Raw genomic sequence first — 57,671 nt, 5'->3', positions numbered from 1 at the left:
AGGAAAATAAAATCGAAAAAGTATTTGTGACAGGGGCAGAAGGCCACATTTGCATCTACCAAACCATAAGAAGCCTTTTAGATATGGGCCTAGATGTATTTTATGTTGACGATGCAATTTCGTCTTATTCCGATGAGCTAAAGAAAATTGCAAGAAAATCCCTAAGGGATATGGGAGTTGTCCTTGTAAATACAGAGCTAGTTCTTTTTGACCTAGCAGTTGACAGCAAAGACCCAAATTTCAAATTTGTATCAAACTTAGTAAAAGAATTAAGAAATTAGGAAAAAAGAAATGACAGATTTACCTAAATGCCCATCTTGTGGTGAAAATTATACCTATAAAGACGGACATATCTACGTCTGTCCGATTTGCTTTCAGGAGTGGTCTGACAAGGAAGAAGCGGCAGAAGAGAAAAAAGTAACCAGGGATGCTGTAGGCAATATCCTAGAAGACGGCGACAATGCAAGTGTTGTAAAGGATTTAAAACTTGGATCAGATACAATAAAGCAGGGCACAAAAGTCACCAACATCAAAATCCTAGAAAATCCAGTAAATGGCCACGATATAGATGCCAAGGTGGAAGGTTTTGGGTCCTTGTATTTGAAGTCTTCTGTTATAAAAAAAGTCAACTAAGCAAGGACTACTTTGTCATACAAGGTAACAAAACTTTTCTCAATTTATTTATATAATATTTTGAGGAAAGTTTTTTATTGGTATTAAACATAAAAAGTCTTTTCGAAGGATTTGACGAGCAAGCTTATTAATCTGGGCTATGATGTTTGAGGGGGATTTCCTTTTGATTTTTTAAAGGCTCAATTCATCGTAAATTTAAGTCTAAACCTAGATGGGATATATTTTTTGTTAATTTTTTGCTAACTTTTACGTTTGGAATAAGTGTCTTATAAGAGTATAATAGGCTTGAAATTTACTAACGTTTTCTTGGAAAAATTTTGTTATCAAAGGAGATTAAATGTTTAACAAAGATGATATTAAGGCGGTTAATGCCGTTAGGACCCTTTCCGTCGCTCAAATTGAAAAGGCTAATTCTGGCCATCCTGGTCTTCCTATGGGGGCTAGTCCTATGGCTTATGCCTTATTTAACAAGGTTTTAAAGGCAAATCCTAAAAATCCTAGCTTTTTTGACAGGGATAGGTTTGTTTTATCTGCTGGCCATGGGTCTGCTATGCTTTATTCCCTACTCCATTTGTCTGGCTACGATATTTCTATGGATGATTTGAAAAACTTTAGGCAAATCGGATCTATCGCTCCAGGCCACCCAGAAGTTGGGATGACTCCTGGTGTTGAAGTTACAACAGGTCCTCTTGGCCAAGGTATAGCCCAAGCTGTAGGTCTTGCTGCGTGCGAAAAACACTTAGCAGCCCTTTATAACAAGGAAGACTTAAAACCAATCGACCACTATACCTATGCCCTTTGTGGTGATGGTGACCTTATGGAGGGCGTTTCCTATGAGGCAATGAGCCTTGCAGGTCATTTGAAACTTGACAAGCTAATTATCCTTTATGATTCAAACGACATTTGCCTTGATGGTGACCTTAACACATCTTTTTCTGAATCTGTAAAAGACAGGGTCATTGCACAAAATTGGGCCTATGACAGGGTCGAAGATGGGGAAGACTTGGAGAAAATCCTTGGTGCAATCGAAAAGGCCAAAGAAAATGATAAGCCAACTTTAATAGAAGTTAAAACTGTTATTGGTTTTGGTTCTGTAAACCAAGGTACCAACAAGGTCCACGGTGCACCAATAGGAGCTGAGGACTTTGTTACAGTTAAAAAAGCCTATGACTGGGAAGCTGAAGACTTTGTAATCTCAGATGACATTTACCAAACTTTCAAAAATGGCATTGGGAAACGTGGCAAAGATGCCAACGATGCTTGGGATATTCTTATGAAAGAATATGCGGAAAAATATCCAGAAGACTACAAGGAATTGATAGATGGAATAAATAGGGAACTTCCAGAAAATTTCCTTGACCAGGTTAGAAAATATTCCCACGAAGATAAGGCTCTTGCAAGCCGTGCATCAAGTGGGGAAATCCTCCAAGATTTGGCTAAGGTTTCTAGAAATATTTGGGGAGGATCAGCTGACCTTTTCTCATCAAATAAGACAGACATCAAAGACTCCAAGGCCTTCAGAGATGAAGCCCCTGAGGGAAGAAATATTTGGTATGGTGTTCGTGAATTTGCTATGGCAGCTATTGGAAACGGCATCATGGCCCACGGCGGAACCTTCCACCATGTGTCAACCTTCTTTGTCTTTGCTGATTACTTGAAGGCTGCAGTTAGGCTTTCTGCCCTTTCACATTTGCCACTTTCTTATGTGATGACCCACGATTCTGTGGCAGTTGGTGAAGATGGCCCAACCCACGAACCAATCGAGCAACTTGCTATGCTCAGGGCTATACCAAATACAGTGGTTATTAGACCAGCAGATGCAAATGAAACCAGACTTGCTTGGAAGGTCGCTCTTGAAAGCAAGGATAGGCCAGTAGTTATTGCCCTTACCCGTCAAAATGTGCCAAACCTTAAGGAAACAGAAAACCTAGAGTCAATCGACAAGGGTGCCTACATCATAAAAGATTGCAAAAATCCAGAACTAATCATGATTGCAACAGGTTCCGAAGTTGCCCTTGCTCTTGAAGCTGCAAAAGTTTTAGAAGAAGATGGCAAGGCAGTAAGACTTGTATCTATGCCATCTATGGAATTATTCAAAGAACAAAGCCCAGAATATAGAGAAAAAATCCTTCCATCAGCAATTAGAAATAGGGTTTCTATAGAAATGGGAACTTCCTTTGGCTGGGGAGCTTTCACAGGTCTTGATGGCCTAAACATCTCAATAGACAGGTTTGGTATATCAGGACCAGGCGGAGATGTTGCGAAAAAACTTGGTTTTAATGTAGAAAACATAGTTAAAGAAATCAAGGAAAAATTTTATTAATATAGGAAAAATCTTATAAAAACTTAAGCTGTGGTCCTCCAGACCATAGCTTTTTTGTTTGAAAATGTATATAATAATAAAAAAGAGTCTTATGAAAGAAGGATTTTATGAAGATATTAGAATTACTTGCAGATGGCAATGAAACAATAGAATTACTCACAGTAGTGGACTATTTACGAAGGGCGGGCGTTGAAATAGACATGGTTTCAACCACTGGATCAAAAAACCTAAGGACCAGTCACGGGGTTAGATACCAAGCTGACTTTCTCCTCGAAGAGATAAATCCAGCCGACTATGACGGAGTCTATATACCAGGCGGCACTTCTGGTGCGGAAAGCCTTAGAGATAATGAGAAAGTAATTGAAATAATAAAAGATTTTGATAAGGCAAATAAGCTTATAGCAGCGATTTGTGCAGGACCTATTGTCCTTGATAAGGCAGGAGTTTTGGCAAATAAAAAAGCGACATCCTTCCCTACTATAAAAGCTGAACTTGAAAATGTTGGAGAGTATATTGACGATGAAATAGTTGTGACAGATGGGAACATCACAACAGGCAGGGGAGCTGGTGTGACAAATTATTTGGCCCTTAGACTTGTTGAAATCATTAAGGGCGAGGAAGCAAAAGATGCGATAAAATACGGTACCCAACACTCTGCTGTTGAAAAATACTTCGATATAAGGTTTTAATTTATGAAAAATGTTAGAAAGATATTTATCCTAGGCGGGGCAAATCTTTTTGCGAAAACGACAATTAACCATGCCATAGACCAAGGTTATGCGGTTAAGGCAGTGGATCTCATCAAGCCAAGAGAGTTTGAAAATACAAATAAACTTGAATTTTTATTAGCAGATTTCTTTTCCCTTACTGATGGTGAAGCCATTAGTCTTATGGAAGATTGCGATAGCTTTATTTATGCAGGTGGGGTTTCTGATTTGACTGTGCCAAGAAAACCTGCTGGCAAGTTTTTCTACGAGAGAAATGTCCTTCCAACTGGGAGAGTTGCCAGACTTGCAAGGCGAGCTGGGATCAAAAATTTCCTTCTTTTGGGAGATTTTAGGACAGAAATTGCCGAGAAAAATGAAATTTTAAGAAAAAACGCCTACCACAAAGACCCTTACATCCAAACTAGGTTTATGCAAGAAGCAATCGCAAATTTCGAAGCTGAGCCATTGATGAATGTCTCAGTCCTAAGACCAGGTGTAATTGTTGGTAAGACAGATAAATCAATACTTGGAGCCCTAATAAACCTTGCCAGTGTTAACGAAAAAATACCAGTTACACAAGGTATAATTCCGCTAATTTCTGCAGAATCCCTCGCTAAGGCAGCTCTTTATGCACTAGAGCTTGAAGGCGATAAGAAAACCTATGCAGTTTCAACATCACAGATTTCTTATAAAGAACTTTTTCAGCTAATAATTGAAGTTTTGGACCAAGGGAAAACTTTGGTCGATAAGACCTTTGAAGACCTCCTCCCAGCCTACGAAAGAGACGCTAGGATTACTGAAAATAGGGGACTAGAGCATGGAATTGGCCAGGTAAATATGCTAAGGGCCATGACCATGGATTTAAGTTTCAAATCAGATTTTGACCTAGGCCAAGAAGATTTAAGGGATGAAATAAGAGAAATGATCAAATTCTACCTCAAGGAAGAGGAAAGAAGGCTTGAAGAAGAAATAAACTCCGAGTCAGCAAGTATTATAGAAAATCCTGCAAATAAAAAAGACTGAAATTTGAAATTTCAGTCTTTTTCTTATGCGAAGTGATTTATAAAAAATGTGATTACTATTGGGTTTGTAAGGTTTACTGCTATGGCAAGAACTATTGGGAAAATAAACATTGCCACATCCGCAGGACCTTTTTCCTCGATAATAGCTTCCATATTTGCCATGGCATTTGGAGTTTGGCCAAGGCCTACTCCGCAGTGGCCAGCGACCATGACAGCCGCATCGTAGTCACGACCTAAGATATTAAAGGTCACAAGGCTGGTGTAAATTGCTATAAAAACTGCCTGGGCAATTAAAATGACGAGCATAGGTCCAGCAAGACCTAAGATTGCCGAAATATTTAAATTTATAAGTGCTAGGGATAAAAATAGGCTTAGGGAAATATTTCCAATCAGGTCGATATTGTCCATATCGAGTGGTTTTTTGAGGGAGTCGTAGATATTTCTCACAATAAGGCCTCCAAACTGACAGCCTACGTAATATGGGAAATTTAGGCCAGTCCTTGCTAGGATTTTGTTGATAAAAGTACCAAGAAATGCAGATAGACCAATAATTATAATTGCCTTAGTGAGGGTCTTTTGATTGGTTAAAGTCTTTATGTCAAACTTATTTGCTTTTGAAAGTGAACCCCTAGTCACAAGTTTATTTTTGCTGATCAAACGTCTGGCTGTAGGACCTCCCACAAGAGAACCTGCCAAAAGGCCAAAGGTTGCGGCTGCAACTCCTATGGTAATATTCGATTCTGCACCCATTTTTTCCATGATTTTGCCAAAACTTATGGCAGAACCAATCCCACCAGTCATTGAAGTTGACCCCATGGCAATGCCGTGGAGGGGGTTTATGCCAAGGGCTTTGGCAAGGCTAAGGCCAATTATGTTCTGGAGGGGAAGGAGGATTATTATTGCAAGGGCAAGTTTTATTCCAAGGGACCCCGATTTTTTTAGCATGGCGAAGGATGCTGAAAGGCCAATGGCTGTGAAAAATATATTCATAAAGAAATCTTGGAGGACCTTGTCGAATTCAAGCTTTGCTATTCCACTTTTTTCTAAAATCAAAACTAAAATTGAAATTATAAGGCCACCAATAACAGGGCTTGGTATAAAAAATGTTCTTAAAAAGTTAAATCTATCTTTTAAGAAGTTGCCTAGGATTAGGGCGAAAATTGCAAGTCCTAGGCTTTGTAAGATATCTAATTCTATGGTCATACTTTCCTCTTTTTCCTGATTTTTCGGATAAAATCCAAATATTTAGACTTATTATATTTATTTTTGCAAAAATAACAATATTTCCGGTCTTTTTCTTGAAAAGTCAATGCCTTTTATAATATAATAAGAAGATAGGAGAGAAGAAATGAAATTTTTATTTTACTTATCAGGATTTGCCTTATTTTACGCAATGATAGGCTATCCTCTAGTGCTTCTTATTTTAGAAAAGTTTATCAAAAGGGAAAACGACCAGGATTATACATATAGGCCTTTCGTTTCTGTGATAATTTCTGCCTACAATGAAGAAGATGTAATTGAAAAAAAGCTAGAAAACATCATACAAACTGACTATCCTTCCTACGAGGTTATTGTTGCAAATGATGCCTCAAATGATAGGACAGTTGAGATTTGTGAAAAATTTATAAAAGACCATCCGGATTACGACATTAAGGTAAATACAGTAGTTAACCACCTTGGCAAGACCAACGCCCAAAATGAGGCAGTTGAAGTTGCTAGGGGCGAAATTATTGTATTTTCAGATGCTAATTCTATGTTCAAGTCTGATGCTATTGACGAACTCGTTTCATATTTTACTGCTGATGACATTGAATATGTTTGCGGTTCGCTAATTTATATGGAAGACGTAGATGTATCTTCTGCTGTGGCAGAAAATACTTATTGGAATTTTGAACTTAAATTAAGAAAAATCGAGTCAAATATAAAGACTATTGTAAATGGCAACGGAGCAATTTATGCCGTTAGAAAGGCTGATTATAGGCACATAGACCTGGTTAATAGCCATGACTATGAACTACCACTTTATGCCGGTCTTAACCATAAAAGGGCCCTTTACAATCCAAAGGCAATTGCTGTTGAAAAAGCGGGCCAAACCACAGCTGACGAGTTTAAAAGAAAGGTGAGAATGCAAAGAAGAATCCTTACTAATATTTTTACAAATCTTAGGAGGCTAAATATTTTCGAATATGGTTGGTTCTCATTTTTCCATTTTGGCCACAAGACTTTGAGGTATATGCAGGCATTTTTCCACATAGTACTATTTATAGCTAACCTTGGGGTTTTAAATGAAGGAATATTTTATAAGTTATTCTTTATAGGCCAAGTTGCTTTTTATACCCTTGCTGTAATCGGACAACTATCAAAGGCTAAGAGCAAGATTTTCTACTTCCCAAGATATTATTGTGCAATGATGCTTGCTCAAATCCTAGGCGGCTACAAGGAGCTTAAGGGAGGTTCAAAGGCCACTTGGGAGAAGGCAGAGACAACAAGGAAGTTATGAGAGTTGAAGTTTTAATCTCCGCTATGAATGTGGAGGATATAAATTTTTATAAGAAATTTAACCTGGAATGTGATGCCCTTATCATAAACCAGGCGGGTAAAAATGCCTACCAAGAAGTTTATGATGACGGCAAAAAAATCAGGATGATAACAACAGACACAAAAGGACTTGCCCGTTCAAGAAACCTCGCCCTTTTAAATTCGACAGCAGATATAGTAATTTTTGCTGATGACGATGAGGTTTTTGAAGATGGCTATTTAGAAAGGGTCAAGGATGGCTTTATAGAATATCCAGATGTTGATTTTTTCGTCTTTAAGACTATAGTTTACCAGGATGGTAAGGAGATAGTGAAGGTTACAGAAGAAAAAAACTTAAGCTTTTATAATTGCTTGAGGTATGGATCTGTCCACTTTGTTTTTAGAAGAGAAGCCCTTGCCAGGGCCAACCTCTACCTACCAGTAATGTTTGGAGCAGGAACAAATTTAGGTTCTGGCGAAGATTCGATTTTTATCCTATCTGCCATTAGGGAAGGATTAAGGGTAAGGACTAACAAAAGCCTAATAGCCAAGGTTTATAACGATGATTCAACCTGGTTTGATGGATATAATGAAAAGTATTTCTACGATAAGGGAGCCTTAGCCAGGGCACTTTTCCCTAGATTATACAAACTATATATAGGGTATTTTCTGTATGCACACCCGGAAATGCTTAGAGAAATAAAAAAAGAAAGAGCAAGAGAAATGATGCTCGAGGGTGCAAAAGATTTTGGAGGATATAATGGAAAATAGAAAATCTAAGTTTACAGCCTTTTTATCGTCTATTATAGCCGGCATTATTGTGGCCATGGTTGTGTATTTTGGCCTAAATTTTGCAGGTTATAAGGAGTATAGGGCTTCTGCTAAACTTGTGACTACTTCTGTAGAAAATTTAAACGAAGAAAACCCAGCAGCAACTTTTGCTGCAACCTTAAATTCTAAGGCCATCAAGGCAAGGGCCCTAGAAAACCTAAAGATAAATTGGCCAGAATCAAAACTCGATTCTAAACTTAGCCTTACACCAATTGCCAATTCACCAATTATTGAAATATCAGTAACTGATACTAATAAATTAAGGGCAGAAGACTTGGCTGATGAGTATGCGGACTTATCTGTGACAGTTATAAATAATATCTACAACACCGGGGCAAATGTGATGGATTATGCCTATCAAAATGCCAATGTTGTTGATAATACAATCAAGTATGCAACTTATGCTGGACTTGCAGGATTCTTAATCTATCTGATTATTTCCCTAGTCAGTGTTAGTCGCTACAACCACAAACTTAAGAAAACCAAGGCAAAAGACTATAAAAAAGAAGAAAAAAAGGCCAAAGACCAGGTCAAAAAAAACAAAGAACTTATAGAAGAAGAGGAAGACCAAATCCTAGAAGAGGACGTTGACTTTGTAGACGATCTTGATTTTGATAGAGAAAACGAAGAAAAAAGTCCAGAAGTCCCTGAAGAGGAAGTAGAAGTCAAGGAAGAAACCAGACCTCTTGATCAAGTAAGTGAAGAAGCTGGCGAAGATTTTGCCGCCACAAGAAAAATCGACAAGGCCGACATAGATAAGGCTAGACAAATCGACGAGGTAAAGGCAGAAGAAGTTGACAAGCTAGAAGAAGTTAGCGAGGAAGAAGCAAGTGGCAACAAACTTGAAATCTTAGGTAAACTTCCAAAATACCAGAGAGGAGTCCTAGATGTTTAGAAGAAAAAAAGTTGATGAAAGAAGAGAAATCCTCCTCCAAGCTTTTTACAACCTTGAAGATAAATTAACAAGAAACTTAGGCGTAGATGATGTGGTTATAGCCTTTACAGCCACAGACGATAAGACTATGAAAATAGATTCAATTTATACTATGGCAAGCCATTTGGCTGAAGAAGACGAAAGAATCCTTATTATAGATGCCAACCTAAGGGCAGATGAACTTGAAGAAATGAAAAGTTTTTATAACAAAAGAGGATTTGTAGATTGTCTTTTAGGTGATTTTAGACTTGATGATGTTCTTGTTAGAGAAAGCGACAACCTCCACCTTCTAATGACTGGTAGGGTTTCAGAATATGAAGATATGTATCTTGAGCCATCAACAATTACAAATTTCTTTGCAGATTGTAAGGATAGGTACGACTATGTCTTTATAAATACCAAGGAAAATATCGGCATAGCTGAGGCTAATGTATTTTGTGGCCTGGCTGATAAGTCCGTAATCTTCAGTAGAGAAGAAAATCTAAATTCCTACCTCCTTGAAGAATCAACCAGCCAACTTGAAAAGGCCGGTGCTGATATTAAGGGAGTTATAATTTCAGACTATGTTTACGATGATAGTGAACTTGATGACCTTTTTGGAGGTAAATAATGAAAAAAATTAGCGCAATATTAGCCCTTGGTCTTATGCTAAGCCTAACAGGCTGCAAGGATGATCCATACACATCAGTAAGGCATCCTGAAAATTCTGGTACAGAAGTGGCTGATAAAGTAAAGCCAAGTGAAAATACCGATGAAAATACAAAAAATCCTGAAAATTCAGACCAAAGAGAAGTAGGGGAAAAAGAAATAAGTGACCAGGTCAGAGAAGAAATAGCTGACGGAGTTGAATTTAGGGTAGAAGACACTGTAAATATGCGTCTTGCCCCATCAGAAAACTCTGCCATAGTTGCCGAAGTAGGCCCAGATGATGAAATCCTAAACCTAGGAGAAACTGAAGGCTGGACTAGGGTGACAGCTAATGGCAAGACAGGCTATATTAGATCAGACCTTTTGATAAAAAATTAAAGAAAGGGGTTGTTTATTAACAACCCTACTTTTATGCCAAATTTTATAAAGATATGTTATAATACAAGTAGAGAGGTTTAAATGATTGATATAATAAAAAATATGTTTATGCCAATCTTCGCAGTAGTTGCTGTAATTAGCCTGATTGACTTTCTTTTGGAAGCAAGGAAGCTTTCTGCCTATGTAAGTGCAGTCACAGGCATTGTTGCAGCTATTTGCTTGGTTATATCTATAATAAACCCAAACAGCGATTTGTTTATGCAATTATATTTATTGTTATTTTTATTATCCATATCGCTGGTGATTTTGGCCCTACAAAAGCAAATAGATGCTTTTACTGTTATTGGTATAGCCCTGATGGTTGTAATGTTGTACCTACTATTGAGATTTCCATTAATATGAAAAAGAGGAATATATGATAAAAATCAAAAACTTGAAGAAAATTTATGACAATGGTTATGAAGCCCTAAAATCTGTCAACCTTGATATAGAAGATGGGGCTTTGGTGACCCTTCTAGGTCCTAGTGGTTGTGGCAAATCTACAATCCTAAATATCATAGCAGGGATTTTAGATCCAACAGCTGGCGATATAGAATTTGATGGCCAGTCAATCGTCAACAAACATCCAAAGGACCGTGATATAGGCATGGTTTTCCAAAATTACGCCCTCTATCCACACATGACAGTCCTTGAAAACATCATCTTTCCCCTAGTTGTAGGTGAAAATAAGATTAAAAAAGAAGAGGCAATCAAGATTGCCCAAAAATATATGGAATTAACTTATATCACTGATATTCAAAACAAAAAACCAAAGGAAATGTCAGGTGGCCAACAACAAAGAGTGGCTATAGCAAGGGCTTTAGTTAAAAATCCAAAAACTCTTTTACTTGACGAGCCACTTTCAAACCTTGATGCAAGATTAAGGCTTTCTATCAGGGAAGAGATTAGAAATATAGTAAAAACTGTTGGAGTTACAACAATTTTCGTAACCCACGACCAGGAAGAAGCTCTTTCAATTAGCGATTATATCGCCCTAATGGATAAGGGAGTCATCCAACAATACGACATTCCACAAAATCTTTACCTAGAACCAGCCAATCTTTTTGTGGCCAAATTTATCGGCAACCCTATTATCAATATTTACGATGTTGAAAATAAGGGGGATGGTTTTGTAAATGGTGATTTAATAATTGAAAAAGCAAAATTAGTAGAAGAAAGAAAGAAAGAAAGCCTAGATAAAAAGACCTACCAGGTTGGCATTAGGCCTGAACATTTTAAACTTGATACCAATGGCAATTTAGAAATCAATGTAGAATCTCGTGAGATGATTGGTAGGTATATGATCCTACACTTTACTTTAAATGGCCAAGCTTCAAGGATGGTAGTCGATTCTGCCCTTGATATAAATGAGGGCGATAGGGTCAAAATTTCAATTGACCACAAGGCAATCTACCTCTTTACAGAAGATGGAGAAAGGGTCTACTAATGAAAAAGAAAATGACCTACAGGGCAGAGACCACCAACAAGGCTTGGCTCTTCCTCTTACCAGCCCTGTTTTTTATCCTAATCTTTAATGTTTATCCTTTAATTAGGACCTTTTATATGGCTGTTCATAGTAACAACATATTAAACCCACAATTTGTTGGACTTTCAAACTTTCCAGCAGTTTTAAATGACAAATTATTTAGGATGGCTATGAAAAACACCCTAATATATTCAATAACAGTTGTGCCTTTATCTTTGATAATTTCAATGTTTATTGCCTTGATTTTAAATCAGAAGATTATGGGCAACAAGTTTTTTGAGACAATATTTTTTATACCTTACCTAACCAGTGTTATCGCTGTAGGTATTGTATTTAGGTATTTATTTAATGGCCAATACGGTTTTATCAACCACATGCTTTCCTTTATAGGAGTTGGTCCTATAGATTTTTTAAACAATCCTGACTACAATATGTTAGCGGCCATTATATTTGGTGTCTGGAATGGCCTTGCCTTTAATATTATAGTAATCCTTTCAGGCCTAAGAGGGATTGACAAGGACTATTATAAGATAGCCGACACTTTTGGAGCGACAGGCTGGGAGCAATTTAAGAAAATCACCCTCCCACAGCTTACAAATATAATTACCTTTTTGTTTTTAACAAGCTTTATTTCAAGCTTTAAGGTTTATAACCAAATTTTCGCCCTCTTTAATGGTAAGGCGGGTGTGGGAAATAGACTAATTACTGCAGTATTTTATATCTACAAAAAATTCTACGTAGAATACCGCTACGGCCACGCTATGGCTGCTGCTGTGATTTTGTTTTTATTCCTCTTGGTCCTAACCTTTGTCCAAAGAGCAATCATAAGAAAGTTAGCGAGGTAGGAGATGAAAAAGATTTTAAAAGGCCTAGCCTTCATATTTATAATTATAATGGCAGCTGTAACCCTTTTTCCATTCCTTTATATGATCTCATCAGCCCTTATGAGCTTTGGAGAGGTGACAGCTATTCCACCAAAACTTTTGCCAGCAGCACCTCAATTTGAAAACTTTAGGGAAGCCATGAAGGCTGCTCCCTTTGCAAGATACTTTGTAAATACAGTATTTGTTTCATTGATAAACACCATAGGAACCTTGCTAACAACAGTTTTAGCAGCCTTTGCCCTAAACTTTATGAACTTTAGGGGCAAAAATATGCTCCAAAACTTTATGCTAGCCCTCTTGATGGTGCCATTTGAGATAATTATATTTACAAACTACTCAACAATAGCAAAACTTGGTCTCCTTGATACCTATGTTGCCCTTATAATTCCTTTTATGGCTTCAGTATTTTATATTTTCTATCTAAAAGAATTTTTAAAATCTGTCCCAATGGAATTTTATAATGTTGCCAAGGTTGACGGAGCAAGCGATTTTGAATTTATAAGAAAAGTTATGGTTCCAATGTGCAAACAAAATCTTTTCACCATTGGCCTATTAAACTTTATTACAGGTTGGAACTCATTCTTGTGGCCAATCCTTGTTACAAATACAAAGAACATGAGACTTATATCAAATGGTCTTTCAGCCTTTGCCACAGAAGCAGGTCAATTAATCCATCTGCAAATGGCAGCTTCGACCATTACAATCCTTCCAATTCTAATACTTTATTTCATCTTTAGGAAGCAAATCCTAAGAGGAGTATCCTTTGGAGGAATTAAGGGTTGATATTGATTAAATTTCTGTGAAGGGGTATATATAAAATGTAAGTTAAATTAAGTTTGCTTGTATGGGAACTTAGGAAAAAATATTTAAAGGGGAAGAAATGAAGAAAAAATTAACATTACTTGCAGCCTTAGTCCTATCTATAGGAATGTTTTCAGCTTGTGGCAAAAATGCCGACAAAAAAGAAGAAGCTCCAAAAGAAGAAGCTAAGGTAGAGGAAAAAGCAGAAGAAAGTAAAGAACCTGCAAAAGAAGGTCAAACAGAAGTAGTTTTCTGGCACGCAATGGGCGGTGGCCAAGGCGAAGCTCTTGAAGGCCTTGTAAAAGATTTTGAAAAAGAAAACCCAGATGTTAAAATCACCCTCCAACACCAAGGTGGTTATGGCGATCTTAACCAAATCCTAGTTGCAACTATGCAATCTCCAAAAGACCTACCAACTATTACCCAAGCTTATCCAGACTGGATGCTTCAATTTTCTGAAGCTGGTATGGTAGCAGACCTTACAGAAAGAGTAAAGGGCGAAGAAGGAATTACAGATTACGAAGATATCTTCCCAGGTGTAAGGGATGAAATCGAACAAGATGGCAAAATCATCGGTATTCCATTCAATAAATCAACAGAAGTTCTATGGTATAACCAAGACCTATTTGATGAACTAGGACTTAAAAATCCAACAAGCTTTGAAGAGCTAAAAGAAGTTGCTAAAAAAATCAAGGCAGAAAAAGATATTCCAGCTTTTGGTTGGGATTCACTTTCAAACTTCTATGTAACCTACCTTAAAAACAAGGGCATAGAATTTGGTCCAGACCTTGACGTTACAAGTCCTGAATCAATCGAAGCAATTAACTACTACCTAGACGGTATTAAAGAAGGTTACTTTAGAATAGCAGGCACTGACCAATACCTATCAGGCCCATTCGCTAACGGACAATTAGCAGGCTACATTGGTTCAAACGCTGGTGAAGTATATGTTAAAGAAGGCGTTGAAGGCAAATTCAAATACGCAGCCCAAGCATATCCAGCAGACAAGGCAGTTCAACAAGGTACAAACATCTATATGTTTGACGGCGCAAGCGATGAACAAAAAGACGCTGCATTTAGATTCCTAAAATATGTTTCAAGCAAGGAAGCTCAAATTAAATTTGGTCTAGCAACAGGCTATATGCCAGCTAGAAAATCAGCTGTAGAAGATGAAAACTACAAAAATGCTGATTCAGAAATTCCAAAAATCCTTGGAGCTGCAAGTGAAAAACTATTCTCAAGACCACTTGTTCCAGGCAGCCAACAAGCTTACAACGATATTGCAAGCAAACTTGAAGAAATCCTATCAAACCCAGATAGCGATGTTAAAGCAGAAATGGAAGCTTTCGCACCACAATTTAAAGCAGATTTCGAAAAATAAAACAAAGCAAAAACTCCCATTGAGGGAGTTTTTTGTTGCCTATTCAAAATACTGAGCCTGGGCCTTGTAGAGTTTGGAGTAGAGGTTGTCGTAGGCCATTAGTTTATCATGGCTATCGAAGGCTGCTGCCCTTCCTCCGTCTAAGAGGAGGATTTTGTCGGTAAATCTTGACGAGCTCATCCTGTGGGAGATGAAGATTGCGGTTTTCCCCTCTGTCATTTCATTAAAATGCTCGTAGATTTTGCTTTCTGCAAGGGGGTCTAAGGATGCTGTTGGCTCATCTAGGATTAGGAAGTCTGCGTCTTGGTAGAGGGCACGAGCTATGGCAAGCTTTTGCTTTTGGCCAAGAGAAAGGTCTGTGGCATTTTCGTATATGTCCTTATTTAAATAAGTATTAATCCCACGAGGAAGTTCTTTTATCTTTTGGTCTAGGTCTAGCTGTTTTATAATTTCATCAGTTTTATTTTCGCTAAAAGCCTTATTTCCAATAATATTTTCCTTGATTGTAAAAGGCATGATGGAAAAGTCCTGGAAGACTCCGCTGATTTTTTCGTATAGGGATTTTTTTCTAATATTTTTTATATTTACCCCGTTGTACAAAATTTCTCCAGAATCAATGTCGAAAAACCTTAGGAGAAGTTTAACAATTGTTGTCTTTCCGGCGTTATTTACACCTACAATTGATATTTTCTCGCCCTTATTTATCCTAAATGATAAGTTATCAATAATTTTCCTTTCTGATCCTGGATAGGTAAAGGTTACATTTTTAAATTCCAAGCTTTGGAAATCACTAGCTTTTTCTAGATTTTCTTCAAAATCAGAATCTAGGATGTAAAAATCGTAGAGAGGTTCAAGATTTGCTAAACTCATAATAAAGTCCGCCAGCTCTGAAAACATGGTCTGGAAGGATGTCATGAAGTTTTCATTCGCCCCAATAATAGCAGAAAATGATCCGAAGGAAATTTGTGGGCCGTAGGCAGCTGAGAGTGTTCTCATTGCCACATAGGTGTAGGAAACTAGTCGTAAAATAGATTCTAAAAAGATTTTTATAGCTCCCATATTGGCCTCAAATCCGAATTTATCTTCAAATCCATCCATCATTTGATCTAAGTATCCTTGTGTTTTAGATTGAAGCATTTCTCCCAGGTCAAAGACTCTTATTTCCTTTTGGTAGTGAGGGCTTGCCATGAGGGAGAAATAATAGGAAAATCTCCTGTTTACATTTACAATCTCTAGGTCAAACTTGCTGGTGTAGGCAGATTGTTTGCCATTTACAAGTATTATTAAAAAGGAAATTAGAATTGAAAAACCAACCAAGTAAGGGGAGAAGGATATTATTACAAGGGCAGTTCCTATCATGGTTGCCACACTTGTTATTATATCCTTAAGGCATGATAGCAAGTTGTGGATAGCTCCCATATTAATTGCGGCGTTTGCCTTTTCTTTTAGGTCTAGGGTATGGGGATTTTCTATATTTTGATAAGTCAAATCCATGGCTTTTTTGGCAAGTTCAAAGGTCAAATAATCATTAATTCCTTGACGTCTTACAAATTCTTCTCTGTTTAGGAGTCTTTCAAGACTTTCTAGGAGGATTTTTCCTACAATTAATAAAACTAGAATTTTTATAAACTGGTCAGCTGGCCTTGGGTTTGTGATTTGGTTAATGAAAATCATTGGCACAAAGATATTAACCATGGTTGCTGCTGCTGGCGCAAGGGCGTTTAAAATAATTACCAGTATATAAAGAGGATCATTTTTTGCAGTAATTTTTGCAAAAAGCCATAGGGCTTTTAGTTTATTTTTCATTCTTTTCCTCCAAATAGTATTTTCTTTGAGATTCGTACATTTCTTTGTATAGGCCATTTTCAGCTAGTAGCTCATCATGAGTTCCGTATTCGGTGATCTTTCCGCCGTCAAGGAGCATGATTTTGTCACAAAACCTGGTGGAAGCTAGTCTGTGGGAGATGAAAATCAGGGTTTTGTTCTTACTGATTTCATCTAAGTCCCTGTAAATTTTCTCTTCTGCAAGGGCATCGAGGGCTGCAGTTGGCTCGTCCATGATTAGGGCACCTGCATCTTTCTTATAAAGAGCACGAGCGATTGCAAGTTTCTGGTTTTCTCCTCCAGAAAAAAGTGTTCCGTCATCGCTGATATTACGAGTCATCTGGGTGTCAATTCCCTTTGGCAATTGGTCAAGCTTGTAAGAAAGACCTGCCTTTGTTAGAGAATCTATGACCCTGTCCCTGTCTATATTCTTATCGGTCGCCGCTACATTTTCTGCGATAGAAACGGCAAGGGGCTCTACATTTTGTAAAACTGTTGCAAAGACAGAGTATCTTTCCTTAAGGTCAAGGTCATTAGCATTTATGCCGTTAATAAAAATCTCGCCTGCGGTTGGTTTATATAACCCAAGTATTAGGGAAACTATGGTAGATTTACCGGCCCCATTTACACCAACAATTGCGACCTTCTCCTTTTCCTTAATAGTAAATGACAGATTTTCTAAAACATTTACGTTAGATAGGGGATAAGAAAAGCTCACGTTTTTAAATTCGATTGACATCGGTCCAGTAATTTTTTTATCTCCTGCCTGTGACTTTAGGTCAGCTCTTAGCATATCAAAGCCATCTGACACATAGAGGAGGTTTGACCTGGTTTGGGCTATATTTATTACAAGAGTCAAGACAACATTAGAATAAATTGCAACTGATGTGATAAGGAGGGTTAGGTTTTTAAGGGTGATTTCATTTGCGATAATTTTTCCTGTTAGAAAATAATAGCAAAGGGCTTCGACTCCTACAAGGAGAACTGCAAGGACAGGGGATAGGTACATTTCAGGCTTGATAAATTTTCTTGATATCTTAACCACATCTCCTACAAGGGGCTTAAAGCCTTCTATAAACCTATCCTTGAAAGAAAATACCCTAATATCTTTGGCAAAACGAAAGTCGGATGCTTCTTTGTAATAGGCGTTAGTTTTTCTCCTAACCTTGTTTAACTCTCCCATGTGGGAGTGCCTATACCTATCAGTGTAGGTTCTAATTGCTAGTTGAATTAATATCGAAATTATGGCAAAGATAAAAATTAGGGGGGATAGTTTCGTCATAATCACTGATATAATCACAAAGGAAAGGACATTTGCCAAAAGCTTATACATATCGTGATAAATTCCTTCAAGGCCTGTGACGTTGTTAGAAAAAGGTTCAAAACCTCTGGAAAATTCAGCCATAAAGAGAGAATTTTCCCCAAGACCGTAGTCCATTTCCATAATAGGACCAGAAGCCTTGATGAAGGTAGATAACCTAGTACCCATATAAGTCGAGTAAGTTCTACGCTCAATCTGGTTTGATACCATAGAACAGATGAAAATTATTAGGGCGTAGGCTAAAATAGTTAAAATCATTGTCCTAAGGTCAATATTTTTTTCTATCAGATCAACTAAATAATACATGATAAAGGCTTGAATTATTGGAATTAGACCTGCTGTAATAGGATAAAGAATGAGTGATAGTTTGATTTTGAGATTATCCTTAAAAGGAGCGTAGGCCATTTTTAGAAGGTCAAAATTCGATAATTTATCGGCTCTGAGATATGATTTTATGACCTTCTCGTCCTTTAAATTTTGGGCGAGATTTTCTTTTAGGTTTTTAAGATTCTTTTCCATGATCTTCCTCCTTTATGTCTTTAGAAAATTCAGTTAATTCTTCTATTACTTTTTCAAAACCAGGTTTTCTTAAGTAATAATAGGTCTTTCTGCCCTCGATATAGGCACCAATGAAGCCGCAAACATGAAGTTGGCTTATGTGGTAAGAAAGGGTGGCAGGAGTTATATAAAGCTTGTCAGAAAGCTCTTTTGCGTAGTAATTTTTTTCCTTTAAGAGATCTAGGATGTCAATCCTTGTTGGGTCTCCTAGGATTTTTAGGTATTGGCTTAGGTGTTTTAGCTTATTTTCCTTTTCTACAAATTCTTTATTTGAATAAATTCCAAACTTGATAAAGGCATCATCGTAATCTTCTGATATAAATTGAATCATAGTCATATTTGGTGCAAGGATTAGACCATAGATGTTAAAAGGCTCATCTCTTTTGCTTAAAAAACTTGTTAAGCCAACTTGGTCTATTACTTCACTTACCTTTTTGTAGCCATCTTTTTTTATTTTTTTAAAATGGTCCATGAATTCGTCTTTAATTTTTGGAAAATTATTTTCTAAAATCTGGCAAATTTTTTCTAAAAGAGGATAAAGTCTATCGTAGATAGATTTTTTATTGGAAAAAGACCTTAAAAGTGCCATAGAAAGCTTATCTTCGTAGGGTAGATTAGCTATTAAGCTTAGAAAGTCTGATTTTAAAGCTTTTCTTGACCATTCTTTTATAGTTGTAGACTTTAATTCTGGATCATCTATATCAACACCTATATTTCTTAAAAAAGCTAGGTTGAAGACTAGGTCAAAGATCTCATAAGAAAAGTCCTTAATAGATGTAACGTTGATATTTTGGAAAACACCTGCCATAAAAGGCAAATAATTTCCATCGTTTTCTGTAAATATGTAAAAAAGATTTAAAATATCCTCATTTTGGTCATGAAAAAACTCTTCTAGATAGGGAAGGGATTCCTTTTTTACACTTCTAACAAAGTCTGTATAGGCCTTGTTGTTGTAAAAAGCGGTATCTATTGAGGTTAAATTCATATCCTGTGAGTAATTAAAACCTGGATAGGAATCCTCAAAAGAGAAGAAGTTTTTGTTTTTTGCAGCCAAGTAGTTTGTGTAAAGATAAATCATAATGCCTGCTTCATTTACAAGCAAGGGCTTTTCTATGAGATTAAAATTATTAAAGTGAGATTTCATTATAGATCCTTTCTTAGATATATATCTAATAGTTATTTTTATATTAGATTTCTATTAACCTAATTATAAGACGAATCACATCTAATATCAATAGGCTTATGTTTGATATTAATCTAAGAATGAAGCTAGGAAAATTTTCCTTGACAAAAATTTGGGAAAGATTTAAAATATAAGGCATACAAGGGAGTTCTTAAAAGATCTGAGAGGAGGCTTAGCCTCGACCTTACCTGATTTGGATAATGCCAACGTAGGTATGTATATTTTTTATGCATATTTTTTTTGAACTTATAGGATGAGCCTTGGCTTGTCCTTTTTTGTAAATAAGAATGAGGAGAGATTATGAAAGAGGAAATTAACTTATTTGGGGAAAGAAATCCCCAAGAGAAAAGGAAGGAGTATTTAAAATGAAAAAAACGTCAAATTTTGAAAATGGCCTGATTTGGTTTGGGGCGGGAGTTTCCATAGCAGAAATTATTACAGGAACATATTTTGCACCCCTAGGCTTTAGAAAAGGTCTTTTGGCAATGGTAATTGGTCACGCTATCGGAGCTATTTTATTATACATGGCAGGTCTTATCGGAGGTAGGACCGAAAAATCGGCCATGGAGACTGTAAAAATGTCCTTTGGGCAAAAGGGTGGTTTGTTTTTTGCCCTTTTAAATGTTCTCCAACTTGTAGGTTGGACTGCTATTATGATCTACGATGGAGCAATCTCAAGCTCCCACGTTTTTTCTACAGGACATATAATTTGGGCCCTTGTAATTGGAGCCTTGGTCTTAGTTTGGATAATGGTAGGTATATCAAACCTTGGAAAACTCAATACAGTTTCCATGTCCCTTCTATTTATCCTTACAATCCTACTTTCTTTTAAGGTATTTAAGGGTGTAAACTTCAATTCACAAGCGGCAGCCGATGCAATGAGCTTTGGCCTTGCCATAGAACTTGCTGTCGCCATGCCACTTTCCTGGTTGCCACTCATATCCGACTACACTAGGGAGGCAGAAGACCCAAGGGGAGCAACCCTCACATCAACTGTAATCTACACCCTAGTTTCCATGTGGATGTATTTAATTGGTATGGGTATGGCCCTGGTCACAGAAGAGAGCGATATAGCCATGATTATGGTAAAATCAGGCCTAGGCCTTGCCGCTATGGTAATTATAATCCTATCAACTGTGACAACCACCTTCCTTGATGCCTATTCAGCAGGTATTTCCGCCGAATCTTTGTCAAAGAAGGTTGACGGGAAAAAAATAGGCATAATTGTCACAATAATCGGTACAATTGCTGCGATTATTTTCCCAATGGATGATATAACTGAATTTTTATACCTAATCGGTTCAGTCTTCGCCCCAATGATAGCAATACAAATCGCTGATTTCTTTATCCTAGGCAAAGATAAATCAGAATCTAATATTTATTACAAAAACATGATAATTTGGCTAATCGGCTTTGTCGCAAATAGGGTATTTTTGAAGATGGACCTCCTTATAGGTTCGACAATTTCATGTATAGTTGTTGTGATAATAGTAAAAATTTTGGCTGAAAAATTGATAAAAGATTAAAAAATGACGAGCTGGCTCTTTTAGAGTTTGCTCGTCTTTTAGATTTAACAGATAAGGTCAAAGTCGAAGGAAACTTCAAGACCCGGCTTGCAATTTTTAATGGTAAATCTCCCGTCATGTAAATCGGAAATTTGCTTAGCGATAAAAATTCCTAAGCCATGCCTTGTAATGTTGGTCAAATCTTCTTCGTAAATTTTTTTAATAATATTTCTACCAAGCCCCTGGCCTTGGTCTAGGATTCTAATAATTAACTTATTATCAAGGGTCTGAAGGATGACGGTAATTTTTCCATTTGTATAAATTAGAGAATTTTTCAAGATATTTTCTACCATCCTATAAAATAAAGTCGGATCCATTTTGATTTTTATATCTTGGTTTACTAGCTTGTTGTCAAAAATGATTTCCCTATCTGGGTTTTCGTTTAACTTATCAACTATGAGTTTTCTTATTATCTTAACAGGGTTTTCCGCCACAAAGCCTTCCTTATCAATGTTAGCAAGGGACATAGTGAGATTTAAGCCCTCTAGGATATTTGAAATCTTTAGGACTTGGTCCTGGATATTTTTGGTATCTAGCTCTTCCTTATTTTCCTTATTTAGCTCCCAGGAAATTTTTGCAAGGGGAGTTCTTACATCATGGCTTAGGCCCCTAATCCACTTACTTTGTGAGGTTTTTAAATTGTTATATTTTTCATTTGCCTTATTTATGGCAAAGGCCAAATCCTTTAATTCTCCACTTTCATCTAGTTTTTCATAGTCGTCTTCAAAAAGACCATCAATGGCCTTTTGAAAAGGGGTAATATTTTTAAGTATATCCCTTATATCCATCCTGTAAAAAACATAGACAAAGATTAAAAAGAATATTAAAAATATGACAACTAACCATAAATTAAAAATAAGGTTGTGGTAGTTATAGTAATTAGATGGAAACTTATCCAGAGAATTTTTCGGGTAGGCAAAGACAAGTAGACCATCTCCTAGTATATAGGTGAAAACTGGATAATCAGCCAAATAATACCTGGTGAAGCCCGCTATATCTGTAAGGTCGAACTTATCCTTAACTTGCCTTGGTTTGTTAAAAGATTCGATAACTTTCCCATCCTTATTAAGTCTTAGAGCCCAAATATCATTTTCTTTTAAAAATTCTTTGTTTTTTTCATTTAGGTAAGAATTGCTTTTATTGTTTTCTACATAGGTATAAATATCATTAGGATTTGGATATTCATCGCTTAACTTATAATTTAGGTAGAGAAATACCATTAGCAAAAAAATTAGAAAAAACATTAGGGCTAGGATTCTAAGTACAATTTTTTTAAATCTTTTTATTATATAATTAAACATACTAGCCTTCTTTTACGAGTTTATAGCCCAGCCCCTTGATGGTTATCAAGATTTTAGGGTCTCTCGGATTGTCTTCGAGTTTTTCACGAATCCTGTAAATGTGGGTTATCAATGTGTTTTCATAACCATAGGAATCTTCCCAAATATTTTCCAAAATGCGGTCAATCGAAACGATCATATTCATGTTATCGGCTAGGTAGGATAGGATTTTAAATTGGGTGGCAGTTAGGGGAATTTCATTATTGTTTTTTATGAGACTGCCCTTGGTCTTATCAAAAATTACCTTGCCTAGAGATATTTTTTCTTCATTTTTGATAATTTTACTGCGTCTTAAAACTGCATCAATCCTCCAAAGGAGTTCATCAGGGAAAAATGGCTTGACTAGGTAGTCGTCGGCCTTATTTTCAAAGCCTTCCTTCCTATCATCTATCCCATCAAGGGCAGACAGGATTATGACTGCCATATCGGATTCCTTCCTTATTTCCTTTAGCAAATCAAAACCGCTCCCATCTGGAAGCATTAGGTCAAGGACCACTAGGTCAATTCTAAAGTTTGCTAGTTTAAACCTTGATTCCTTGAGGTTTTTGGCAGTATATACTTTCTTAAAACCCTTATCTTTCAAAAAATTATATAAATTTTCCAATAAATTTGTTTCGTCATCTACTATTAATATAGAAAAATTATTTCTAAAATCCATTGAACTCCTCCTTGCTACCCTAATTATACACCATACTTTTAGATTTTTGGCTTTTGTGATGTAAAAGTGACCTGGCTTAAAGCTTATTTTTATCTTAGCCTGGTATCCTTTTTGTAGGAGGAATAATTATGAAAAAAATCTTAGAAATAAAAAATTTACAAAAATCATATAACAAGAAGAAAGTCCTAGATATTGACTCTTTGGCAATAGAGGAAGGAGCTATATATGGCCTAATAGGCAAAAATGGAGCAGGAAAGTCGACTCTTATGAAGCTTATATTAGGTCTTGTGAGAAAAGATGGAGGGGAAATTAGGGTTTTTGGCCAAGAAGTAAGTTCTAAAAACCAAAAGGACCTTAACAAAAATCTCGGTGCCCTAATAGAAAATCCTTCCTTTTATGACCACTTAAGTGGCTATGAAAATCTTGAAATAATTTGCGACCTTAAGGGAATAGATAAGGGAGAAATTTCAAAAACTCTTGACCTTGTTGGCCTTAATAATGTGGGCAAGAAAAAGGCTAGGGATTATTCGCTGGGTATGAAGCAAAGATTAGGGATTGCAATTGCCCTAATCGGTAGTCCCAAGTTATTGATCCTAGATGAGCCTATAAATGGCCTTGATCCTCAGGGAATTGAGGAAATGAGAAACTTATTTAAAAATATCGTGAAAAACACTTCTACAAGCATTTTGATTTCTTCTCATATCCTTGATGAAATAGAAAAAATTTCCACCCATATTGGTATCCTCAAAGAAGGGAAATTAACTTACAATGGAAGCTTGGAAGATTATAGGAAGCTCCATCCACCATTTATTTCAATCCAAACTTCTGATAATAAAAAGGCCCTTGGTCTTTTAGACCTTCCTTATGCTAGTATAGAGGGCAAAAAGATTATCTTAGGCAAGCTTTCAAACAAGGAAATATCAGAAATTGTGAATTTCCTACATGGCAAGGTCGATCTATACAGGATTGAAGAAGAAAAAGAAAGCCTAGAAAAACTCTTCATCGAAGAAAGCAGGTCTTAATATGGCAAACTTAGAAAGAAAAAAATACAAAAGACTTGGGATAAATTTTTTAATCCTAATAGTATTTTTCGCTCAAATGCTAATGGTGATAGGGGTCAGCCATTCAAAATCATTTGCGAAAGGAAATTATCCTTTAGCCTATATCTTAGACACATATCTATTTATTTCCTTATTGATAAATCCGATTTTAATCTCATCTTTGGTGAAAAAAGTGATTGAAATCGAGGAAAAAAACAAGATGTGGCAGTTGCAAGTAAGTCTTGGAGAAAAAGTAAACTCTATACTTATAAATAAATTTAAAAACCTATCCCTAAAGCTAGTTTTATTGCAAATAGTAGAAGCTATTGTCTTTCTCCTACTAGCAAAAAAGTCAATTCATTTTAATATAGACACTGACATGATTCTAAGATTTGCCTTGGTAAACCTATCCGCCATAATAATAAATTTATTTTTTATTGCCCTATTTATGATAATAGAAATGAAAGTAAAAAGAGTCTACACCCTATCATTTATAGGAATAGTTGGAGGGCTAACTGGAGTAATAACCATGCTTACATCAGAGACTCTCGCTTTTGTAAATCCCTTTGCTTGGATGGCAAGTTTATTAAATATTTCTTATGTAAGCGAAGGCGGGAAATTTATCCAGGTTCTAAATCCAATAAATTTTTATACACCAATCATTGCTTTTATTCTTTTAATAGCGTCTCTAACATACCTAAAGGCAATGAAAACTTATAATCTATACAAGGACTAGGAGGACTTATGTTAAAATTAGAATTAAAAAAAATAAAGTTTACAAATATCTTGTTGGTAAGTCTGATAATTCCCTTACTAGCAAGCGCCTTTGGCCTTATAAACTATATGGGAAATAGGGAAATATTAACCAATGAATGGCAATCTTTGTGGACCCAGGTTAGCTTGTTTTACTTTTTGTTTTTCTACATTCCCTTAATTGCAATCGTAATAGCAAGCCTTTGGGCAACAGAACACAGGGCAGGCCTAAAATTTATTAGACTTAGCCCAAAGAAAAATATGGCTTTTGTGGGAGCAAAGTTGATTTTAGCCTTTATTATAATTTGCCTTTGCCAAATATATTTTTTACTTCTTTTCTACTTGGGAGGAAAATATATAGGAGGATTTTCGGCCATTGATTTTTCTATATATTTTTACTATATAGGCCTTAGCATCTTGCTTGCCCTTCCAATAATTGGGATTTTTGGAGCCCTTGCCATAAGGCTAAGGTCCTTTGGGATCATAGTGCTCTTATCTGCAATCTTTACCATGTTTGGTTTTGCAAGTTCCTACAAGTCCTTAAAAATTGTAGGTCTAAGCTTTTTGGCAATTGAAGCAAACAATTTTAGGTTCATAAATCCGCACGATTTGACACTATTATTTATTTTTGCCCTGATAGAATTGCTAGGATTTTTATGGCTATCAAATAAATTTTTAAAATATGAAAATAAATGATGTTGAAAGATCATGATAAAAATTTACTAAGAATGCGTCATAAATTTATAAAAAACTGACCCCTTACTCGGTTTATAATCGAGCCTTGGGGCCAGTTTATTTTTAGGTTAAATTCCTAGGCTAATTCAACCTTGTGGAAGTTTTTCTTGCCTTTTTTAATTATTATTCTATTATCTTCAAAGATTTGATCTGTGACTTCAAAGGCTGGATCTGTTATTTTTTCATCGTTGATAGATACGCCGCCTTGTTGGACAATTCGTCTTGCTTCACCATTTGACTTGGTTAGACCTACTTCTGTCATGAGGGCTAAAAGACCCTTTGGTAGGTCAGATGCAGAAATTTGTGTTGTTGGCATTGCTGATTCGTCACCTTTGCCAGAGAAAAGTGCTTTGGCTGCATCAAGGGCAGCATCTGCTTCTTCCTTGCCGTGGACAAGTTTAACTACTTCGTAGGCTAGGATTTCTTTAGCCTTGTTGATTTCAGATGCTTCTGTAGCTCTTCCTAATTTTCTACATTCTGCTGTTGGTAAGAAGGTAAGTTGTAAGAGGAATTTCTCAACATCCCTGTCATCTACATTTCTCATGTATTGGAACATCTCAAATGAACTTGTCTTTTCCTTATCAAGCCAAACTGCACCTTTTTGACTTTTACCCATCTTAACTCCGTCTGCAGTTGTAAGTAGGGCAAAGGTCATACCATAGGCGTCGCCTTGTTCGTGTTTTTTGATTAAATCCACTCCGCCGATGATGTTTGACCATTGGTCAGACCCACCCATTTCAAGGGTTACGCCGTCTTCCCTGTACATCTTTAAAAAGTCGTAAGATTGTAAAAGCATGTAAGAAAATTCGAAAAATGTTAGTCCACCAGCTGCCATCCTATTTTTGTAGGCATCTTTTTTGATCATTTCATTTACCAAAAATTCGCTTCCCACATCTCTTAAAAATCCAACAAAGTTAAGGTTTAATAGCCAATCCTTGTTATTAAGCATTTCTGCTCCGCCTTCTTCAGAGAAGTCTAAAAATCTTTGAAATTGCTTGTAGAAACACTCTGCATTGTGGTTGATTCTTTCTTCTGTCATGACTTGACGCATGTCGCTTCTTCCAGATGGGTCACCGATAAGGGTTGTACCTCCACCAAGAAGGGCAACAGGCCTGTGGCCGTAGTTTTGCATACGCATCATAACCATGATTTGAATAAGGTGGCCAACAGTTAGGGAATCTGCTGTAGCATCAAAACCACAGTAGAATTTCACAGATTCTGTGGCAAGTTTCTTCTTTAGTTCTTCTTCGTTTGTAGCTTGTTCGTAGTAACCACGATCAACAAGCTCATCAAAAACATTATCGTATTCTTTTTCGTAAGTAAATTTCATAATTTTTCCTTTCTTTTAATTTGGTGTCATTTCGAACTCAAGTGAGAAATCCTATAAATTATGGATTTCAAAGTCAAAATAGGCACAAAAAAAGAGCATAAAAGCGCAAAGATTTGCGGTACCAGCTTTTTTTATACTCGTTATACGGGACAGGCGCCCATATTCGCCTTAAACAAAATGAAAGTGTAATTTCAAAAAAGCCATTCCAGACCCTTCCTACTTGAATTCATTGTAAGTTTTATTCTTATAGGACTACTTAACACTAGATGTGGACTTTTGTCAAATAAATCTCACTTTATTGTGGTATTTAATTATTGAAATCATGAATAGGGGGTAAAATAATATTAAGAAAACGTTTCAAAATCATAGAAAGGAGTTATGATGAAAAAGAAATTTTTAGCAGGAGCCCTTGCCCTTGTATTTTTGATGCCAAGTGCAAATGTTCTTGCCAAGGAAGAAAAAACAGTGGGAGAGATCCAATTTAAGGGAGATTATACCTATGAAGACGGAATGTATTTGCCAGCCCTATATCATTTTGGTGTGACAAAAGGCAGACAAGTCCATCCTTTTGGCGGAAGTAAGGTTGGAAAGATTAGTGAGAAAGAAAAGGCACAAGTTTTAGAAAGGCCAAAGGTTAAGAAATTAATGGCTCTTTATAACTCCTACTACCAAACCATAATAAAAATCTACCAATATGGGGACAAACACATGGCTAGGTGGAAGGAAGTAAAGACCATGACCGACCCTGTTTTTGGCAAATTTACCAAACAGAATTGGGTGGATATTTATGAAAATGGGGCCAAGACCCTACAATTTTGCCGTGATTACTTTAATTCTTTGGGCCTTTCAGATAGTGATTTCACAAATGAAAAGACTTTGAAAATGATCTATAAGCCTGAATTAAGTTTTGAGAAAATCGAGTCTTGCGGGGCAGAAGATACAATTGTTTTTAACCAAGGAATTTCAAGTGCTAAACTAGATGCCCAATCTAGGGAACTTACTGATGCAAATGGCGGAAAGTTAGTAAAGAAACTTGTGGAAAATCTTGATGGATATGAGCTTGGAGAACCAACAGAAGTCTTGGGCAAGTCGAAGTCAGGTGCCTATGATCAGAGACTTTTTGTGGAAATTTATTTAACTAGGGATGACTCACAAATCCTCTTTCAGATGGCAGGCAAGGATGAAGAAACCTGGAGCGATTATTCCTTGAAAGATAAAAAAATCTCTAATTTCTATGGCCAAGAAATGCTACTTTCTTCCTATAAAGAGGGAGGTTTATATAGGGCAGAGTTTAAAGATTTGGATAATGAATACTTGGTAGAATCCTCTGGTATTTCTGAAGATGAATTTTTGGTGATATTAAGGTCCTTCATAGCCAATATTAGAAATGCTTCAGCCTTATCATCTATGAAATTAGAATTCTAGGAAAAGTTGGGTTATTGTCATAAATATAAAAAACTGGATTTTAATTAAAAAGCTAGGTTCATAAAAGTCTTGAATTTTCAATAAGATAGACAATTTTCAAAAATATTTTCAGAAAAACGTTGAAGACGAATTTATTGAAGATTATGGTTTTAAATCCTTAATGGCTGGGCAAATCCAAAGTCTTACTGTAAATAAAGAAAAAATGCTAAAGGCATGTTAGGTTGGGTTTTTGAAGGCGACTGACCTTGCAGATTATTTGGTAAAAAACAAGTCGCCTTTAGAGACGCCAACTACATTAGTGCAAGGTTAGTAAAATACTCAATAAAGAAAAATTTCACCTTAGAAGACCCTGACTTAGACACATATAAAAAAGAATCTGATCTTTTTGAAAAGGACATCTAAAAGGCCATCGACCTAAAAACTTGCCTAAAAATGTGAAAATCCTTTGGCGGGCCAGGGCCAGAAGAGGTTTTAGGGCAAATTTCTTATGTAAAAGAAAAAATAAGTCAACTTTAATCCTTTGGGTATAAAAATTGCAATTAATTGCAAGGACTAAATCCTTGAAATTAATAAAATCCGGTATTTATTGTAAAAATATCCATATTAATAAAAAAGTTTGGTGCACAGGAAATAATCCGTGCACCAAACTCTTTTGTAGAACTATAAATAACTATGGGAATTAAACTTCTAATAATTTTCCAGCTATTGGACCTGAATCAAGGGTATAGATTTTTTCAATATCTATGATTACAGCAGCAGCCTTTGGCATTACTCCAGCCTTTTCCTTAGCTAGGTTCATATGGTCTTCATCTGTATAAGATTTGGCTGTGCCTACAATCCTAAAGCCCTTATTGTCTTCTCTTTTTACAAAAGCAATGGCTACCTTGCCGTTATTTTTAATATTGGCATGGTGTTTTCCATCGGTATTTTCGCAATAGATGAGATGTTCATCATCAAGAACCCTCATGGTCCTTTTAGGACCTATATTAGGATTACCGTTCTCATCAACAGTAGCCATATATGCAAGTTGTTCACCTATTAAGTCTTTTATTTCTTGAGTTAATTTCATATTTTTACCTCTTAATATATTATTTATACTTATATGATAGCACATTTATGAAAATTGTCAATAATGATTATCATTATTGAATATGAAATCATAAATATAAGAGTAATATTAAAAACCCTCTTAGTCTTGATGGGAAAAAGTTGACTGGAGATGTCATTAGTATGGTGACAAAATTAGATGATGATGTCATCTACCAAGTTTCTTATTATGACAATCAGATAATAGAAGAAGATAAGCCTATAAAAAATAAAAATAATAGCAAACTTAGCTCGGCCCCGTGCCGGGCATTTTTGTTTTTAAAGTCAAATTTCGATTTTTAAGCCTTTTGAAGTATGATAAAAGGAGAATTATTTTTAGGAGATGACTTAATGACTGATAAGAAACCTTATTATATTACAACACCAATATATTATCCAAACTCCAATTTACATATAGGAAACACCTATACTTCTATAATTGCAGATGTTTTAAAAAGGTATAAGACTCTTTTAGGCTACGACGCTTACCTTGTAACAGGTACTGATGAGCACGGCCAAAAGATTATGGAATCTGCCCATGCTCACGGCAAGGAACCTCAAGAATTTATAGACAAAATCGCAGCTGAAACTATAAAATTATGGGAAAAGCTTGATATTAACTACGATACCTTTATAAGATCAACTGAAAAAAGCCACGAAAAAGACGTAGTAGATATTTTCAACAAACTTTATGAACAAGGCGATATTTACAAGGGAGAATACAAGGGATATTACTGCACACCTTGCGAGACTTTTTGGACTGAAAGCCAGCTAGAAGAAGGCAAATGCCCTGATTGTGGAAGGGACGTAAACTACCAAGAAGAAGAAACTTATTTCTTTAGATTATCCAAATATGCAGATAAACTAAAAGAATTATTCAAAGACCATCCAGAATTTCTTGAGCCTGCTTTTAGACAAAAGGAAATGCTTAATAACTTTATCAACAAGGGACTTGAAGACCTTTCTGTAACTAGAACTTCCTTTGACTGGGGAGTTGATGTGCCATTTGATAACAAGCACGTGGTTTATGTATGGATTGACGCCCTTTCTTGCTACCTTTCAGCTATTGGCTATGGGGATGATAAGGAGAAATTTGAAAGATATTGGCCAGCCAGCGTTCATTTAATTGGCAAGGACATAGTGAGGTTTCACACTATAATTTGGCCAGCACTTTTGATGGCCCTTGATCTTCCACTTCCAGAAAAAGTTTTCGCCCACGGTTGGATTTTGTTTGAAAACGACAAGATGAGTAAGTCTAAGGGTAATATTATGTATCCAGAGCCACTTGTAGAACTTTACGGAAACGACGCCCTAAAATACTTTATGCTTAGAGAATTTAACTTTGGATCTGACGGGGACTTTTCTTCTAAGAAATTTATGGATAGGTATAACTCAGACCTTGTAAATGATCTTGGTAACCTTGTTTCTAGAACAACTTCAATGATTTCAAAATATAATGGAGGAGTGATTGAAAAAGGCACTGAAGAAGGCCAATTTGACGATGAATTAATCGCTCTTGCCAAGGAAACCTATGTTAGATTTACAGAATTAATGGATTCTTTCAAATTTAACGAAGCTCTCGAAACAATTTGGAAATTAATCCGTCGTGCCAATAAATATGTAGATGAAACTGAGCCATGGATTTTAGGCCGTGATGAGGCGAATCTTCCAAGACTAAACAGGGTTTTATATAACCTTGCAGAGACACTAAGGATTGTTGCCCAACTTATAGAGCCAACCATGAAGGATACTACAAAATTAATATTAGAAAAACTTGGCACAGACAACAAGGGTTTTGAATCTGCTAAAGAATTCGGACTTCTAGAAGAAGGTGCAAAGGTATCTAAGGGTAAAAACCTCTTTGATAGACTAGATGTAGAAGAAGAATTAGTAAAACTTCACGATAAAAACAACGCTCTTATCCAGGAAAGACTAGCTGACAAAAAAGAAGAAGAGCCAGTAGCAGAAGAGGAAGCTAAGCCAGAAATCACCTATGATGATTTCACCAAACTTGACCTAGTGGTAGGAAAAATTATCGAAGCAAATGATCATCCAAATGCTGATAAGCTCCTAGTTTTCAAGGTGGACATCGGATCTGAAATAAGAACAATTGTATCAGGCATCAAGAAATGGTACAAGGCAGAAGATTTAATCGGCAAAAATGTAATCGTGGTTAAAAACCTAGCTCCAAGAAAGATGAGAGGAATCGAATCTCAAGGAATGCTTCTTGCGGCAGATTTTGGTGAAGATTTGACCATGCTTTCAACACTCGCCGACATCAAGCCAGGAAGCAAGGTTTCTTAATGAATTTAATTGATTCACACGCCCATTTAACAAGCGAAGAATTTAATGAAGACAGGCTCTTTATAATAAGAGACCTGTCTAATTTCTCTATAGAAGCTGTGGTTAATCCAGGAACAAACCTTGAAAATTCAAGGGAAAATGTAAGGCTTGCCAAGGAATTTAAAAACTTCTATGCCCAGGTAGGAATCCACCCATCAGACGTTGAAGAAATGGGAGAAAACGACCTTGCTGAGATTGAAAAACTTGCCAAAGATGCTGTAGCAATCGGGGAAATTGGCCTTGATTATTATTGGACAACAGAGACCAAGGACTTACAGAGAAAAGTTTTTATTGCCCAGCTTGATATGGCAAGGAAGCTCGGAAAGCCAGTTGTAATCCACAATAGGGAAGCGACAGAAGATATTATGGAGATTTTATCAAATTATAAGGATTTAAAGGTACAAATCCACTGTTTTTCAACAAGCGAAGATACCCTAAAAACCTTTATGGATTGGGGTTTTTATATTTCAATCGGAGGGGTTGTGACCTATGGCAACGGTCTAAATGAAAAGGCTGCCGCAGCCCTCGTACCAATTGAAAGACTCATGCTTGAAACAGATAGTCCATATCTCACTCCAGATCCTTATAGGGGAATGAGAAATGATCCTAGAAAGATTATAGAAGTGGCAAGAAAAATTGCGGAAATAAGGGGAATGAAATTGTCGAAAGTCGCCAAGTGGACAAGTAAAAACGCAAGGGAGTTTTTTGGCCTATGATAAAAGAGACAATTGTTGTTGAAGGAAAAGATGATATAGCCAATGTCAAAAGGGCAATAGACTGCGAAATGATTGCAACTAATGGCCTCGGTTTTGGCGAAGACCTTATAAAAAGACTTATAGAAATAAACGAGAGGTGCGGGATAATTATCCTAACTGACCCTGATTATGCAGGTAAAAGAATTAGGGCAAGGCTTGCCCGCCACATTCCAACTGCCAAGCACGCCTACATTGACAGGAAAAAAGCCATCAAAAAGGGCGACCTAGGCGTTGAAAATGCAGAGCCTGAGGTAATTATAGATGCCCTAAAAAGGGCCAAGGCGGAAGAAACAACCCGCAGGGAAGAATTTACCATGGCAGATTTAGTGAAAAATGGTCTTTCTATTGGCGATGGGTCTCGAGAAAAAAGGGCTAAACTTGGCGAATTATTAGGGATTGGCTATTATAATTCCAAGGGACTTTTGGCCAAGCTAAATTCCTTTGGGGTAAGTCGAGAAGAATTTGAAAGGGCGGTAGAAAGTTTATGAGAAAATTATATTCACCAAAGGTTGTAAAGGACATAATCGACCTCTACGGCTTTAGGTTTTCCAAATCTTTGGGTCAAAACTTTTTGATTGACAAAAATTTTGTCGATAAAATCGTGGATGGGGCTGACATTGCCGGGAAAAACGTAATTGAAGTAGGTCCTGGTATTGGGACAATTTCTTATGAGATGGCAAAAACTTGCAAAAAGCTCGTCCTAATTGAAATTGACTATAGTCTTATTCCAATCCTTGAAGAAAATATGTCCGACTTTGATAATGTTACAATTATCCACCAGGATATTTTAAAAACTGATTTGAAAGAAATTCAGGATAAGTATTTTGGCGGAGAAGCCTTTGATTTTGTGTCAAATCTTCCATACTATATCACAACACCAATTATAGAAAAAATCTTTGAAGAAGACCTTGATTGCCACTCTATGACCATCATGGTTCAAAAGGAAGTGGCAGATAGGATGCTTGCCACAGAAAAAGACAAGGACTATTCATCTTTGTCTGTCTTTGTAAAATACTATTCTGAGGCTAAACTTTTGACCAAGGTTCCAAAGTCAGTCTTCATGCCTCAGCCAAAGATAGATTCATCTGTCCTAAGGCTTGATTTGAGGATTTATGATGAAGATGTAAACAAGGAAAAATTATTTGCCCTAGTTAAGGCAGGTTTCCTAAAAAGACGCAAAACCATCCTAAATTCCCTATCTGCGGTGGCGGAAAAAGATGATTTGAGAAAAGTTTTTGAAACTTTGGACCTTAAGGAAAATCTCAGGGCAGAAAATCTTTCTCTAGATGATTATATAAAAATTGTAAATGAATTAGAAAATTGTTAGACTAGAAGGGTCATAGAGATTTTTATCTATGATCTCTTCTAGGATTTTTTCTTTGATTTTTATTTTATCTAAAGATTTAAGGAGGGTCTTCCTATCATCAAAATCAGAAAGGAAAGTATTGGTAAATTCGCCCTTGTGTTCGGTAGAAAATACCCAAGCATTTTCGTGATTTTCATCTCCCAAATTATTTATAGAACAAAATACATCATCAAAGACAAATTCAATTTCATGGCCAATTACAAGTAGGTCTTTTAATTTTTTGTAGGAAAATTCTTTCATAATAGCTCCTAGGTTTTATTTTTTCAAATATTGGGTATATTTAAATCCTAAAGATAAATCCTTGAGATAATTATATATTATTTTCTAAAAATGGGTATAAATAATTTAGAGAAAAATAGAAAGAGGGATATAAATGCACGATATTACAATTTATACATCAAATACTTGCGTATTTTGCAAGGCAGCTAAACAATATTTTAAGGAAAACAACATCGAATTTACAGAAAGAAATATCGACGAAGACAAGGAAGCTGTAAATTACCTTATCGAAAAGGGTTACAGGGGAGTGCCTGTAATTAATATCGATGGTGAAGACATTGTTGGTTTTGATAAGGAAGTTATCGAAGCAAAACTTAAATAAAAAAATCAGACCTGGATGACCAGGTCTTTTGTTTTGGAAATTTTATCTGTATTTGATATTGGAATTTACAGTTTCTATGTCTTTGCCTAGGCAATATTTGATATAGGGAACGAGGTAGTCCTTGTCGATTGCCTTTGGACCAAAAATTAGCCTTTGATATCTTAGTTCGTAGTCTGTAAGGTAGGTTCCTAAAAATGGGAGAGGGAAGTTTGGGTTGTGGAATTTTATTTCCTTGAAATGGCATCGTGAATCGTCCTCGTCAAGGTCTACTACAATCCTGTATTCACCCTCATAGGCGTAGGCATCTTTCTTGAAATAATAGGAAATTTTATCAAGTTTTAAGAAAATCTCATTATTAAAGGTCCTTAAAAGTTGACTTTTGTTGGTAGAATCTTTTTTATAAATTTCTACGATTTTTCCTATATAGGCCTCATAGTCCACCTTCAATTTCTTTAATAGACCATTGATCTCATCAGACTTTTCATTGTAGTTAATGGCCTTATCTCCGATGTAAAACACCTTTACAAGCCTTACCATATCGTCATTTATAATTGATTTTATAAATTCTTTGGAAAATTCGAGGAAGACTCCCTTGGTGTCATCGGCATATTGCTTCCACATTGGGAGAGAATCTGCCATTGACGATGCGGAAAGGAGGTAGATTTTGTTGTTGCCGTAGTTATTTAGGTTTATAAAATCTTCATTGCCGTCGTTTAGATATTCAAAAAGGGCCTTACCCTCCATAGGGTCGTTTAACATTCTAGCGTTGGTGAGCCTTAGCTTGTTCCTATAAATTTGGTCGACTTCTTCGATGTCAGCGTCAATCAGGTAGCCCAGGCTGTCAAGGGAAGTGTAGTGGCCGATTGATAGCTTGTTTTCAGCGTTTTTAAGGTTTTCGTAGTCGGAAGGTTTGACTGTCAAAAGGTCAATAAGTTCCTCTATATCATAGGAAATTGCTTCTTCATAGGTCCTGAGATTGTCTTCTTCTTGGGGCAAAATCTTATAAAAATTATTTAGTTTTTCAAAAATATTTAGGCTGTCCCTAAATTCATATTCCAGAGGGGATAAATATTCCTTATAAAAATCTTTGCTTTTTGCTTGGCTTTCAAAGTCGAGATTTCCAAGGACTTCAAGGGCCTGATTTATAAATTCATAGATGATATTTATCTCAGAATCTTTTTTTATTTTCTTATTTATAGATGCGAAAATTTTAAAAATTTCTTCGGTTTTGCCAAAATCATTTAAGACGTTGGCAATTTTAAGTAAGGAAAGGTTGAAACCATCAAATTCCCTTAGGAGGGAGTCCTTGATTATGGTGTGGTAGCCCATATTTTTACCTGTGAAATAGTCAGTCTTCTTTAAAATTAGATCATTTAAGTCAGTTAGGATTTCCCTGGTCTTTTTCTTTCCTAAAAAATTTACCATATTTAAGTAATAGGAAGGGTTTGAAAAGACTGTAATATAGGAAGATAGGTCTTTTATCTGGTCATTTGATAGGGAAATTAGACCTTCTTTTTCATTGTAATCTTCTTTTAAGAGGTCGTAGGCCCTGTATTTAAGGTCAGAAATATCTCTAGAATCTTTAAAACTTAGGTCTTCCTTGTATAATTTTATGTCACCTAGTTTGATTTTCTCTTTTGGATTTGATCCAGAAAGATAGGATACGTGGAATTTAGTATTGAACTTGTAGTCAAGGTCTTCCATCATTTTTAAAAACAAAGACTCTTTGTAGATAGGAGTTAGGTCTTTGAGGGCTGATTTATTTTCATAAAAGTTGAAGGAAAGGCCTTCCTTTAGGCTTTGATCCCTGATTATAAGAGGAGATTCGCCAATAAAACCTATAAATTCATTGATTTTAAAGATTGAAATTCCATCAAGCTCCTTAAAAAATTTTGCTTTTAAGGATGGTTCTTGGAGGATTTTTCTTAAAAATATTTCGTCATAGGAATAAATGTTGGTAAATACCACTTCCTTGTTTATTTTATTTTCTTTTACATATGCTGGATCGTCCTTTAAAAGGTCGATTAGGATTTTTTCTAAATTTTCCATCTTCCCTCCATTCTTGATATTACTATACTAACAAAAAAATTTTTTCATAAAAAAGCCCGCAAGGCTTGCGGGTCTAATAGATATCTATTGATTGAATTGTACCATTAAGGGCGTTTAGTTTTATGGTGTAGCCGTCGTTGGTTTTTAGGTAGTAGGCCTTGATTGTGGTCGATTCGTTTTTAGGGTCTTCAGTCAAATCATCCCCGAAATTCTTTTTTATATCGTATACAGAATCTTCAAGTTTAACACCCATGGTCTCAAAGTCCCTATTATTATTTATGACTGAAGCTGTAAGCTCCTTAATTACAGTATTTTCAATCTTTTCCCTGTCTGTATCAAGGTCGTAAAAGGCCTCCAAAAGGTAGAATTCTCGGTAAACTTCATTGTTAACCCCGTCTGTAAACCAAGTTGGCTTAGGCTCAAAGGAGTCTCCTATTCTTGAAATAGTCGCAACAAGCCTACCGTCCTTTTCATCAAGGGAATATGTGAAGCCATTCTTCTTGAAATCAGCCAGGGTAAGAGGAAATTTATAAAGCTCTCCCTCAATTATAAATGAAGAATCCCTTTTAAATTTGGTTGAATTTCCCTTTTTTGGTGCTGTGGTCACATATGGATTTTGGGCGGGTTCTAGGGCCTTTTCTGTGGTTATCAAAATTGGATAGGTAAAGGCCATTATTAGGTTCAGAATGGCAAGAAGGAGGATTTTCTCCCCGAAGTGCTTATTGACCCCATCTATAAGGGCGATTATGGCGCCGATTGTGCCTAAGCTTGCACAAAGCATGGAGGCAAGCATTAGTGGCCTATCAAAACCAAATATATTAATATAAGAATACCTAAAGATAAAAGAAATTATTAGGACCAATAAACCTATAATAAGGGTTGCTTGGTAGATTTTTTTCTTGTCTATAAATTTCATATGTTTCCTCATTTTTTCAAAATCTTCACAATACTCTACACTTTTCTTAAAAAAAATACAAATCCGTGTTATAATTAAAATAGATAAGTGGGTTTACGAAAACCAGCTTAAATCTGTACTTAATTTTAAAAGGGGGACATATGTTCGATTTTAAACAAGCGAAGGCAAGAGTTGACGAGGTAATCAATCCTACCCATCTAATTTATTCTGAGGTTTTTTCTGATGCATCAAATAACAATGTGTACATAAAGCCAGAAAATCTCCAAAAAACAGGTTCTTTCAAGCTAAGGGGAGCCTACAACAAATTATCCAAATTAGACAAGGAAGCTGCTGATAAGGGAATCATCACAGCATCTGCAGGCAACCACGCCCAAGGTGTGGCATTTTCTGCCCAAAAACTTGGCATGAAGGCTGTTATTTGTATGCCAGAGCATACTCCAATGATAAAGGTTGACGGCACTTTGAAATACGGAGCAGAAGTCGTTCTCTATGGGGCAAGCTTTGATGAATGTAAAGACCACGCCCTAAAACTTGCCGAAGAAAAAGGCTATACCTTCATCCCACCTTTTGATGACCTAGACGTTATCGAAGGCCAGGGCACAATCGGTCTTGAAATTGTAGAAGAGCTTAAGTATGTCGATTATGTTTTGGTCCCAGTTGGCGGTGGTGGTCTTATTTCAGGTGTGGCCAAGTGTCTAAAACAAATTTCACCACTAATTAAGGTAATTGGTGTTGAGCCATATTCTGCAAGGAGCATGAAAGAAGCTATCAAACAAGGCCACATAGTGACCCTTGAGGGGGTTGACACAATCGCTGACGGTACAGCAGTTGCAACTGTTGGTAAGGCAAATTATGAGATTTGTAAGGATAATGTTGATGACTGGATAACAGTAACTGACGAAGAAATCCTAATGGCCTTTATCAAGTTGATTGAAAAACATAAGCTAATTGCAGAACCATCAGGCATTCTTCCACTAGCAGCTCTTGATAAACTTAATTTCTTTAACAAAAATGTTGTCTGCCTAGTTTCTGGCGGCAATATCGACATGTCTTTCATTTCCCAACTAATTAACAGGGGTCTATATGAAACAGGACGTATCGCAAGGATTGAAGTTGAGCTTCCAAATATACCAGGCAAGCTCCAAGGACTTCTAACAGAAGTTGCCCAAACAAAGGCAAATGTCATTTCTATTGAGCACGACGGCTTTAAAGAAGCAAGCAGATTTAAGAATATAAACGTAGTCCTAACTCTTGAAACTAACGGCAAGGACCACGTCAATAAAATCAGAGAAGTAATAGGTAAGAAGGGATATATCATACATTGATGAAACTAAGCGACTTAGTTAGGAAAATTAAATATTTAGAAATAAAGCACGGAGCAGATTTTGAAATAAATGCAGTGACCAATAATTCCCAAAAAGTGGGAGAAAACTCTATCTTTGTAGCGGTTAAGGGTTCGATTTTTGATGGCCATAAGTATATTGACGAGGCTATTGAAAAGGGTGCCAAGGCCATTGTCCACACAGAAGAAGTGGAATACAGGGATGGGATTACCTACTTGAAGGTCGCAGATCCAAGGGAAACTTTGGCAGAAATTTCAAACCTAATCACAGATTTCCCATCAGAAAAACTAAATGTGATTGGTGTAACAGGTACAAACGGGAAAACAACCACATCAAAATTAATTGCCTATCTGATTGAAAAAATCTTTGGACCTTGTGCCAATATTGGCACTGATGGGGCAAATGTGGGTGGAGAAATAATTGAAACTTCAAATACAACTCCGGACATAACTGAAATTAACAAGGTTTTAGAAAAGTGCCTTGAAAAGGGAATTAAATATGTAACTCTTGAGGCATCTAGCCACGGCCTAGTCCAAAAAAGGCTGTCTGGAGTTCATTTTAAAGTAGGGATTTTTAACAATCTTTCCACAGAGCACCTTGATTACCACAAGACTATGGATGAGTATTTCAAGGCCAAGATGATTCTTTTTGAAAATTCTGAAATCACAATAGCAAATATAGACGATCCTTGGGGAGAGAAAGCTGTTAAACTTTATGAAAATACCCTAACTTTCGGAAAATCTGACAGGGCAAATATCAGAGCTACTGATGTGAGAAAAACAAGTGAGGGAATTTCCTTCAAAATTGATGGCGTGGACTTTTTTATAAGGACAATCGCAGATTTTGAACTTAATAATTATCTGGCAGCCATTTCCACACTTAAGATTTTGGGGGCAAGCTTAACCGAGCTAAGCCAGGTAATAACTGATTTTCCAGGTGTAGGTTCAAGGTTTGAATATATAGGAAATGACAAGGGCTTAAATGTAATCGTGGATTTTGCCCACACTCCAAGGGCCTTTGAAGAAATTTTTAAAACCCTACCAGAGGATAAGAAAAAAATTGCAGTTTTTGGGATCCAAGGCGATAGGAACGCTGAATTCAGGAACCTAATTGGAAAGACTGTTTCTGATTACGGGATTTATGCTATTGTCACTACAGACGACCCAAAATTTGACACCTACGAAAACATTTCAAAAGATATAGTAGGTGGAATGGCAGAAAATTACGGTGCCTACACCCTTATAAAGGACAGGAACGACGCTATAGAAGCGGCCCTTAGAATGGCAAAGCCAGGTGATTACGTTCTCTTTATGGGCAAGGGCGAGGAGAATTTCATAAAACTACATGGCAATGAAAAAACTCCTTGGAACGAAAAAGCGACTATCAGAGAGATTTTGGAAAAAATATGAAAACCGTATTAATAGGTGGAGGCGTGGCAGGCTTATTTTTTGCTAATCTCTACGACGGCAACCTAATAGTTGTCGAAAAAAACGACGTGGCAGGAAGAAAACTTCTGGCTACGGGCAACGGTAGGTGCAATTTCACCAATTTAAATCTATCCCTAGATAATTTTCATTCTTCTGGAGGAGATTTCTATAAATACGCTTTGGGAAAATATGACAACTATGATTTGATAAATTTCCTAAATGATTTGGGGATTTTGACAACCTCACTTCCATCAGGAAGGTGCTATCCACAAACATTGAGCGCTAAGACAATCAGGGACATTTTGTATTTAAATGCGAGGGGAAAATTTCTTTTTGAAAGCCAAGTAAAAGATATTGACTTTGAAAACCATCTTGTAATCATAGATGATGCCAAAATTTACTTTGATAAATTAATTATAGCCACAGGTGGAATAAGTCTGCCAGGTTCAGGTTCAGATGGGAAAATTTTTGAAATCCTAAGGCCTTTTCACAAGGTCACAAGGTTAACTTACGGGATTACTAATTATAAAACAGCAAATCCTCTTTCAAAAAAAGCCAAGGGAGTGAGGGTAAGTGCCAAGGCAAGTCTTTTTGTAGGTGGTAAATTTATAAAAGAATCCACAGACGACGTGATTTTTCAAACATATGGCTTAACTGGCACAGCTATCTTTGACCTATCAAATGAGATTTCTTACGCACTTTCAGACGGGAAAGATATTTGGGTTTGTCTTGATCTTTTGGTTGATTATTCTGAAGAAAAACTCTTGGAAATCATAAAAAAACTAGGAGAAAAAAATCAAAATAAGACCATCGAAGAATCTTTAATGGGTTTTTTGAATGCAAAACTTATCATTGATGTCCTAAATAGGGTAAAATTAAAGAGTAAGATGAAGGTAAGCGGTATGAATGATGGGGAAATCAAAAATCTTATCGGGACTATAAAGGATTTGAGATTTAAAATTACTGGTATAAATGATGAGGAAAATGCCCAAGTTACTATTGGTGGCATCGATACAGAATTTGTAGACCCAAATACTTTTGAATCCAAAATCATACCAAATCTTTACTTTATAGGCGAAGTCCTAGATGTGGATGGAGCTTGTGGAGGCTATAATATCCAGTGGGCCTACTCGTCTGCCAAGGCGTGTGCAAGGGGCCTTTTAAGAAATGATAGAGAGGAAATTAATGTTAAAGATAAATAGAAAGTTAAGAGAAATGAGAGATAATGGCGAAAGCATCAAGCTTGCAATCATTGGTTGTGGCAAGATGGGTGGATCTTTAATCAGCCAATTATCCAAACTTGACGCCATGGAAGTCAAATTAGTAATTGATAGGAATCCAAGAAAGGCCATCAAAGCTTTGACCCAAGCTGGTATTGCCGAAGATAAGATTATCTACACAGATGATTACAATGAAGGTTACGAAGTTCTTGAAAAAGGCTATGTGGCAGTATCTACAAATTACAGACTTTCTTATAAATTATTGCAAATTAATGCGGTTGTGGATTGTACAGGAAATCCTCCTTTTGGGGCAGTAATCGCTCGTAAAACCATCCAATACCACAAACACATGATTAGCTTCAATGTTGAATGTGAGGCAACAGTTGGTCCTGTCCTTCACGATATGGCCAAAAAAGCAGGCGTCGTTTACACAGGAATTTTAGGGGATGAACCAGGTGCAATTATGGAACTTGTGGACAATGCTTATGGCATGGGTCTTGAAGTCCTAGTAGCTGCTAAGGGTAAAAACAATCCTCTAAATAACTATGCCACAGCAGAAAGCCTTGAAGAAGAAGCAAAATCTAAAAAACTTTCTCCAAGGATGCTAACTAGCTTTGTCGACGGCACAAATACCATGATCGAGCTAAACTCAGTATGCAACGCCCTTGGATTTTTGCCAGATACCTTTGGTTGCCACGGTATTACTACGAGTCCAGAAAAGGCTGTAGAAGATTATAGGCTAAAAAGAGATGGGGGAGTTTTAAACTCATATGGAGTTGTAGATTTCTCTCCAGGTATGGCTCCAGGAGTATTTATAATCGCAACAAGCGACCAAGAAGACGTGAGAGATTTGATGAAGTTTTTAGGTTGCGGAGATGGACCAAATTATTTATTATATAGGCCATACCACCTAACAAGTCTTGAAGCGCCTATTACAATCTTTAATGCAGTTGTTGAAAACGAGCCAACTATAGCCCCAATTCACGGCCAGGTGGCAGACACTGTAACAATAGCAAAAAGAGATATCAAAAAGGGTGAAAAACTTGAAGGAATCGGATCTGACAAGGTCTTTGGTAAACTAACTAGCCACGATAGGTCAATAGAAGAAGACCTACTTCCAATAGGCCTAATCACACCAAAAACCGAAGCAATAGTTGATATACCAAAAGACACTGTAATAGATATGTCCATGGTAAAAATCGATGAAAAAGCAACAATCTCAAGACTAAGAAGAAGACAAAATTCAATGAAACTATAAAAATAATTTTGAATCCACAGGTAGGCTACTTGTGGATTTTTTATGTGAATTTTACAAATAATTTACATAAGAAGAAAGAAATTTTAGTAAAATTATTGTAGGAATAAGCAAAGTATAATTTTGCTGGGAGGGATTATGGAAAATTTGATAGAAGTTAGAGGTCTTGTCAAAAAATACAAGGATTTAACAGCAGTCGATAGACTTGACTTAGATGTTAAAAAGGGGCGAATCTTGGGGCTTTTGGGTCCCAATGGCTCAGGAAAATCCACAACAATAAATTGCATCTTAAGTCTTTTAAAAAAAGACGCTGGCAGTGTCAAAATCTATGGCAAGGAAATGAGTCCAGATGCCTACGATATAAAAGAAAAAATTGGTGTAGTTTTCCAAGATGTGGGCGTCTATGATGAGCTAAATGTCTATGAAAATATAGATTATTTTTGCGGATTATACATAGGTGATAAAAATGAAAGAAAAGAGCTAATCCAAAGGGTTTTAAACCTGGTTGGCCTAAATGATTTTGTAAAATTTAAGCCTAAAAAACTTTCGGGCGGTCTTTTAAGAAGGCTAAATATAGCCTGTGGCATAGCCCACAGACCTGATATAATTATCCTTGACGAGCCAACAGTGGCAGTAGATCCCCAATCTAGGAATAATATTTTAGAAGGCATAAAAAAACTAAACCAGGAAGGTTCTACAATAATCTACACTTCCCACTACATGGATGAGGTTGATTATTTGTGCGATGATATAGTTATAATAGATAAGGGCAAGGTGATTGCCAAAGGAACATCGGATGAGCTTAAGGATATGACCCAAGTTAACGAGAAAATATCATTCGTAGCTAATGATTTGCCAGGTCAAGTGGTTGATAAACTTAAGAACATGGACCACATAATAGATTTTTCTTATAAGGATAATACATGTAAGATGACTTTTTCCAAAAGCTGCGAGAAGCTTTTAAGCCTTGTGGAAATCCTTACAGAATCAAAAGTTGATTACAGGTCTATAAATGTTGAAAAACCAAGTTTAAATGACGTTTTCCTAGAACTTACTGGCAAGGATTTGAGGGACTAATATGTTTTTGCATTCTTTTAAAAATACCTTTAAATATTTGCTCAGGGAAAAAGCTATGGTTTTTTGGGCCCTAGTTTTTCCAATCATTCTAGGCATTCTTTTCAAACTCGCCTTTGGAGGTATTACTGAAAATAATAAGTTTGAAGCAATTGAAATCGCCGTAAGCGAAAGGGCCTTATCCGATGAGAATTTTAAAACTTTCCTAGATACCATGGAAGATGAGAATTATTTTAAAATTACAAAGTCTAATGATAAAGAAATCCTTAATACAAATTCAGATATCAGGGTCTATATAGAAGAAAAAGATGAAATCTTAACTAAAAAATCTGGAATAGAAGAAACCATTGTCGAGACAATTTTAAATGATTATTTGCAAAAATCTGAGATGATTGTAAGGATTATGAAAGAAAATCCTCAAACTGATATTGCAAAGCTTTTAGAAGTAGAAGATTATATAAAAGATGAGTCCAGGAAAAATATGGATCCTATAAATACCTTTTTCTACACCCTAGTGGGCATGACTGCGATTTATGGCTATATGTGGGGGCTTTATGTAATTTACCAATACGAGGCAAACCTGTCTGTAAATGCCAAAAGAAACTTAGTTGCGCCCATAAAAAAATCTGTAAGTCTTCTAGCATCTATCCTTGCTTCTTGGATTATAAACTTTGTCATTACCCTTATCTTTATTTTATATCTCGATAAAGCTTTGGGAGTTGAATTTGGAGGAAGGATGTGGCTTCTAGTTCTCTTATCCTTGGTATCTTCTCTAGCAGGAGTTGCCCTGGGTATTCTAATAGGAGTATCAAATAAAAAATCAATTGAATTTAAGATAAACCTAGGAATCGCTATAAACATGCTGATGAGTTTTTTATCTGGGATGATGATTTCAAGTGTAAAGGTGCTTATCCAAGAGAAAATTCCGATTTTAGGGAAAATTAATCCTGTTTCGGTAGTTACAGATGCAATTTACTCCCTATATTATTATGAGTCTACATCAAGATTTTTCCAAAACATTGGACTTTTAATCCTAATCAGCCTAACATTTTTCTTAGCAAGTCTATTTTTTATGAGAGGTAAGGAATATGAGAATCTTTAAAAATTATTTTAAGATAGTAAAGGGCCATAAGTTCTCAATTTTGTTATACACCATAATTTTTCTATCCATAATTTCCTTTACGAGTAAGTCTAGTGATAATAATAATTTCTATGCAAATGTAAGGCCAGATATCTATATCAAAGATGAGGCAAATACTGACCTATCAAAGGGACTTAAGAGTTATTTGGCTAAGAAAACTGTAATTAAGGAGATGGACGAATCGGTAGTTGAAGATAAGCTTTTTTACCAGATGATAAGCGCTTACCTTGTAATTCCAGAAAATTTTGGCAAGGAAAGGAAGGTGGATTTCAAGGCTTGCCCCGGTGATATGTATGGGATGGTTGTAAAAGAGCATATAAACCAATACCTAAACCAGGTAAAAACCTACGAATTAGCAGGGTTTTCTACAAAGGATGCTATAAAGTATAGCAATGAAGATTTGGAAAAAACGATAGATGTTGGGATAATAAGTGGGATTGACCTAGGAAAGGAAGATAACTCATTATTTTATTTCAACTTTATCAACTACTTAATCCTTGCCCAAGTTCTTCTTATCGTATCAACTATTGTAAGCGTATATAGGAAAAAGAATCTTGCTATGAGAAATGCGGCAAGTCCAATTCCAAAACATAGGCAAAACTTAGAATTGATCCTAGGGCACGTCCTTACAGGCTTAATAGTTTGGGCCCTTTATATTTTAATGTTTGTACTCCTCTACAAATATGACTTTAGCAAGGAGTATACAAACTTAATGATTGTAAATTCTTTGTTCTTCACAATCAGTGTTGTGACTATGGCGGTATTTATTTCAAGCCTAATCTCAAACGAAAATACCATTTCGGGAATCATGCAGGTAGTATCTTTGGGATCATCGTTTTTGTGTGGGGCCTTTGTACCTCAAGCCCTTCTTTCAAAAACTGCTTTGACACTTGGAAAAATTTTCCCATCCTATTATTATATCAAAAATAACGAAATGCTTTTAGAAAATCCAAGTTTTGGCACAATTTTGCCAAATATTGGAATCATGCTGGCTTTTTCTCTAGCCTTTGTCCTTATAAGTGTGGTTATGAAAACAAGAACAAATGATAAAATTTCTTAAAAATCCCCTGCTTTAGCGGGGTTTTTTTGGGTAGGAATATATCATCAATAGAAATGAGGGAAAATGATGGAGAAAAAAGAGATTTATTCAAAATATTTAGACAGGAATGTGACTTACACCTTTATAGAGGATAAAGATTCGGATTTGTTTTTGTATTTTTTTGATGGAGCAAATCTTTATGATAAAAAAGAATCCTTTATGGGAGAGATATGGGCTCTTGACAAAGCAATAGAAAAAATTGGACTTAGGGCAAATCTTGTTGGCATTTATTGTGCAGAGGGAGTTGAAAGGGCCAATGAGTATTCGCCTTTTGAAAATTTCACAAATGAAGAAGCTAGGGAAAATCTAACTCCTAAGGGGATTTTGACAGGAAAATTTATTATAGAAGAGTTAATTCCTCTTGTAGAAAAAAATAAAAAAGCCTCATCAAGGCTCATTGGAGGCTCATCCATGGGAGGAATAATGAGTCTTTATATGGGAAGCCAATACCCTGAGATTTTTGATAAGGTTTTGGCTATGTCGACTCATTTTATCCTGGAACCCGTTGGAATGGGCGAGATTTTAGCAAAATATGATTCGGAAAATAAACAAAAAATATATTTAGATACAGGCACGAAAGAATTTGATGATGAAATTATTCAAAAATCTTATGTATCTTTGTCACAAATGGCTTATGGTTTTTTAAAAGCTAAGATGGATATTAAATATGTAATTGATGAGGGTGCAATTCATAACGAAAAATATTGGCAAAAAAGATTGCCAGATGCCTTAAGATTTTTATATAAGCTTTAAAAAAGAGCTAGACCTAGTCGGTTTAGCTCTTTTAGCGTGTATTAATAATTATAGTCCAAATATTTCTGTGCCGAGTTTGGTTTCTTTTGGATCTACTCCTTCAAAGACGATTTTCTTCACATCCATTTGGTATTTTATGTCACCCCAGAGGATGCCGCCTACAAATTTATCGCCATTTTTAAAGAGTTTGTAGATTTTTTCTCCGTCTTCTTTTTTGACTTCTTCTATGCCATCACCTGTATTAAGGCCTGCTGAAAATAGCTTGATGTCGCCAAGCATGAGGGTTGAGAATGGTTTTGGCTGTTCGTATAATTTATTATCGCCAGTCATGTTTGCGCCAGCGATTTTTCCCATTTCCATAGATGCAGTCCAAAGACCGATTGAGAAGTTCCCGATTTGGGCAACGTCGCCTGCAGCATAGATGTCTTCACCTTCTACTTGTAGGTTTTCTCCAACAAGGATACCCCTGTCTGTTTTAATGCCAGAATTGGCTGCGACTTCAATATTTGCCCTAACACCTGCTTGGATCATGATGGCATCAGCTTCTAGTTCTGTGCCGTCGGTTAGTTTTAGTCCACAAACCCTGCCGTCTTTTACAAGGATTTCTTCGCTGAATTTGCCTGTAAGGGTCTTCATTCCCATTTCATTTAGGGCCTTTTCTAATTTTTGTGATAGGTCCTTGTCAAGTTGTCTTGCTAATAGGTAGTCAAAGGCTTCAACGATTGTGATTTCAATGCCTAGGTGGGAAATAGAGTTTGCTGCTTCTAGGCCTAGGATACCGCCACCGATGATAATTAGCTTATTTTTACCAGACAAATATTTTTTGAAACATTTAAGGTCGTCAGAGCTTCTTATTGCAAAAACACCTTCAGCATCAGAGTTTTTGATAGGTGGTACAAAGGCGTGGGAACCAGTGGCTATCAAAAGCTTGCTGTATTCGTATTCTTGGCCGTCTTTTCCTATGGCTTTTTTATTTTCTTTATCGATTTTTTCTATGTAGGTGTCAAGTTTGACTTCTATGCCTTTTTCCTGATACCAGTTTTCTTTCTTTACAAGAATTTCCTCGTCTGTATAATCTTTTTCAATTAATTCTGAAAGTCTGGTTCTCCAATAAGTAAGGCCGTGTTCGTCTGAAACTATTAAAATTGAACCTTTTGGGTCATTTTTTCTTATTTCTTCAGCTGCTGAAAGGCCGCTAATTCCGTTACCAATAATTAAATAATCGTACATATATTATCCTTTCTGTCTATTACTTAACAATATTATATCACTTTGAAGAGTCCTTAACAATCCTAAAGTCTTTCTTTATTGGAGTATAATGGATACATGAGGAAAGCTGAGATTAAGGATTTAAAGAAAATTGTAAATATTATTGAAAATGCGAAAAAATCTCTAAAGGACGAGGGAATTGACCAGTGGCAGATTGGTTCTATGAATGAAGATTTTTTAAAAGGTCAAATTGCAACTGGCAAATCTTTTGTTTATGAAGACCAAGGTGTGGTTTGTGCCTACTCTTTTTTATCCGATGACAAGGAGGAAGCCTACAAGCCTTGGGAAGATGACTTTGAAGGCAGAAAACCTCTTACTATCCACACCTTTGCAGTGGGCATGGATATGACCAAGAGGGGAATTGCTACGAAATTTTTTATAGATATTATAATCTATGCGGAGAAAAATTCTTTCGATGCACTTAGGATTGATACCCATGAGGATAATTTCAAGATGCGTGGCCTAATTAATAAACTCGGTTTTAGAAAGATAGGGCAAATTTTTATTGACGAAGAAGGGACAAAAAAGCCTAGAATTTGCTATGAGAGATTCTTATGATAAATGAAAGCCAAAGGATAATTATAGAAAAGGCCCAGACGCCGGCTGCTGTTATTGCAGGGCCTGGGACAGGAAAGACCTACACGATTGTAAAAAAAGTCATTTCCCTAATCAAAAACCAGGGTCTTAGCCCAAATAGGATTTTGATTACAACCTTCACAAAAAAAGCTGCAAGCGAGCTTCAAACAAGGATTATTTCTGAATTTAATAGGGAAGGGATCAAGACCGAACTTAAGGATATGATGATTGGGAATTTCCATTCCCTTGCTCTGGATTTTCTTGAAAAATATCCATCTCTTGACAGGCCGTTTTTGGATGCCAAGGTTATAGACCAGGTTGTTGAAGGTTACTTGATTGAAAAAAACTTAGACCTTTATAAAAAAATAGAAAATTACGAAAAATACATAACCTACAACCATGCCTGGGAAATCAAAGGGATTTACGAAGAAATTACCAACAAACTAATTGATGTTGAAGGGCTTTTGAAGTCAGAAAATCCTAGGGAAGTTTTTGCTGGGCAAATTTTTTTGACTCACGAAAAGCTTCTGAGGGAAAAAAATCTGATTAATTTCCAGATGATTTTGAGGGATTTTTACCTGCTTTTAAAAGATCCTGTCAGGGGCGATGCAATCAGAAATGGAATTGATTTTGTAATTGTGGATGAATACCAAGATACAAACTATATCCAGCAAGAAATCGCCTTTAATTTGGTAAAAGATAAGGAAATTATGGTCTTTGGTGACGACGACCAGTCCCTTTATTCTTTTAGGGGTGCAGATCCTAGGAATCTCACAGATTTTTCGGAAAAGTTTTTTAAGGCCAAGGGCTATAAGGCTTTTACTTACAAACTCGATATAAATTACAGGTCCAACCAGGCAATAATTGATAAGTCTTTAAAATGGCTTGATAACAAAGACTATGCCAGTGAAAATAAAAAAAATTTGAGGTCTAACGATAAGGAAATAAACCCAAATACAATTGTAAGGGCTAGGGCGGGTGAACTTAAGAACCTAGCAACAATAATTAGGATTTTAAAGCAAGATATAAATCTTGGTCAGATTGCCTTTTTGTTTCCATCTTTGAACCACGCCTATGTTTCAAAACTCCAGTCCTATTTCGAAAAGGTGGGAATTAGGGTTTTGAATAAAAAATCTTCCCAGTTTTTTAAGAGGGATGAAATCAGGGGCTTTATCTACCTAATCATGAAAATTGGCCAAATTAAAACTATTTATGAAGACCCTTCTACAATATATGGTGGCTTTGCAAAAAATAAGGCTAAGTATAAAAACTACTTGCATTATTTAGGAAAAGACGAAAGTTTGAAGGCAGATGTGGAAATACAAAATTTCATAGAAGCTGAAAAAGAAAGCGACCTTTCAATTACCAATCTTTTTTATAAGGCTATGGGGCTTGAATATTTTAGGAAATTTTTAATCATGGACGAAGATGACCTAGATGGGGCAAGAGTCCTGGGAAATATTTCCACAATGATTAATCTTGCCAAAGATTTTGATGAAATTTTTAAAAATGAAAATCTCATGGACCATTACAAGGAATTTGTATCTTCTTATTTGGAATACCTATTTGTGTCAAGGGCCATAGAAGAATATTCAAATATTGATAGCCACAAGGATGCAGTGAATTTCATGACCATCCACCAGGCCAAGGGTCTTGAGTTTGAAGTTGTCTTTATATCGGGTCTTTACGATTCGCCAAAGCCTTCTAAACCTGGATTTTTAGCAGACTTTGACCCTAATGATTATTCTTATGTAAAAGATTTTTACAGGAAATATTACACAGGTTTTACTAGGGCCAAAAATCTTTTGGTTCTTCTGGATAATAGCGAAGACTATAAGCTAAGTAAATTTTCCGAATCCTTCCCAAGGTCATCAGCCATCAAGAGCCTTGATTTTGAAAGGACTAAGGAGAAAAAGGAAAAGAAAGTTTTAGCCTATACCACAGATATAGAAATTTTTAAGACTTGCTCTTTGAAGTATAGATTTATAAGGAAACTAGGTTTCAAAACCCCGTCCACAAGGGCCTTATCTTTTGGTACAAACATCCACAAGCTTGCAGAATACTACAGCCTTATGCCAAATGACAGGGAAAATCTTATGGATTTCCTTGAAAAAAATCCTGAATACAAAAACTCTCTAGAAAACTTCATCAAAAGGGACTTTGAAATTACTGGCGTTGAAACAAATTATAAACTTGATAGGAATTTTTATATCCTCCAAGGAAAGGTGGATTTGAGTCTTTCTGACGGATCGATTGTGGATATAAAAACTGGGTCATACAATGAAGAACTAATACCAGCCTACAAGGGCCAGCTTATGACCTATAGGTGGCTAATTTTAGGCAACCATCATCATCTAAATAAGATGTATTTATACTTTATTGAAGAAGACAGGCTCATAGAAATTGAACCGACAGATTTTGACATCAATGAAATTGATAAAATCGCAAGGATGATTGACAGGAATATAGGATACAGACGAACTGACGACCTAGAGTCTTGCAAATATTGCCAGATGAAGTATTTTTGCAAGAGAAATTGAAAGATGGCTACTATGTAATACAATATAGATAGGAGGCCTTATGATAGATACACAGATGTTAAAGGGGCTTATCGATGGAATAATCCTCCACATAATCAAAAACAAGGAAACCTACGGCTATGAAATCATTGAAGAACTCAAGCTAAATGGTTTTTATAATATGACAGAAGGCACAGTTTATCCTATCCTAACCAGGCTCATCAAAAAGGGCTTGATAATTGGCACTTTCAAGGAATCAAAGAAGGGGCCAAGGAGAAAATACTATTATATTACAGATTCGGGTAGACGATATTTAGATGATTTTTACAAGTCCTATGACAGCTTGAAGGCTGCTATGGACAGTGTTTTAGAAAAGGGAAATAAATGAGAGTAGATAAGATGATTGGAAATACTGGTTTAGATACCAGGAAGAATATAAAAAGAAATGCCAAAAAAGGGGCACTTGTGATAAATGGAGAGATTGTCAAGGATTCTTCAGTCCAAGTAGATCCAATGGTTGACGAAGTTTTTTATATGGGCCATTTTGTGGAATATATAGAAAATCTTTATTTGATTTTAAATAAACCAGCCGGAGTCTTATCCGCAACCCAAGACGCAGAGGAAACAGTAATTGACCTTTTAGATGATTTTTACCTTAATTATGACTTGTCAATCGCAGGTAGGCTTGATAAGGATACAACAGGCTTGATTCTCTTATCTACAGACGGGAAATTTATTCACAAGATAACAAGTCCAAATTCAAATATAAGCAAAACTTATGAGGTCCAAACCCGAGACCCAATCGAAAAAAATTATATAGAAGAATTTAAGAAGGGAGTCTATATAAAGGAAGACGATTACACAGCAAGACCAGCTGAATTAATTATAACTGGAGAAAAGGAAGCTATAGTTAAAGTTTCAGAAGGAAAATATCATCTGGTCAAAAGACTTTTTGCTAATCTTGGAAACGAGGTTCTTGGCTTAAAGAGAACGGCTATAGGGGATTTAGTCTTAGATCCATATTTAAATGAAGGCGACTATAGGGAATTGACTCAAGCTGAGCTAGACTTATTTATATAAATAAAATTATTTTATGAAAACACTTGCAAAAATACTAAAAGTGTGATATTATAATGGTACATGATAATAATGAGAGAAGCGAGCTTGATTAATTTTAGGCTCGTTTTATGCGTTTAGGGAGAGATATGCTAGATATAAGAGAAGTGTTGTATGAAAATCCAATGATTATGGCCATCAAAGATGGCAAAGACTTAAGGGAATGTTTGAAGGAAGAATATTCAGACAACAAGGTAGTTTTTGTTCTTTATGGCAATATTGAAACGATTCCAACAATTGTCAAAAAATTAAAAGACAAGGATAAGATAGTTTTTGTCCATGAAAACCTAATTGAAGGATTGTCATCATCTCACTTTTCTCCTAGTTTTATCAAAAAATACACAGACGCTGATGGAATCATCACCCTTAGGGCGCAAAATGCCTACGAAGCCAGAAAAATAGGCTTGTGCACAGTCTTTAGGTTCTTCCTTTTAGACAGCCTATCCTATGAGAGTGTCAAGGATACAGTAAAAACCATATCCTCTGATCTCTTAGAGGTTTTACCTGGTATTATGCCTAAGATGATTGGAGAAATCAGCAGAAGATACCCTACACCCCTTGTAGCTGGGGGACTCATAAGGGATAAGTCTGATGTAGTTGACGCCTTAAATGCAGGTGCCATTGCGGTCTCAAGTTCTAATTATGCAGTATGGAAAATGTAAAGGAGTAGATATGAGTAAGTACATTATGGCGTTAGATGCCGGAACAACAAGCAACAGAGCGATAATCTTCAATAAAAAAGGCGAAATTATGTCAGTTGCTCAGAAAGAATTTACACAATTTTTCCCACACCCAGGTTGGGTAGAACATGACGCAACAGAAATCTGGTCAACTCAAATAGGTGTTTGCACAGAAGCCATGGCAAAACTTGGTCTTACAGCTGATGACATCGAGGCTATTGGTATTACAAACCAAAGGGAAACAACCATAGTTTGGGAAAAGGATACCGGTAAACCTGTATACAATGCAATCGTTTGGCAATGTAGAAGAACTGCAGATATGGCTGACCAACTTGTTAAAGATGGTTATAGGGGCATGGTTCAAGAAAAAACTGGTCTTGTTTTAGACCCATACTTCTCTGCTACAAAGATTAGATGGATCCTTGACCATATCGAAAACGGCCAAGAAAGAGCTGAAAATGGCGAACTTCTCTTCGGTACAGTTGATACATGGTTAGTATATAACCTCACACGTGGTAAGGTTCACGTAACAGACTATTCAAACGCATCAAGGACAATGATTTATAACATCCACACCCTTGAATGGGATGACGAACTTCTTAAGATGTTAAATATTCCAAAATGCATGCTTCCAGAAGTTAAACCTTCTTCTTATGTATATGGAACAACCTTCCCAGGCTACTTTGATGGCGAAATCAAAATTGCGGGCATTGCTGGTGACCAACAAGCTGCATTATTTGGTCAAACATGTTTTGAAAAGGGAGATGCTAAAAACACTTATGGTACAGGTGCCTTCCTACTTATGAATACTGGCGAAGAAGCTGTTAAATCAGAAAACGGCCTTGTTACAACAATCGCTTGGGGTCTTGAAGAAGGAAAAGTAGACTATGCTCTCGAAGGTTCAATCTTCGTAGCAGGCTCTGCTATCCAATGGTTAAGAGACCAATTAAGAATTGTTGACGCTGCTGATGATACAGAATACATGGCAACAAAGGTTAACGATACAAATGGTTGCTACGTAGTTCCAGCCTTCACAGGTCTTGGTGCTCCATATTGGGACCCATATGCAAGAGGAGCTATAGTAGGCTTAACACGTGGTACAAATAAATATCATATCGTTAGGGCAACCCTTGAATCACTTGCATATCTAACAAATGACGTATTAGCCTCAATGGAAAGAGATGCTGGTCACCCACTACATGAACTAAAGGTAGACGGTGGTGCAAGTGCAAACAACTTCCTAATGCAATTCCAAGCTGATATGATCCAAACTAAGGTAGAAAGACCAAAGACACTAGAAACAACAGCCCTAGGTGCATCATACCTTGCAGGTCTTGCTACAGGATATTATAAAGACAGAGACGAAATCAGAGAATACAGATTAGTAGACCAAGCTTTTGAACCAACTATCTCTAAAGAAGAAAGAGATAAGAAAGATAGAAACTGGCAAAGAGCTATTGCTAGATCTTTCGACTGGGCAAAACACTACGAAGAATGATAATTGATTGAAATTCAAATCTGTGATATAATAAATATAACTTAATAAGAACGGAGAGAGATGAGCGTAAGTATTCTATACTTGCGCTCATTTTTCTATATAGTTTTTTACATAAAAGGAGTAAAGATGTTTGATGTAATAATAATTGGTGGAGGAGTTGTTGGAGCTTCAGTCGCTTGCCACCTATCAAAGAAAAAAGGAAAATTTTTATTACTTGAAAAAAACGAAGATGTTTGTACTGAAACAAGTAAGGCAAACTCTGGTATCTGCCACGGCGGTTATGACGCTGAACCAGGCACCCTAAAGGCAAAATTCAACGTAGAAGGCAACCGCATGATGGATGAGGAAAGCAAACTATATGCCTTTCCTTATAAGAAAATCGGAACCCTTGTTCTATGCCATGATGAAAAAGATATGCCAAACCTCCAAAAACTATACGATTATGGTATAGAAAATGGCGTTAAAGGCATGAAAATACTAAACAGGGAAGAAACCCTAGCCCTAGAAGATAATATCACAGAAGATGTTGTTGCTTCACTTTATTGTTCAGAAGCAGGAATTTTAGATCCATTCTTAATGACAATAGCCTATGCAGAAGTTTCAAACATCAATGGCGTTGAATATAAATTTAATACCAAGGTTGAAAAAATCGAACAAAAAGACGACCATTGGGTTCTTCATACAAATGATGGTGATTTTGAAACAAAGGCAGTTATAAACTGTGCCGGTATCTATTCGGACGAACTTCACAACCAAATTTCTGACGAAAAATATGAAATAAAAGCTCGTCGTGGTGAATATTTGCTTTTAGATAAGGAAACAGCAGGTTTTGTAAACCATGTAATGTTTAACCTTCCATCTGATAAGGGTAAGGGAATCCTTGTAAGTCCAACAGTCGATAACAACACCCTTGTAGGACCAACATCAGACTTTGTAGATGACAAGGCTGACAGAAGATCAACAAGAGAAAGACTTGAAGAAGTTATAGAAAAATCAAACCACACTGTTAAAAACGTACCAGTTAGGATGGTAATCACATCATTCTCAGGAAACAGGGCCCACGAAGTTGGTGGCGATTTTATCTTGCAAGAAAGCAAGGAAGGTTTCTTTGACTGTGTTGGTATAGAATCTCCAGGACTTACATCATCTCCAGCGATTGGTAAATATATGGCAAATCTCGTAGCAGATAAGTACGGCTTTGCTGAAAATGAAAACTTCAATCCTGATAGAAAACCAATTCCAAAAACAAGTGAGATGACTCTCGAAGAACATTCAGAACTAATTAAGAAAAACAAACTCTACGGTAAAATCATTTGCAGGTGCGAATCTGTAACTGAAGGTGAAATAGTAGATGCAATCAATAGACCACTTGGAGCAAGGACTGTAGACGGCATTAAAAGACGTGTTAGGGCAAGCGCTGGTAGGTGCCAGGGCGGATTCTGTTTGCCACATTTAATGGAAATATTAGCTCGCGAACTTAACGAAGATATGTCAGACGTAGTTAAAAACTCAAAAGAATCTTACTATGTTGATGGAAGAGTAAAGTAGGAGAAAGAGATGAAAAATTATGATTTAGTAGTAGTAGGTGGCGGTCCTGCAGGTCTTGCAGCAGCAGCCAGAGCCTATGACTGTGGTGTAAAAAACGTCTTAATCGTAGAAAGAGATAATAAACTTGGGGGCATCTTAAACCAATGTATCCACAATGGTTTTGGCCTTCACAGGTTCAAAGAAGAATTAACAGGTCCAGAATATGCAGGTAGGTATGAAGACATAGTTGCAGAGCGAGACATAGATGTATTATTAAATACAATTGTAATGGACTTTAGCCCAGATAAGACCTTGACTTTAATGAATGAAGAAAATGGAATGTTCCAAATCAAGCCAAAGGCAGTAATCCTTGCCATGGGTTGTAGGGAAAGACCAAGAGGAGCCCTAAATATTCCAGGATCTCGTCCAGCTGGAGTATATTCAGCAGGTACAGCTCAAAAACTAGTAAACCTTGACGGCTTTATGCCAGGTAAAAAGATTGTAATCCTAGGTTCTGGTGATATCGGCCTAATCATGGCAAGACGTATGACCCTAGAGGGTGCCAAAGTTCAATGCGTGGCAGAAATTATGCCATATTCTGGAGGCCTAAAGAGAAATATCGTTCAATGTCTAAACGACTTTGATATCCCACTATACTTTTCAACAACAATTTCAGATATAGAAGGAACTGACAGGGTAGAGGGTGTTTACCTATCAAAGGTTGACGAAAATATGAAAGTCATACCAGGTACAGAAGAATATGTAGAATGTGATGCCATCCTCCTATCAGTAGGTCTTATCCCTGAAAATGAACTAAGTAGGGATGCCCACATCAAGATGGACCCAAGGACCAAGGGTGCAGAAGTATCTGACAGGATGATGACCTCAATAGACGGTGTATTTGCAGCAGGAAACGTCCTTCACGTTCACGACCTAGTAGACTATGTAACAGAAGAAAGTGAACTTGCAGGCGAAAACGCAGCAGCCTACATCAAAGACGAATATAAAGCTGATAATGAAAAGAAAATCCATCTCACACCAGGTAATGGCGTAACCTACACAGTTCCTCAATATATAGCCCCAGGCTCAATGAGAGATGAAGTTGTAATTAGGTTTAGGGTAAACAATATCTATCAAAAATCAAGACTAGTTCTTCTTGTAGATGGCAAGGAAGTTGCCCAAAAGAGAAAGATAGTATTTGCCCCAGGTGAAATGGAAGACTTGGTTCTTAAGAAAAGCGATTTAAACGAAAATAGCGAAAAAATCGAAGTAAGATTGGAGAGTTTATGATCAAAGAATTAACCTGTATAAATTGCCCACTTGGCTGCACAGTCAGCGTTACAGTAGAAGATGGACAAATCACAAATATCACTGGCAATACTTGCAAGAGAGGCGAAGTATACGCTAGAAACGAACTCTCAAACCCAGTAAGGGTTGTTACTTCCACAGCTAGAGTAGATGGTGCAAACCAATATTCAGTATCAGTAAAAACAGAACAACCTATTCCAAAGGGAAAAATAATGGAAGTAATGAAAGAAATAAACAAAGCCCACATTCCTGCCCCAGTACAAATTGGCGACTGCGTCATAGAAGACGTAGCAGGCACAGGAATTAAGGTAATAGCCACATCAAAGGCCTCATAAAAACGGTTCTATAATAAATCGTGTTGGTAGAAGTAGATGAAACTTCTGTCAGCACGATTTTCTAGTAAAAAAGAAGACATATTTAATCATTTACCCTAT

General features: G+C 36.4%; 55 protein-coding genes and 1 riboswitch (1 of these 56 running past the window's edge). Of the genes, 43 read left to right on the top strand and 12 right to left on the bottom strand.

Features of this window, described 5'->3' with window-relative positions; genetic code table 11:
* The 5 genes from J2Z38_RS08895 to J2Z38_RS08875 all read left to right on the top strand — a co-directional run.
* Positions 1–281, top strand: partial view of an isochorismatase family protein gene (locus tag J2Z38_RS08895; RefSeq protein WP_209774886.1) — the final stretch only. It extends 325 nt beyond the left edge of the window; the window shows 281 of its 606 coding nt (coding positions 326–606); its start codon lies beyond the left edge, outside the window; it ends in the stop codon at positions 279–281.
* Between the two features lie 10 nt (positions 282–291).
* Positions 292–633 carry a zinc ribbon domain-containing protein YjdM gene (locus tag J2Z38_RS08890; RefSeq protein ID WP_209774885.1) on the top strand — a complete coding sequence of 114 codons (342 nt, stop codon included), beginning with the start codon at positions 292–294 and terminating at the stop codon, positions 631–633.
* Positions 634–970: 337 nt separating this feature from the next.
* Positions 971–2,956 (top strand): transketolase, encoded by a 1,986-nt coding sequence (tkt, locus tag J2Z38_RS08885; protein WP_209774883.1) that lies wholly within the window; start codon positions 971–973, stop codon positions 2,954–2,956.
* A gap of 107 nt (positions 2,957–3,063) precedes the next feature.
* A complete protein-coding gene (locus J2Z38_RS08880) occupies positions 3,064–3,645 on the top strand; it encodes a DJ-1 family glyoxalase III (protein WP_209774882.1) in 582 nt (193 codons plus the stop codon).
* A 3-nt stretch (positions 3,646–3,648) separates the two neighbouring features.
* Entirely contained in the window at positions 3,649–4,686 is a 1,038-nt protein-coding gene (locus J2Z38_RS08875; RefSeq protein ID WP_209774881.1) for an NAD-dependent epimerase/dehydratase family protein, read from the top strand.
* 23 nt (positions 4,687–4,709) lie between these two features.
* Here J2Z38_RS08875 and gltS read toward each other — a convergent pair whose 3' ends face one another.
* Positions 4,710–5,888: a sodium/glutamate symporter gene (gene gltS / locus J2Z38_RS08870; RefSeq protein WP_209774879.1), complete on the bottom strand. Its 1,179-nt coding sequence runs from the start codon at positions 5,886–5,888 to the stop codon at positions 4,710–4,712.
* Positions 5,889–6,033: 145 nt separating this feature from the next.
* Here gltS and J2Z38_RS08865 point away from each other — a divergent pair, with 145 nt between their 5' ends.
* The 10 genes from J2Z38_RS08865 (at position 6,034) to J2Z38_RS08820 (ending at position 14,584) form a co-directional block, all read left to right on the top strand.
* Entirely contained in the window at positions 6,034–7,185 is a 1,152-nt protein-coding gene (locus J2Z38_RS08865) for a glycosyltransferase (RefSeq protein ID WP_209774878.1), read from the top strand.
* Positions 7,152–7,973: a glycosyltransferase family 2 protein gene (locus J2Z38_RS08860; protein ID WP_225304657.1), complete on the top strand. Its 822-nt coding sequence runs from the start codon at positions 7,152–7,154 to the stop codon at positions 7,971–7,973. Before J2Z38_RS08865 ends, J2Z38_RS08860 begins: the two co-directional genes overlap by 34 nt.
* Positions 7,963–8,928, top strand: coding sequence for a YveK family protein (locus J2Z38_RS08855; protein WP_209774876.1), 966 nt, complete (start codon positions 7,963–7,965; stop codon positions 8,926–8,928). Before J2Z38_RS08860 ends, J2Z38_RS08855 begins: the two co-directional genes overlap by 11 nt.
* Positions 8,921–9,577: an AAA family ATPase gene (locus J2Z38_RS08850; RefSeq protein WP_209774874.1), complete on the top strand. Its 657-nt coding sequence runs from the start codon at positions 8,921–8,923 to the stop codon at positions 9,575–9,577. Before J2Z38_RS08855 ends, J2Z38_RS08850 begins: the two co-directional genes overlap by 8 nt.
* Complete coding sequence (locus J2Z38_RS08845; RefSeq protein ID WP_209774873.1) at positions 9,577–9,993, top strand: SH3 domain-containing protein; 417 nt, start codon at positions 9,577–9,579, stop codon at positions 9,991–9,993. Before J2Z38_RS08850 ends, J2Z38_RS08845 begins: the two co-directional genes overlap by 1 nt.
* 81 nt (positions 9,994–10,074) lie before the next feature.
* Entirely contained in the window at positions 10,075–10,395 is a 321-nt protein-coding gene (locus J2Z38_RS08840) for a hypothetical protein (protein ID WP_209774871.1), read from the top strand.
* A 13-nt stretch (positions 10,396–10,408) separates the two neighbouring features.
* Positions 10,409–11,479: an ABC transporter ATP-binding protein gene (locus J2Z38_RS08835; RefSeq protein WP_209774870.1), complete on the top strand. Its 1,071-nt coding sequence runs from the start codon at positions 10,409–10,411 to the stop codon at positions 11,477–11,479.
* Positions 11,479–12,363, top strand: a complete 885-nt coding sequence (locus tag J2Z38_RS08830; protein WP_209774869.1) for a carbohydrate ABC transporter permease — start codon at positions 11,479–11,481, stop codon at positions 12,361–12,363. Before J2Z38_RS08835 ends, J2Z38_RS08830 begins: the two co-directional genes overlap by 1 nt.
* A 3-nt stretch (positions 12,364–12,366) precedes the next feature.
* Positions 12,367–13,185: a carbohydrate ABC transporter permease gene (locus J2Z38_RS08825; protein ID WP_209774867.1), complete on the top strand. Its 819-nt coding sequence runs from the start codon at positions 12,367–12,369 to the stop codon at positions 13,183–13,185.
* 97 nt (positions 13,186–13,282) lie between these two features.
* The gene (locus J2Z38_RS08820; protein ID WP_209774866.1) at positions 13,283–14,584 is read left to right on the top strand and encodes an ABC transporter substrate-binding protein; all 1,302 of its coding nucleotides are present in this window, start codon (positions 13,283–13,285) and stop codon (positions 14,582–14,584) included.
* 39 nt (positions 14,585–14,623) lie between these two features.
* Here J2Z38_RS08820 and J2Z38_RS08815 read toward each other — a convergent pair whose 3' ends face one another.
* From J2Z38_RS08815 to J2Z38_RS08805, 3 genes are read right to left on the bottom strand one after another with little or no spacing between them, the layout of a single operon-like run.
* Positions 14,624–16,390 carry an ABC transporter ATP-binding protein gene (locus J2Z38_RS08815; protein ID WP_209774864.1) on the bottom strand — a complete coding sequence of 589 codons (1,767 nt, stop codon included), beginning with the start codon at positions 16,388–16,390 and terminating at the stop codon, positions 14,624–14,626.
* Entirely contained in the window at positions 16,380–18,248 is a 1,869-nt protein-coding gene (locus J2Z38_RS08810) for an ABC transporter ATP-binding protein (protein WP_209774863.1), read from the bottom strand. The genes J2Z38_RS08815 and J2Z38_RS08810 overlap by 11 nt, the downstream gene beginning before the upstream one ends.
* Positions 18,232–19,431, bottom strand: a complete 1,200-nt coding sequence (locus tag J2Z38_RS08805; RefSeq protein ID WP_209774861.1) for an ArsR/SmtB family transcription factor — start codon at positions 19,429–19,431, stop codon at positions 18,232–18,234. The genes J2Z38_RS08810 and J2Z38_RS08805 overlap by 17 nt, the downstream gene beginning before the upstream one ends.
* Positions 19,432–19,601: 170 nt before the next feature.
* A riboswitch (TPP riboswitch) is annotated at positions 19,602–19,703 on the top strand.
* Positions 19,704–19,835: 132 nt separating this feature from the next.
* Here J2Z38_RS08805 and cytX point away from each other — a divergent pair.
* Positions 19,836–20,996 carry a putative hydroxymethylpyrimidine transporter CytX gene (gene cytX, locus J2Z38_RS08800; RefSeq protein WP_209774859.1) on the top strand — a complete coding sequence of 387 codons (1,161 nt, stop codon included), beginning with the start codon at positions 19,836–19,838 and terminating at the stop codon, positions 20,994–20,996.
* A gap of 44 nt (positions 20,997–21,040) precedes the next feature.
* On the opposite strand, the gene J2Z38_RS08795 is transcribed toward cytX, so the two are convergent.
* Together J2Z38_RS08795 and J2Z38_RS08790 are read right to left on the bottom strand one after the other, a co-directional pair.
* Complete coding sequence (locus J2Z38_RS08795) at positions 21,041–22,336, bottom strand: sensor histidine kinase (protein WP_209774858.1); 1,296 nt, start codon at positions 22,334–22,336, stop codon at positions 21,041–21,043.
* 1 nt (position 22,337) lies between these two features.
* Positions 22,338–23,033, bottom strand: coding sequence for a response regulator transcription factor (locus J2Z38_RS08790; RefSeq protein ID WP_209774856.1), 696 nt, complete (start codon positions 23,031–23,033; stop codon positions 22,338–22,340).
* Positions 23,034–23,161: 128 nt separating this feature from the next.
* Here J2Z38_RS08790 and J2Z38_RS08785 point away from each other — a divergent pair, with 128 nt between their 5' ends.
* Genes J2Z38_RS08785 through J2Z38_RS08775 form a run of 3 tightly spaced genes read left to right on the top strand, consistent with a single transcriptional unit; the run spans position 23,162 to position 25,522 of the window.
* Positions 23,162–24,055, top strand: coding sequence for an ABC transporter ATP-binding protein (locus tag J2Z38_RS08785; RefSeq protein ID WP_209774855.1), 894 nt, complete (start codon positions 23,162–23,164; stop codon positions 24,053–24,055).
* Position 24,056: 1 nt separating this feature from the next.
* Positions 24,057–24,809, top strand: coding sequence for an ABC-2 family transporter permease (locus J2Z38_RS08780; protein ID WP_209774853.1), 753 nt, complete (start codon positions 24,057–24,059; stop codon positions 24,807–24,809).
* An 8-nt stretch (positions 24,810–24,817) separates the two neighbouring features.
* Positions 24,818–25,522, top strand: coding sequence for an ABC transporter permease (locus J2Z38_RS08775; protein WP_209774851.1), 705 nt, complete (start codon positions 24,818–24,820; stop codon positions 25,520–25,522).
* Positions 25,523–25,637: 115 nt separating this feature from the next.
* On the opposite strand, the gene tyrS is transcribed toward J2Z38_RS08775, so the two are convergent.
* Positions 25,638–26,891, bottom strand: coding sequence for a tyrosine--tRNA ligase (gene tyrS / locus J2Z38_RS08770; RefSeq protein ID WP_209774850.1), 1,254 nt, complete (start codon positions 26,889–26,891; stop codon positions 25,638–25,640).
* A gap of 381 nt (positions 26,892–27,272) precedes the next feature.
* Here tyrS and J2Z38_RS08765 point away from each other — a divergent pair, with 381 nt between their 5' ends.
* Entirely contained in the window at positions 27,273–28,316 is a 1,044-nt protein-coding gene (locus J2Z38_RS08765) for a hypothetical protein (protein ID WP_209774848.1), read from the top strand.
* A 294-nt stretch (positions 28,317–28,610) separates the two neighbouring features.
* Entirely contained in the window at positions 28,611–28,718 is a 108-nt protein-coding gene (locus tag J2Z38_RS10585; RefSeq protein WP_225304689.1) for a hypothetical protein, read from the top strand.
* Between the two features lie 277 nt (positions 28,719–28,995).
* On the opposite strand, the gene J2Z38_RS08755 is transcribed toward J2Z38_RS10585, so the two are convergent.
* Positions 28,996–29,385 carry a pyridoxamine 5'-phosphate oxidase family protein gene (locus J2Z38_RS08755; protein ID WP_209774846.1) on the bottom strand — a complete coding sequence of 130 codons (390 nt, stop codon included), beginning with the start codon at positions 29,383–29,385 and terminating at the stop codon, positions 28,996–28,998.
* A gap of 368 nt (positions 29,386–29,753) precedes the next feature.
* Between J2Z38_RS08755 and metG the strand changes: the two genes are divergently transcribed.
* The 4 genes from metG to rsmA are packed head-to-tail and all read left to right on the top strand — an operon-like array spanning position 29,754 to position 33,827.
* Positions 29,754–31,706, top strand: a complete 1,953-nt coding sequence (gene metG / locus J2Z38_RS08750; protein WP_209774845.1) for a methionine--tRNA ligase — start codon at positions 29,754–29,756, stop codon at positions 31,704–31,706.
* Positions 31,706–32,461 carry a TatD family hydrolase gene (locus J2Z38_RS08745; RefSeq protein ID WP_209774843.1) on the top strand — a complete coding sequence of 252 codons (756 nt, stop codon included), beginning with the start codon at positions 31,706–31,708 and terminating at the stop codon, positions 32,459–32,461. The genes metG and J2Z38_RS08745 overlap by 1 nt, the downstream gene beginning before the upstream one ends.
* Complete coding sequence (gene rnmV / locus J2Z38_RS08740) at positions 32,458–32,988, top strand: ribonuclease M5 (RefSeq protein ID WP_209774842.1); 531 nt, start codon at positions 32,458–32,460, stop codon at positions 32,986–32,988. The genes J2Z38_RS08745 and rnmV overlap by 4 nt, the downstream gene beginning before the upstream one ends.
* Complete coding sequence (gene rsmA, locus J2Z38_RS08735; protein WP_209774840.1) at positions 32,985–33,827, top strand: 16S rRNA (adenine(1518)-N(6)/adenine(1519)-N(6))-dimethyltransferase RsmA; 843 nt, start codon at positions 32,985–32,987, stop codon at positions 33,825–33,827. Before rnmV ends, rsmA begins: the two co-directional genes overlap by 4 nt.
* Here the strand turns inward: rsmA and J2Z38_RS08730 are convergent.
* A complete protein-coding gene (locus J2Z38_RS08730) occupies positions 33,813–34,106 on the bottom strand; it encodes a hypothetical protein (RefSeq protein ID WP_209774838.1) in 294 nt (97 codons plus the stop codon). The genes rsmA and J2Z38_RS08730 overlap by 15 nt on opposite strands.
* A gap of 133 nt (positions 34,107–34,239) precedes the next feature.
* Here J2Z38_RS08730 and J2Z38_RS08725 point away from each other — a divergent pair, with 133 nt between their 5' ends.
* Complete coding sequence (locus tag J2Z38_RS08725) at positions 34,240–34,467, top strand: glutaredoxin family protein (protein WP_209774836.1); 228 nt, start codon at positions 34,240–34,242, stop codon at positions 34,465–34,467.
* 42 nt (positions 34,468–34,509) lie between these two features.
* Here J2Z38_RS08725 and J2Z38_RS08720 read toward each other — a convergent pair whose 3' ends face one another.
* Positions 34,510–36,516 carry a DUF2971 domain-containing protein gene (locus J2Z38_RS08720; protein ID WP_209774835.1) on the bottom strand — a complete coding sequence of 669 codons (2,007 nt, stop codon included), beginning with the start codon at positions 36,514–36,516 and terminating at the stop codon, positions 34,510–34,512.
* Positions 36,517–36,589: 73 nt separating this feature from the next.
* Positions 36,590–37,432: a hypothetical protein gene (locus tag J2Z38_RS08715; protein ID WP_209774833.1), complete on the bottom strand. Its 843-nt coding sequence runs from the start codon at positions 37,430–37,432 to the stop codon at positions 36,590–36,592.
* Positions 37,433–37,572: 140 nt separating this feature from the next.
* On the opposite strand from J2Z38_RS08715, the gene ilvA reads away from it, so the two are divergent.
* The 8 genes from ilvA to J2Z38_RS08675 all read left to right on the top strand — a co-directional run bounded on the left by ilvA (position 37,573) and on the right by J2Z38_RS08675 (position 46,744).
* Positions 37,573–38,757 carry a threonine ammonia-lyase gene (gene ilvA, locus J2Z38_RS08710; RefSeq protein WP_209774832.1) on the top strand — a complete coding sequence of 395 codons (1,185 nt, stop codon included), beginning with the start codon at positions 37,573–37,575 and terminating at the stop codon, positions 38,755–38,757.
* Positions 38,757–40,184, top strand: coding sequence for a UDP-N-acetylmuramoyl-L-alanyl-D-glutamate--2,6-diaminopimelate ligase (locus tag J2Z38_RS08705; RefSeq protein WP_209774830.1), 1,428 nt, complete (start codon positions 38,757–38,759; stop codon positions 40,182–40,184). The genes ilvA and J2Z38_RS08705 overlap by 1 nt, the downstream gene beginning before the upstream one ends.
* Positions 40,181–41,404, top strand: coding sequence for an aminoacetone oxidase family FAD-binding enzyme (locus tag J2Z38_RS08700; protein WP_209774829.1), 1,224 nt, complete (start codon positions 40,181–40,183; stop codon positions 41,402–41,404). The genes J2Z38_RS08705 and J2Z38_RS08700 overlap by 4 nt, the downstream gene beginning before the upstream one ends.
* Complete coding sequence (locus J2Z38_RS08695) at positions 41,388–42,680, top strand: NAD(P)H-dependent oxidoreductase (RefSeq protein WP_209774827.1); 1,293 nt, start codon at positions 41,388–41,390, stop codon at positions 42,678–42,680. The genes J2Z38_RS08700 and J2Z38_RS08695 overlap by 17 nt, the downstream gene beginning before the upstream one ends.
* Positions 42,681–42,815: 135 nt before the next feature.
* Positions 42,816–43,754, top strand: coding sequence for an ABC transporter ATP-binding protein (locus J2Z38_RS08690; RefSeq protein ID WP_209774826.1), 939 nt, complete (start codon positions 42,816–42,818; stop codon positions 43,752–43,754).
* 55 nt (positions 43,755–43,809) lie between these two features.
* Positions 43,810–44,853, top strand: coding sequence for an ABC transporter permease (locus J2Z38_RS08685; RefSeq protein ID WP_225304658.1), 1,044 nt, complete (start codon positions 43,810–43,812; stop codon positions 44,851–44,853).
* Positions 44,840–45,952 carry an ABC transporter permease gene (locus J2Z38_RS08680; protein ID WP_209774822.1) on the top strand — a complete coding sequence of 371 codons (1,113 nt, stop codon included), beginning with the start codon at positions 44,840–44,842 and terminating at the stop codon, positions 45,950–45,952. The genes J2Z38_RS08685 and J2Z38_RS08680 overlap by 14 nt, the downstream gene beginning before the upstream one ends.
* A 63-nt stretch (positions 45,953–46,015) precedes the next feature.
* The gene (locus J2Z38_RS08675; protein ID WP_209774820.1) at positions 46,016–46,744 is read left to right on the top strand and encodes an alpha/beta hydrolase; all 729 of its coding nucleotides are present in this window, start codon (positions 46,016–46,018) and stop codon (positions 46,742–46,744) included.
* A gap of 48 nt (positions 46,745–46,792) precedes the next feature.
* Here the strand turns inward: J2Z38_RS08675 and J2Z38_RS08670 are convergent, their stop codons facing one another.
* Positions 46,793–47,974 (bottom strand): NAD(P)/FAD-dependent oxidoreductase, encoded by a 1,182-nt coding sequence (locus J2Z38_RS08670; protein ID WP_209774819.1) that lies wholly within the window; start codon positions 47,972–47,974, stop codon positions 46,793–46,795.
* A gap of 96 nt (positions 47,975–48,070) precedes the next feature.
* Here J2Z38_RS08670 and J2Z38_RS08665 point away from each other — a divergent pair, with 96 nt between their 5' ends.
* The 9 genes from J2Z38_RS08665 (at position 48,071) to J2Z38_RS08625 (ending at position 57,572) form a co-directional block, all read left to right on the top strand.
* Positions 48,071–48,571 carry a GNAT family N-acetyltransferase gene (locus J2Z38_RS08665; protein ID WP_209774817.1) on the top strand — a complete coding sequence of 167 codons (501 nt, stop codon included), beginning with the start codon at positions 48,071–48,073 and terminating at the stop codon, positions 48,569–48,571.
* Entirely contained in the window at positions 48,568–51,129 is a 2,562-nt protein-coding gene (locus tag J2Z38_RS08660; RefSeq protein ID WP_209774815.1) for an ATP-dependent DNA helicase, read from the top strand. Before J2Z38_RS08665 ends, J2Z38_RS08660 begins: the two co-directional genes overlap by 4 nt.
* A gap of 40 nt (positions 51,130–51,169) precedes the next feature.
* Positions 51,170–51,496 (top strand): PadR family transcriptional regulator, encoded by a 327-nt coding sequence (locus tag J2Z38_RS08655; protein WP_209774814.1) that lies wholly within the window; start codon positions 51,170–51,172, stop codon positions 51,494–51,496.
* Positions 51,493–52,188: a 16S rRNA pseudouridine(516) synthase gene (locus J2Z38_RS08650; RefSeq protein WP_209774812.1), complete on the top strand. Its 696-nt coding sequence runs from the start codon at positions 51,493–51,495 to the stop codon at positions 52,186–52,188. The genes J2Z38_RS08655 and J2Z38_RS08650 overlap by 4 nt, the downstream gene beginning before the upstream one ends.
* Before the next feature lie 125 nt (positions 52,189–52,313).
* The gene (locus tag J2Z38_RS08645) at positions 52,314–52,886 is read left to right on the top strand and encodes a glycerol-3-phosphate responsive antiterminator (RefSeq protein ID WP_209774810.1); all 573 of its coding nucleotides are present in this window, start codon (positions 52,314–52,316) and stop codon (positions 52,884–52,886) included.
* 10 nt (positions 52,887–52,896) lie between these two features.
* Positions 52,897–54,402: a glycerol kinase GlpK gene (gene glpK, locus J2Z38_RS08640; protein ID WP_209774808.1), complete on the top strand. Its 1,506-nt coding sequence runs from the start codon at positions 52,897–52,899 to the stop codon at positions 54,400–54,402.
* Positions 54,403–54,528: 126 nt separating this feature from the next.
* Positions 54,529–55,950: an NAD(P)/FAD-dependent oxidoreductase gene (locus tag J2Z38_RS08635; RefSeq protein WP_209774807.1), complete on the top strand. Its 1,422-nt coding sequence runs from the start codon at positions 54,529–54,531 to the stop codon at positions 55,948–55,950.
* 9 nt (positions 55,951–55,959) lie between these two features.
* On the top strand, positions 55,960–57,219 hold the full coding sequence (locus J2Z38_RS08630) for an NAD(P)/FAD-dependent oxidoreductase (RefSeq protein WP_209774805.1): 1,260 nt from the start codon (positions 55,960–55,962) through the stop codon (positions 57,217–57,219).
* The gene (locus J2Z38_RS08625; protein ID WP_209774803.1) at positions 57,216–57,572 is read left to right on the top strand and encodes a DUF1667 domain-containing protein; all 357 of its coding nucleotides are present in this window, start codon (positions 57,216–57,218) and stop codon (positions 57,570–57,572) included. The genes J2Z38_RS08630 and J2Z38_RS08625 overlap by 4 nt, the downstream gene beginning before the upstream one ends.
* The last annotated feature ends 99 nt before the right edge of the window (positions 57,573–57,671 follow it).

Origin of the sequence: Anaerococcus degeneri (genome assembly GCF_017874475.1) — a bacterium.
In the GTDB taxonomy this organism is placed as follows: domain Bacteria; phylum Bacillota; class Clostridia; order Tissierellales; family Peptoniphilaceae; genus Anaerococcus; species Anaerococcus degeneri.
Note: the sequence above shows the minus strand (reverse complement) of the source record. Positions and strands in the feature narration are given on the sequence as shown.

What these genes read in the sequence shown, in the direction of transcription:
- J2Z38_RS08890 (WP_209774885.1), top strand. Translation starts at nt 292, where the DNA reads ATGACAGATTTACCTAAATGCCCATCTTGTGGTGAAAATTATACCTAT.
- tkt (WP_209774883.1), top strand. Translation starts at nt 971, where the DNA reads ATGTTTAACAAAGATGATATTAAGGCGGTTAATGCCGTTAGGACCCTT.
- J2Z38_RS08880 (WP_209774882.1), top strand. Translation starts at nt 3,064, where the DNA reads ATGAAGATATTAGAATTACTTGCAGATGGCAATGAAACAATAGAATTA.
- J2Z38_RS08875 (WP_209774881.1), top strand. Translation starts at nt 3,649, where the DNA reads ATGAAAAATGTTAGAAAGATATTTATCCTAGGCGGGGCAAATCTTTTT.
- gltS (WP_209774879.1), bottom strand. Translation starts at nt 5,888, where the DNA reads ATGACCATAGAATTAGATATCTTACAAAGCCTAGGACTTGCAATTTTC.
- J2Z38_RS08865 (WP_209774878.1), top strand. Translation starts at nt 6,034, where the DNA reads ATGAAATTTTTATTTTACTTATCAGGATTTGCCTTATTTTACGCAATG.
- J2Z38_RS08855 (WP_209774876.1), top strand. Translation starts at nt 7,963, where the DNA reads ATGGAAAATAGAAAATCTAAGTTTACAGCCTTTTTATCGTCTATTATA.
- J2Z38_RS08850 (WP_209774874.1), top strand. Translation starts at nt 8,921, where the DNA reads ATGTTTAGAAGAAAAAAAGTTGATGAAAGAAGAGAAATCCTCCTCCAA.
- J2Z38_RS08845 (WP_209774873.1), top strand. Translation starts at nt 9,577, where the DNA reads ATGAAAAAAATTAGCGCAATATTAGCCCTTGGTCTTATGCTAAGCCTA.
- J2Z38_RS08840 (WP_209774871.1), top strand. Translation starts at nt 10,075, where the DNA reads ATGATTGATATAATAAAAAATATGTTTATGCCAATCTTCGCAGTAGTT.
- J2Z38_RS08835 (WP_209774870.1), top strand. Translation starts at nt 10,409, where the DNA reads ATGATAAAAATCAAAAACTTGAAGAAAATTTATGACAATGGTTATGAA.
- J2Z38_RS08830 (WP_209774869.1), top strand. Translation starts at nt 11,479, where the DNA reads ATGAAAAAGAAAATGACCTACAGGGCAGAGACCACCAACAAGGCTTGG.
- J2Z38_RS08825 (WP_209774867.1), top strand. Translation starts at nt 12,367, where the DNA reads ATGAAAAAGATTTTAAAAGGCCTAGCCTTCATATTTATAATTATAATG.
- J2Z38_RS08820 (WP_209774866.1), top strand. Translation starts at nt 13,283, where the DNA reads ATGAAGAAAAAATTAACATTACTTGCAGCCTTAGTCCTATCTATAGGA.
- J2Z38_RS08815 (WP_209774864.1), bottom strand. Translation starts at nt 16,390, where the DNA reads ATGAAAAATAAACTAAAAGCCCTATGGCTTTTTGCAAAAATTACTGCA.
- J2Z38_RS08810 (WP_209774863.1), bottom strand. Translation starts at nt 18,248, where the DNA reads ATGGAAAAGAATCTTAAAAACCTAAAAGAAAATCTCGCCCAAAATTTA.
- J2Z38_RS08805 (WP_209774861.1), bottom strand. Translation starts at nt 19,431, where the DNA reads ATGAAATCTCACTTTAATAATTTTAATCTCATAGAAAAGCCCTTGCTT.
- cytX (WP_209774859.1), top strand. Translation starts at nt 19,836, where the DNA reads ATGAAAAAAACGTCAAATTTTGAAAATGGCCTGATTTGGTTTGGGGCG.
- J2Z38_RS08795 (WP_209774858.1), bottom strand. Translation starts at nt 22,336, where the DNA reads ATGTTTAATTATATAATAAAAAGATTTAAAAAAATTGTACTTAGAATC.
- J2Z38_RS08790 (WP_209774856.1), bottom strand. Translation starts at nt 23,033, where the DNA reads ATGGATTTTAGAAATAATTTTTCTATATTAATAGTAGATGACGAAACA.
- J2Z38_RS08785 (WP_209774855.1), top strand. Translation starts at nt 23,162, where the DNA reads ATGAAAAAAATCTTAGAAATAAAAAATTTACAAAAATCATATAACAAG.
- J2Z38_RS08780 (WP_209774853.1), top strand. Translation starts at nt 24,057, where the DNA reads ATGGCAAACTTAGAAAGAAAAAAATACAAAAGACTTGGGATAAATTTT.
- J2Z38_RS08775 (WP_209774851.1), top strand. Translation starts at nt 24,818, where the DNA reads ATGTTAAAATTAGAATTAAAAAAAATAAAGTTTACAAATATCTTGTTG.
- tyrS (WP_209774850.1), bottom strand. Translation starts at nt 26,891, where the DNA reads ATGAAATTTACTTACGAAAAAGAATACGATAATGTTTTTGATGAGCTT.
- J2Z38_RS08765 (WP_209774848.1), top strand. Translation starts at nt 27,273, where the DNA reads ATGAAAAAGAAATTTTTAGCAGGAGCCCTTGCCCTTGTATTTTTGATG.
- J2Z38_RS08755 (WP_209774846.1), bottom strand. Translation starts at nt 29,385, where the DNA reads ATGAAATTAACTCAAGAAATAAAAGACTTAATAGGTGAACAACTTGCA.
- metG (WP_209774845.1), top strand. Translation starts at nt 29,754, where the DNA reads ATGACTGATAAGAAACCTTATTATATTACAACACCAATATATTATCCA.
- J2Z38_RS08745 (WP_209774843.1), top strand. Translation starts at nt 31,706, where the DNA reads ATGAATTTAATTGATTCACACGCCCATTTAACAAGCGAAGAATTTAAT.
- rnmV (WP_209774842.1), top strand. Translation starts at nt 32,458, where the DNA reads ATGATAAAAGAGACAATTGTTGTTGAAGGAAAAGATGATATAGCCAAT.
- rsmA (WP_209774840.1), top strand. Translation starts at nt 32,985, where the DNA reads ATGAGAAAATTATATTCACCAAAGGTTGTAAAGGACATAATCGACCTC.
- J2Z38_RS08730 (WP_209774838.1), bottom strand. Translation starts at nt 34,106, where the DNA reads ATGAAAGAATTTTCCTACAAAAAATTAAAAGACCTACTTGTAATTGGC.
- J2Z38_RS08725 (WP_209774836.1), top strand. Translation starts at nt 34,240, where the DNA reads ATGCACGATATTACAATTTATACATCAAATACTTGCGTATTTTGCAAG.
- J2Z38_RS08720 (WP_209774835.1), bottom strand. Translation starts at nt 36,516, where the DNA reads ATGGAAAATTTAGAAAAAATCCTAATCGACCTTTTAAAGGACGATCCA.
- J2Z38_RS08715 (WP_209774833.1), bottom strand. Translation starts at nt 37,432, where the DNA reads ATGAAATTTATAGACAAGAAAAAAATCTACCAAGCAACCCTTATTATA.
- ilvA (WP_209774832.1), top strand. Translation starts at nt 37,573, where the DNA reads ATGTTCGATTTTAAACAAGCGAAGGCAAGAGTTGACGAGGTAATCAAT.
- J2Z38_RS08705 (WP_209774830.1), top strand. Translation starts at nt 38,757, where the DNA reads ATGAAACTAAGCGACTTAGTTAGGAAAATTAAATATTTAGAAATAAAG.
- J2Z38_RS08700 (WP_209774829.1), top strand. Translation starts at nt 40,181, where the DNA reads ATGAAAACCGTATTAATAGGTGGAGGCGTGGCAGGCTTATTTTTTGCT.
- J2Z38_RS08695 (WP_209774827.1), top strand. Translation starts at nt 41,388, where the DNA reads ATGTTAAAGATAAATAGAAAGTTAAGAGAAATGAGAGATAATGGCGAA.
- J2Z38_RS08690 (WP_209774826.1), top strand. Translation starts at nt 42,816, where the DNA reads ATGGAAAATTTGATAGAAGTTAGAGGTCTTGTCAAAAAATACAAGGAT.
- J2Z38_RS08685 (WP_225304658.1), top strand. Translation starts at nt 43,810, where the DNA reads ATGGTTTTTTGGGCCCTAGTTTTTCCAATCATTCTAGGCATTCTTTTC.
- J2Z38_RS08680 (WP_209774822.1), top strand. Translation starts at nt 44,840, where the DNA reads ATGAGAATCTTTAAAAATTATTTTAAGATAGTAAAGGGCCATAAGTTC.
- J2Z38_RS08675 (WP_209774820.1), top strand. Translation starts at nt 46,016, where the DNA reads ATGATGGAGAAAAAAGAGATTTATTCAAAATATTTAGACAGGAATGTG.
- J2Z38_RS08670 (WP_209774819.1), bottom strand. Translation starts at nt 47,974, where the DNA reads ATGTACGATTATTTAATTATTGGTAACGGAATTAGCGGCCTTTCAGCA.
- J2Z38_RS08665 (WP_209774817.1), top strand. Translation starts at nt 48,071, where the DNA reads ATGAGGAAAGCTGAGATTAAGGATTTAAAGAAAATTGTAAATATTATT.
- J2Z38_RS08660 (WP_209774815.1), top strand. Translation starts at nt 48,568, where the DNA reads ATGATAAATGAAAGCCAAAGGATAATTATAGAAAAGGCCCAGACGCCG.
- J2Z38_RS08655 (WP_209774814.1), top strand. Translation starts at nt 51,170, where the DNA reads ATGATAGATACACAGATGTTAAAGGGGCTTATCGATGGAATAATCCTC.
- J2Z38_RS08650 (WP_209774812.1), top strand. Translation starts at nt 51,493, where the DNA reads ATGAGAGTAGATAAGATGATTGGAAATACTGGTTTAGATACCAGGAAG.
- J2Z38_RS08645 (WP_209774810.1), top strand. Translation starts at nt 52,314, where the DNA reads ATGCTAGATATAAGAGAAGTGTTGTATGAAAATCCAATGATTATGGCC.
- glpK (WP_209774808.1), top strand. Translation starts at nt 52,897, where the DNA reads ATGAGTAAGTACATTATGGCGTTAGATGCCGGAACAACAAGCAACAGA.
- J2Z38_RS08635 (WP_209774807.1), top strand. Translation starts at nt 54,529, where the DNA reads ATGTTTGATGTAATAATAATTGGTGGAGGAGTTGTTGGAGCTTCAGTC.
- J2Z38_RS08630 (WP_209774805.1), top strand. Translation starts at nt 55,960, where the DNA reads ATGAAAAATTATGATTTAGTAGTAGTAGGTGGCGGTCCTGCAGGTCTT.
- J2Z38_RS08625 (WP_209774803.1), top strand. Translation starts at nt 57,216, where the DNA reads ATGATCAAAGAATTAACCTGTATAAATTGCCCACTTGGCTGCACAGTC.